The 49,734-nt window shown below is 39.8% G+C and carries 37 protein-coding genes and 4 tRNA genes; 29 read left to right on the top strand and 12 right to left on the bottom strand.

The window, feature by feature from the left end; genetic code table 11:
• Positions 1-366 precede the first annotated feature (366 nt).
• The 14 genes from hexA (at position 367) to nuoN (ending at position 17,028) form a co-directional block, all read left to right on the top strand.
• Complete coding sequence (gene hexA / locus AACU98_RS11465) at positions 367-1,284, top strand: transcriptional regulator HexA (RefSeq protein ID WP_004243703.1); 918 nt, start codon at positions 367-369, stop codon at positions 1,282-1,284.
• A 795-nt stretch (positions 1,285-2,079) separates the two neighbouring features.
• Positions 2,080-2,532 carry an NADH-quinone oxidoreductase subunit A gene (locus tag AACU98_RS11460; RefSeq protein ID WP_004243698.1) on the top strand — a complete coding sequence of 151 codons (453 nt, stop codon included), beginning with the start codon at positions 2,080-2,082 and terminating at the stop codon, positions 2,530-2,532.
• A gap of 17 nt (positions 2,533-2,549) precedes the next feature.
• Positions 2,550-3,224, top strand: coding sequence for a NuoB/complex I 20 kDa subunit family protein (locus AACU98_RS11455; protein ID WP_004243697.1), 675 nt, complete (start codon positions 2,550-2,552; stop codon positions 3,222-3,224).
• A gap of 76 nt (positions 3,225-3,300) precedes the next feature.
• Positions 3,301-5,097 (top strand): NADH-quinone oxidoreductase subunit C/D, encoded by a 1,797-nt coding sequence (gene nuoC, locus AACU98_RS11450; protein ID WP_004243696.1) that lies wholly within the window; start codon positions 3,301-3,303, stop codon positions 5,095-5,097.
• A gap of 2 nt (positions 5,098-5,099) precedes the next feature.
• Positions 5,100-5,645, top strand: coding sequence for an NADH-quinone oxidoreductase subunit NuoE (nuoE, locus tag AACU98_RS11445; protein ID WP_004243693.1), 546 nt, complete (start codon positions 5,100-5,102; stop codon positions 5,643-5,645).
• Positions 5,642-7,006 (top strand): NADH-quinone oxidoreductase subunit NuoF, encoded by a 1,365-nt coding sequence (gene nuoF / locus AACU98_RS11440; RefSeq protein ID WP_115286847.1) that lies wholly within the window; start codon positions 5,642-5,644, stop codon positions 7,004-7,006. The genes nuoE and nuoF overlap by 4 nt, the downstream gene beginning before the upstream one ends.
• A gap of 62 nt (positions 7,007-7,068) precedes the next feature.
• Complete coding sequence (nuoG, locus tag AACU98_RS11435) at positions 7,069-9,792, top strand: NADH-quinone oxidoreductase subunit NuoG (RefSeq protein WP_170827684.1); 2,724 nt, start codon at positions 7,069-7,071, stop codon at positions 9,790-9,792.
• Positions 9,792-10,769, top strand: a complete 978-nt coding sequence (nuoH, locus tag AACU98_RS11430; RefSeq protein WP_004243690.1) for an NADH-quinone oxidoreductase subunit NuoH — start codon at positions 9,792-9,794, stop codon at positions 10,767-10,769. Before nuoG ends, nuoH begins: the two co-directional genes overlap by 1 nt.
• A 14-nt stretch (positions 10,770-10,783) precedes the next feature.
• Positions 10,784-11,326, top strand: a complete 543-nt coding sequence (gene nuoI, locus AACU98_RS11425) for an NADH-quinone oxidoreductase subunit NuoI (protein ID WP_004243689.1) — start codon at positions 10,784-10,786, stop codon at positions 11,324-11,326.
• A 12-nt stretch (positions 11,327-11,338) separates the two neighbouring features.
• Positions 11,339-11,872, top strand: coding sequence for an NADH-quinone oxidoreductase subunit J (nuoJ, locus tag AACU98_RS11420; RefSeq protein WP_004243688.1), 534 nt, complete (start codon positions 11,339-11,341; stop codon positions 11,870-11,872).
• Complete coding sequence (gene nuoK / locus AACU98_RS11415; protein WP_004243687.1) at positions 11,869-12,171, top strand: NADH-quinone oxidoreductase subunit NuoK; 303 nt, start codon at positions 11,869-11,871, stop codon at positions 12,169-12,171. The genes nuoJ and nuoK overlap by 4 nt, the downstream gene beginning before the upstream one ends.
• A complete protein-coding gene (gene nuoL / locus AACU98_RS11410; protein ID WP_004248388.1) occupies positions 12,168-14,003 on the top strand; it encodes an NADH-quinone oxidoreductase subunit L in 1,836 nt (611 codons plus the stop codon). Before nuoK ends, nuoL begins: the two co-directional genes overlap by 4 nt.
• Positions 14,004-14,022: 19 nt before the next feature.
• Positions 14,023-15,552 carry an NADH-quinone oxidoreductase subunit M gene (gene nuoM / locus AACU98_RS11405; RefSeq protein WP_004243685.1) on the top strand — a complete coding sequence of 510 codons (1,530 nt, stop codon included), beginning with the start codon at positions 14,023-14,025 and terminating at the stop codon, positions 15,550-15,552.
• A 6-nt stretch (positions 15,553-15,558) separates the two neighbouring features.
• Complete coding sequence (gene nuoN / locus AACU98_RS11400; protein WP_004243680.1) at positions 15,559-17,028, top strand: NADH-quinone oxidoreductase subunit NuoN; 1,470 nt, start codon at positions 15,559-15,561, stop codon at positions 17,026-17,028.
• Positions 17,029-17,391: 363 nt separating this feature from the next.
• On the opposite strand, the gene AACU98_RS11395 is transcribed toward nuoN, so the two are convergent.
• Complete coding sequence (locus tag AACU98_RS11395; RefSeq protein ID WP_161735917.1) at positions 17,392-18,399, bottom strand: alpha-xenorhabdolysin family binary toxin subunit B; 1,008 nt, start codon at positions 18,397-18,399, stop codon at positions 17,392-17,394.
• Between the two features lie 14 nt (positions 18,400-18,413).
• Positions 18,414-19,625, bottom strand: coding sequence for an alpha-xenorhabdolysin family binary toxin subunit A (locus tag AACU98_RS11390; RefSeq protein ID WP_161735915.1), 1,212 nt, complete (start codon positions 19,623-19,625; stop codon positions 18,414-18,416).
• Positions 19,626-19,836: 211 nt separating this feature from the next.
• On the opposite strand from AACU98_RS11390, the gene AACU98_RS11385 reads away from it, so the two are divergent.
• From AACU98_RS11385 to menE, 6 genes are all read left to right on the top strand, one after another.
• Positions 19,837-21,165, top strand: a complete 1,329-nt coding sequence (locus AACU98_RS11385) for an isochorismate synthase (protein WP_161735913.1) — start codon at positions 19,837-19,839, stop codon at positions 21,163-21,165.
• Positions 21,166-21,506: 341 nt separating this feature from the next.
• Complete coding sequence (gene menD / locus AACU98_RS11380; protein WP_161735911.1) at positions 21,507-23,192, top strand: 2-succinyl-5-enolpyruvyl-6-hydroxy-3-cyclohexene-1-carboxylic-acid synthase; 1,686 nt, start codon at positions 21,507-21,509, stop codon at positions 23,190-23,192.
• Positions 23,176-23,943, top strand: a complete 768-nt coding sequence (menH, locus tag AACU98_RS11375) for a 2-succinyl-6-hydroxy-2,4-cyclohexadiene-1-carboxylate synthase (protein ID WP_161735909.1) — start codon at positions 23,176-23,178, stop codon at positions 23,941-23,943. Before menD ends, menH begins: the two co-directional genes overlap by 17 nt.
• A gap of 12 nt (positions 23,944-23,955) precedes the next feature.
• Positions 23,956-24,813, top strand: coding sequence for a 1,4-dihydroxy-2-naphthoyl-CoA synthase (menB, locus tag AACU98_RS11370; protein ID WP_004243669.1), 858 nt, complete (start codon positions 23,956-23,958; stop codon positions 24,811-24,813).
• Entirely contained in the window at positions 24,813-25,784 is a 972-nt protein-coding gene (menC, locus tag AACU98_RS11365) for an o-succinylbenzoate synthase (protein ID WP_004243667.1), read from the top strand. Before menB ends, menC begins: the two co-directional genes overlap by 1 nt.
• Positions 25,772-27,196, top strand: coding sequence for an o-succinylbenzoate--CoA ligase (gene menE / locus AACU98_RS11360; RefSeq protein WP_036918620.1), 1,425 nt, complete (start codon positions 25,772-25,774; stop codon positions 27,194-27,196). The genes menC and menE overlap by 13 nt, the downstream gene beginning before the upstream one ends.
• Before the next feature lie 95 nt (positions 27,197-27,291).
• Here menE and AACU98_RS11355 read toward each other — a convergent pair whose 3' ends face one another.
• A complete protein-coding gene (locus AACU98_RS11355; protein ID WP_004248382.1) occupies positions 27,292-28,746 on the bottom strand; it encodes a catalase in 1,455 nt (484 codons plus the stop codon).
• Between the two features lie 282 nt (positions 28,747-29,028).
• On the opposite strand from AACU98_RS11355, the gene AACU98_RS11350 reads away from it, so the two are divergent.
• Positions 29,029-29,571, top strand: coding sequence for a YfaZ family outer membrane protein (locus tag AACU98_RS11350; protein ID WP_004248380.1), 543 nt, complete (start codon positions 29,029-29,031; stop codon positions 29,569-29,571).
• A 104-nt stretch (positions 29,572-29,675) separates the two neighbouring features.
• Here AACU98_RS11350 and tyrP read toward each other — a convergent pair whose 3' ends face one another.
• From tyrP to ubiG, 6 genes are all read right to left on the bottom strand, one after another.
• Positions 29,676-30,887, bottom strand: coding sequence for a tyrosine transporter TyrP (gene tyrP, locus AACU98_RS11345; RefSeq protein ID WP_004248379.1), 1,212 nt, complete (start codon positions 30,885-30,887; stop codon positions 29,676-29,678).
• Between the two features lie 190 nt (positions 30,888-31,077).
• Positions 31,078-31,311 carry a YgdI/YgdR family lipoprotein gene (locus tag AACU98_RS11340; protein WP_004243656.1) on the bottom strand — a complete coding sequence of 78 codons (234 nt, stop codon included), beginning with the start codon at positions 31,309-31,311 and terminating at the stop codon, positions 31,078-31,080.
• 107 nt (positions 31,312-31,418) lie between these two features.
• A complete protein-coding gene (yfaE, locus tag AACU98_RS11335) occupies positions 31,419-31,697 on the bottom strand; it encodes a class I ribonucleotide reductase maintenance protein YfaE (RefSeq protein WP_004243655.1) in 279 nt (92 codons plus the stop codon).
• Positions 31,698-31,721: 24 nt separating this feature from the next.
• Positions 31,722-32,852 carry a class Ia ribonucleoside-diphosphate reductase subunit beta gene (gene nrdB, locus AACU98_RS11330; protein WP_004248376.1) on the bottom strand — a complete coding sequence of 377 codons (1,131 nt, stop codon included), beginning with the start codon at positions 32,850-32,852 and terminating at the stop codon, positions 31,722-31,724.
• An 11-nt stretch (positions 32,853-32,863) separates the two neighbouring features.
• Positions 32,864-35,155 carry a class 1a ribonucleoside-diphosphate reductase subunit alpha gene (gene nrdA / locus AACU98_RS11325; RefSeq protein ID WP_004243653.1) on the bottom strand — a complete coding sequence of 764 codons (2,292 nt, stop codon included), beginning with the start codon at positions 35,153-35,155 and terminating at the stop codon, positions 32,864-32,866.
• Between the two features lie 361 nt (positions 35,156-35,516).
• Positions 35,517-36,254, bottom strand: a complete 738-nt coding sequence (gene ubiG, locus AACU98_RS11320) for a bifunctional 2-polyprenyl-6-hydroxyphenol methylase/3-demethylubiquinol 3-O-methyltransferase UbiG (RefSeq protein WP_004243650.1) — start codon at positions 36,252-36,254, stop codon at positions 35,517-35,519.
• Positions 36,255-36,438: 184 nt separating this feature from the next.
• On the opposite strand from ubiG, the gene gyrA reads away from it, so the two are divergent.
• Positions 36,439-39,072, top strand: a complete 2,634-nt coding sequence (gyrA, locus tag AACU98_RS11315) for a DNA topoisomerase (ATP-hydrolyzing) subunit A (protein ID WP_036971114.1) — start codon at positions 36,439-36,441, stop codon at positions 39,070-39,072.
• 200 nt (positions 39,073-39,272) lie between these two features.
• Entirely contained in the window at positions 39,273-42,101 is a 2,829-nt protein-coding gene (gene rcsC, locus AACU98_RS11310) for a two-component system sensor histidine kinase RcsC (RefSeq protein ID WP_072271810.1), read from the top strand.
• Positions 42,102-42,349: 248 nt separating this feature from the next.
• Here the strand turns inward: rcsC and rcsB are convergent, their stop codons facing one another.
• Together rcsB and rcsD are read right to left on the bottom strand one after the other, a co-directional pair.
• Positions 42,350-43,006, bottom strand: a complete 657-nt coding sequence (rcsB, locus tag AACU98_RS11305) for a response regulator transcription factor RcsB (RefSeq protein WP_004243646.1) — start codon at positions 43,004-43,006, stop codon at positions 42,350-42,352.
• Between the two features lie 17 nt (positions 43,007-43,023).
• Positions 43,024-45,717, bottom strand: a complete 2,694-nt coding sequence (gene rcsD / locus AACU98_RS11300) for a phosphotransferase RcsD (protein ID WP_004243645.1) — start codon at positions 45,715-45,717, stop codon at positions 43,024-43,026.
• A 203-nt stretch (positions 45,718-45,920) separates the two neighbouring features.
• Here rcsD and AACU98_RS11295 point away from each other — a divergent pair.
• The 5 genes from AACU98_RS11295 (at position 45,921) to trpS (ending at position 47,845) form a co-directional block, all read left to right on the top strand.
• Positions 45,921-46,008 (top strand) — tRNA-Ser (locus AACU98_RS11295).
• 6 nt (positions 46,009-46,014) lie between these two features.
• Positions 46,015-46,090: transfer RNA gene (locus AACU98_RS11290), tRNA-Thr, on the top strand.
• Positions 46,091-46,339: 249 nt separating this feature from the next.
• Positions 46,340-46,427 (top strand) — tRNA-Ser (locus tag AACU98_RS11285).
• A 6-nt stretch (positions 46,428-46,433) separates the two neighbouring features.
• Positions 46,434-46,509, top strand: a tRNA-Thr gene (locus AACU98_RS11280).
• Positions 46,510-46,825: 316 nt separating this feature from the next.
• Positions 46,826-47,845 (top strand): tryptophan--tRNA ligase, encoded by a 1,020-nt coding sequence (trpS, locus tag AACU98_RS11275; RefSeq protein WP_004243643.1) that lies wholly within the window; start codon positions 46,826-46,828, stop codon positions 47,843-47,845.
• A gap of 99 nt (positions 47,846-47,944) precedes the next feature.
• On the opposite strand, the gene AACU98_RS11270 is transcribed toward trpS, so the two are convergent.
• A complete protein-coding gene (locus tag AACU98_RS11270; RefSeq protein WP_004243642.1) occupies positions 47,945-48,682 on the bottom strand; it encodes a LexA family transcriptional regulator in 738 nt (245 codons plus the stop codon).
• Between the two features lie 245 nt (positions 48,683-48,927).
• Here AACU98_RS11270 and AACU98_RS11265 point away from each other — a divergent pair.
• The coding region (locus AACU98_RS11265; RefSeq protein ID WP_161735907.1) for an antitermination protein Q at positions 48,928-49,734 on the top strand (807 nt) is incomplete at its 3' end.

Below are 49,734 nucleotides of genomic sequence, written 5' to 3'. Positions count from 1 at the left end.
TATTTTATAAGGGTGGATACTTAAAATAGCATACACAGTTAAGGTAATTTAAATTATTTTAAAAATGTTAAAATTTATGTATTCCTAGAGAGCATTGTATGATCTACATCTAACTTGTAATGATGGTATACAGTTCTTTCTTGTAGATCCTTAGAATGATAATAAAATTTAATTTGTTACAAAAAAATGCAGTTGCTTGCGAACTAGGAGGTGTAAACGACAACAAACAAATGTAAAGTATTCAGTATGTCTTTGCTCTCTTTTTCAGAGTAAGGTACTGTCTGAATCGGAAGTCCAATTTAGACTTTTGATAAAAAACACCAGGTATATGTAATTTAAAAATCAAAAATAAGTGAAGAATAAACAATGATTAATGCAAATCGTCCGATAATGAATCTCGACCTCGATCTGCTTAGAACGTTTGTTGCTGTAGCAGATTTGAATACTTTTGCAGCCGCTGCGGCCGCTGTATGTCGAACTCAATCTGCAGTCAGTCAGCAGATGCAACGTTTAGAGCAATTAGTCGGCAGAGAACTCTTTGCCCGTCATGGTCGTAATAAACTGTTAACAGAGCATGGCTTACAATTATTAGGCTATGCACGTCAAATTCTCCGTGCTAATGATGATGCAACTGCTTCATTAACATATAGCGATGCTGAAGGTGAGTTACGTATTGGTGCATCTGATGATTCCGTCGATACACTACTACCATTTTTGTTAAATCGTATTGCATCAGTATATCCACGTTTAGCGGTTGATGTGCGTATTAAGCGTTCTCAATTTATTGAGACTATGCTTGATAACCACGAAATCGACTTAGCATTAACCACTGCACGTATTGGACATCATCCACGCACAGCGTTACGTACAGCGCCTGTTTTGTGGCATTGTGCCCCTGATTTCCAATTACAAATGAATGAGCCTATTCCTTTAGTGGTCATGGACGAAACTAACCCATTCCGTCAGTTGGCAACAAATACACTAGATGACGCAGGTATTCAATGGCGTATTGCGTATGAAGCGGCTTCTTTATCTGCGGTTCGTGCTGCTGTAAATGCCGAAGTGGGGATCACAGCTCGTCCATTAGAAATGCAAAATGCTGATTTACGTATATTAGGCGAAAGCGAAGGGTTACCTCGTTTGCCTGAGACTCAGTACTGGTTATATCGTAATTTTGATGAGCAAAACGAAGCTGTATTAACGGTATTCAATGCCATCGAAAATAAGAAAACGCCTTATACTGTCACTTCAGTTGAAGAAGCGCATTCTTTAGATTTAGAGTAAGGCGCAGAGTGATATTGTTATCATGATTATTTGGATAACCCATATTAACGGTTAAAAATAGTCAAACGAAACAATAAAGTGATATATCACAATCAACGGAAACAGGTGCTATAAACGCATTTGTTTCCGTTTTTTTATGCTTTATTTTTAAATAGTCACATTGGTTTAATATTTATAGAGATTAATGTATATCACAGTGTGATCCACCTCTCTTTTCCCGCTCAATCACTTTGTTAAAAAATTGTATGCAGGTGTGATGGGTTACACGCTTGTAGAAATTGTTAACAAATAAAAGGTTTGTCTAGGTTTTCAGGGAATAAATAGTCAAATGAAAACGGATATTTGACCTTCTCCACATTATTGGAAAGTTAATTTGTTAAAATTTGGATAAAATTTAAACTGATTATGTATTTTTTCGACTATTTTGTGAGTTTGATCAAAAAAATAAGGCACATTTGCCTATATAGAGTCAGGTTTTTCCTGAGATACTGGTGTAGTAAAATCGAATTATCGGTTAGACTAAGCGTGTTAGCAGAAAATTTGTAGGTTGACTGACACGTTTTAGCATTGGCCAGTAATTGGGTGTTAAAAATGAGTGTTAAATTTGTTAAGAAGCGATGGAAAACTGAGTGAGTTATCACAATGTTTTCCTTAAAAGAAGAAAGGTTTAAATAGATTGTTATCATTTATTTAATTAGCAAGTCTGTTGTTTTACCTTTTTTTTCGTATTAATAAATGTGGTGTAAACCGCCGGATAAGAGTTGGTTAATTGACACCACCTTTGATGAGTAAGCAATGAGTATGTCTACGACCACCGAAGTTATCGCCCACTATTGGGCATTTGCTGTCTTCTTAATAGGCGCATTGGGGTTATGTTCGCTCATGTTGCTGGGTGCCCGCTATTTAGGCGGCCGTGCACAAGCAAGGGCTAAACATGTTCCTTATGAATCTGGCCTTGATTCCGTTGGCAGCGCTCGTCTGCGCATGTCAGCTAAATTCTATTTAGTTGCCATGTTTTTCGTAATTTTCGATGTTGAAGCACTGTTTCTTTATGCTTGGGCCGTTTCCGTACGTGAAGTGGGCTGGTTAGGCTTTATTGAAGCAGCTGTCTTTATCGCAATTTTATTAGCTGGATTATTCTATTTGGTTCGTATTGGTGCATTAAATTGGACACCAGTTCGCTCTCGCCGTGAAACCGCGGGTAAAAGCCATGTCAGATTAACCAGCGGCAAACATCCGCAGCAGTAATAAGCGAGGCATTAAAAATGGATTATACGCTCACCCGCATAGATCCGAACGGTGAGAATGACCGTTATCCCCTGCAATCACAGGAAATTGTCAGTGACCCGTTAGATGCTCACGTTCATCGCAGCGTGTATATGGGAAAACTGGAACATGCGTTACATGACGTTGTGAACTGGGGCAGAAAAAACTCTTTATGGCCATATAATTTTGGTCTTTCCTGTTGTTACGTTGAAATGGTGACGTCATTTACTGCGGTCCATGACGTAGCGCGTTTTGGTTCTGAAGTATTACGTGCTTCCCCTCGTCAAGCTGACTTTATGGTGGTTGCAGGAACCTGCTTTACAAAGATGGCGCCCGTTATTCAGCGTTTATACGATCAGATGCTAGAGCCTAAGTGGGTTATTTCCATGGGAGCTTGCGCTAACTCTGGTGGTATGTATGACATCTATTCGGTAGTGCAAGGTGTTGATAAATTCATTCCTGTTGATGTGTATATCCCAGGATGCCCACCTCGTCCAGAAGCTTATATGCAAGCATTGATGTTATTACAAGAGTCCATTGGTAAAGAACGTCGCCCATTATCTTGGGTGGTGGGCGACCAAGGCGTTTACCGTGCCAATATGCAGTCAGAACGAGAAAGAAAACACGGTGAGCGGATCGCAGTAAAAAATCTGCGTACTCCAGACGAAATTTAAAGGCTTTTGCCTAAGACGTAACCAGAGCAATGTGTTGCGATCATAGTAACCCTGATCAAAGTTGTGGTGAATAGAAATGACCGATCAGATAGCGCAAAATAGCGCACGGCCAGCGTGGGAAACCAGCGATCATATTGATGATCAGGTGGTTAACGAACTGCGTCAGAAATTTGGGCCAGATGCGTTTACATTCCAGCCGACTCGTACCGGCATGCCAGTGGTATGGGTTAAGCGGGAACAACTTATTGAGGTTATGCAATACCTCAAATCTTTACCAAAACCATATGTCATGCTGTACGACTTGCATGGCGTTGATGAGCGTGTACGCACGCATCGTCAAGGCTTGCCGGCAGCTGATTTTTCCGTTTTCTATCATCTGATATCACTCGATCGTAATAAAGATATCATGCTGAAAGTCGCATTAAGTGAAAAAGATCTTAATCTACCGACTCTCACTTCTATCTTTCCGAACTCGAATTGGTATGAGCGTGAAGTGTGGGATATGTTTGGGATCGTCTTTAACGGACACCCTAATCTACGCCGTATTATGATGTTGCCGAATTGGGAAGGTCATCCACTGCGTAAAGATTATCCCGCTCGTGCGACAGAATTTGATCCTTATGTGCTGACTAAGCAGAAAGAGGATCTGGAAATGGAATCACTGACCTTTAAACCAGAAGAGTGGGGAATGAAACGCGGTACTGAGAATGAGGACTTTATGTTCTTAAACCTTGGTCCTAATCACCCATCTTCTCACGGTGCATTCCGTATTATTTTGCAACTTGATGGCGAAGAAATCGTCAACTGTGTACCTGATGTTGGTTATCACCATCGTGGTGCAGAGAAAATGGGCGAGCGTCAATCATGGCATAGTTATATTCCTTATACCGACCGAATTGAATACCTTGGTGGTTGTGTTAACGAAATGCCTTATGTACTGGCGGTGGAAAAGCTTGCCGGTATTGAAGTACCTGAGCGCGTTAAAGTCATTCGTGTCATGCTGTCTGAGCTATTTCGTATTAATAGCCATTTACTGTATATCAGTACCTTTATCCAAGATGTTGGTGCGATGACACCGGTATTCTTTGCCTTTACTGATCGTCAAAAAGTTTACGATATTGTGGAAGCAATCACCGGTTTCCGTATGCATCCGGCATGGTTCCGTATCGGTGGTGTTGCCCACGATTTACCAAAAGGGTGGGAACGCTTACTACGTGAATTCTTAGATTGGATGCCAAAACGTCTTGATTCTTACGTTAAAGCCGCCTTGCAAAACAGCATTTTAAAAGGCCGTACCATTGGTGTTGCCTCTTATAACGCTAAAGAAGCGTTAGATTGGGGGGTAACGGGTGCCGGGCTTCGTGCTACAGGGGTTGAGTTTGACGTGCGTAAATGGCGTCCATACTCAGGGTATGAAAACTTTGAGTTTGAAATTCCAGTAGCAAGCAATGGTGACTGTTACGATCGTGTCATGCTGAAAGTCGAAGAATTACGTCAAAGCTTACGTATTCTCGAGCAGTGTTATAAAAATATGCCAGCAGGGCCATTTAAAGCCGACCATCCACTGACGACTCCGCCACCAAAAGAGCGCACATTACAGCATATTGAAACCATGATTAACCACTTCTTACAGGTTTCATGGGGCCCTGTTATGCCTGCGAATGAATCATTCCAGATGGTGGAAGCCACTAAAGGGATCAACAGCTATTATTTAACCAGTGATGGCAGCACGATGAGCTATCGTACGCGTATTCGTACGCCAAGTTTTGCTCACCTGCAACAAATCCCAGCGGTTATCCGCGGTAGTCTGGTTTCTGACTTGATTGTCTATCTGGGAAGTATCGATTTTGTAATGTCGGATGTGGATCGTTAATCATGCAAAATGAATTAAACCATAAAGAGGATGCCGCGAAGATTGAAATCGTTGATGTAACTCATTCAAAGAAAAACACGTTTGTTTTAACGCAAGAAGAGCGTGCTGAAATTGAACAAGAAAAACATCACTATGAAGATCCCCGTGCTGCATCGATTGAAGCGCTGAAAATAGTGCAAAAAAATCGAGGTTGGGTTGAAGACGGTGCTATCTATGCTATTGCCGATGTGCTCGGTATACCGGCTAGCGATGTAGAAGGGGTAGCAACCTTTTATAGTCAAATTTTCCGCCAACCCGTCGGCCGTCACATTATTCGTTTTTGTGACAGTGTGGTTTGCCATATTACAGGTTATCAAGGCATTCAGGCAGCTATTGAGAAGCACCTCAATATCCTTCCTGGCCAAACAACACCAGATGGTCGTTTTACCTTACTGCCAACCTGTTGTTTAGGTAACTGTGACAAAGGTCCTACTATGATGGTAGATGACGATACTCACAGTTTTGTTAAACCTGAAGAGATTGAAACGTTACTGGAGCAGTATCCATGACAGCAATTTCAGGAGCAAAACCGATTATTCGTAGCGCAGAAACGCATCCGCTAACGTGGCGCTTACGTGATGATCGTCAGCCAGTATGGCTGGATGAATACCGTGCAAAAAACGGTTATAAAGCGGCAGAAAAAGCATTAAAAAGCATGGCACCTGATGAGGTGACTTCTGAAGTTAAAGATGCAGGCTTAAAAGGACGTGGTGGTGCTGGATTCTCAACAGGCTTGAAATGGAGTCTGATGCCAAAAGATGAAAGTATGAATATCCGTTACATCCTTTGTAATGCAGATGAAATGGAGCCGGGAACCTATAAAGACCGCCTGTTAATGGAAGAACTGCCACATCTGTTAATCGAAGGGATGATTATCGGTGCGCATGCATTGAAAGCTTATCGTGGTTATATTTTCCTACGTGGTGAATATATTGAAGCGGCTCAGCACCTGCGCCATGCTATTGAAGAAGCCAAAGCAGCGGGTTTTTTAGGCAAAAATATCTTCGGCTCTGGTATCGATTTTGAGCTATTTGTTCACACAGGAGCAGGTCGTTATATCTGTGGTGAAGAAACAGCACTGATCAACTCACTGGAAGGTCGTCGTGCTAACCCTCGCTCGAAACCGCCATTCCCTGCAACCTCCGGTGCTTGGGGAAAACCTACCTGCGTGAATAACGTTGAAACGCTGTGTAACGTACCCGCGATTATTGAGCATGGCAAAGATTGGTATATCGGTTTAAGCGCCGGTAAAAGTCCAGATGCAGGTACCAAATTAATGGGATTCTCTGGTCGCGTGAAATATCCAGGCTTATGGGAATTACCTTTTGGTACTACAGCTCGTGAAATCTTAGAAGATTATGCGGGGGGGATGCGTGATGGGCTGAAATTAAAAGCTTGGCAACCCGGTGGTGCAGGAACGGATTTCTTAACAGAAGATCATCTCGATCTCCCTATGGATTTTGGCACGATCGCCAAAGCTGGTAGCCGTTTAGGTACTGCGTTGGCGATGGCGGTAGATAATGAAATTAACATGGTTTCATTAACCCGTAACTTGGAAGAGTTCTTTGCGCGTGAATCTTGTGGCTGGTGTACACCTTGTCGTGATGGCTTGCCATGGAGTGTCGAAATCTTACGCGCGATAGAAAAAGGTCAAGGTCGTCCTGGTGATATTGAGACTCTTGAGCACCTCTGCCGCTCTTTAAGCCCAGGGCACACATTCTGTGCTCACGCACCGGGGGCAGTAGAGCCTTTACAAAGCGCAATCAAATATTTCCGTGAAGAATTTGAGGCTGGCATTATTCAAGAAGACTATACCAATGCCAATCTTATCCGTGGTATTCAGCCTAACTTGCTGAAAAGCCGCTGGTAGTTTTTCACGATACATTCTAGGTTTAACGCCTGCAATGCAGGCCTTTGGGAAGCATGCTGACTATGGCTACGATTCATGTAGACGGCAAAGAATATGAAGTTAACGGGGCTGATAACCTGTTAGAAGCCTGTCTTAATTTAGGCTTAGATATTCCTTATTTTTGCTGGCACCCAGCGCTGGGAAGCGTTGGCGCTTGCCGCCAGTGTGCGGTTAAGCAGTATCAAAATGCTGAGGATACCCGCGGTCGCTTGGTAATGTCTTGTATGACACCTGCGGCTGATGGCACGTTTATCTCCATTGATGACGAAGAAGCGAAAAAATTCCGCGAAAGCGTTGTTGAATGGTATATGACTAACCATCCTCACGATTGTCCTGTTTGTGAAGAAGGGGGGAACTGCCACCTTCAAGATATGACCGTTATGACAGGTCATACTATGCGTCGCTATCGCTTTACTAAGCGTACACATAGAAACCAAGAGTTAGGGCCGTTTATTTCTCATGAAATGAACCGCTGTATTGCTTGTTACCGCTGTGTTCGTTACTACAAAGATTATGCTGATGGCACTGATCTGGGGGTCTTTGGTGCACATAACAACGTGTTCTTTGGACGGGTTGAAGATGGCACATTAGAGAGCGAATTCTCAGGTAACTTAGTTGAGATTTGTCCAACGGGTGTCTTTACTGACAAAACTCACTCATCACGTTATAACCGTAAGTGGGATATGCAGTTTGCCCCTAGTATTTGCCAAGGTTGTAGCATGGGTTGCAATATCAGCCCAGGTGAGCGCTATGGTGAATTGCGTCGTATTGAAAACCGTTATAACGGTACAGTAAACCGTTACTTCCTTTGTGATCGTGGTCGTTTTGGCTACGGTTATGTCAATTTAGCGAGTAGACCTCGTCAACCTAAAAAACGTTTAGGCAGTAACTGGCTTGAAATCAGTGCAGCACAAGCAACGCAAGCCGCTGCAGAAATGCTGAAGAAAGGGCAACGTGTTGTCGGTATCGGCTCACCACGAGCCAGTATTGAAAGCAACTTTGCTTTACGTGAAGTGGTTGGTGCTGAAAATTTCTATAGTGGTATTTCAGCTGCAGAGCAGGCTCGCTTGACCTTAATGCTGGATATTTTACAAAAAGGTGGCGTTTATACTCCATCTCTCCGTGAGATTGAAGACTATGACGCAGTACTGGTGTTAGGTGAAGACTTAACACAGACAGGTGCTCGTATGGCACTGTCAGTACGTCAAGCCGTAAAAGGTAAAGCACGTGAGATGGCAGCCGCACAAAAAGTGGCTGATTGGCAAATTGCCGCCATCATGAATATCGGTCAACGGGCGAAATATCCACTGTTTGTCACCCATGTTGATGAAACTCGTCTGGATGATGTTGCCGCTTGGAGTTATCGTGCGCCGGTGGTTGAACAAGCGCGTTTAGGTTTTGCCATTGCCCATCATATTAATGGTGAAGCTCCTGCGGTTGATGGCTTAGATGAAGCATTGAATAAACAGATTGACATGATTGTTCAAGCCTTATCGCAAGCGAAAAAACCGTTAATCATTAGTGGTAGTCATGCCGGTAGCGAAGAGGTTATCAAAGCGGCTGCTAATATCGCTTTTGCCTTAAAAGCCAAGGGGAGCGAAGTTGGTCTCTCTTATGTGGCAGATGATGCCAATAGCATGGGGCTGGCGATGATGAAAGCGAAACCACTGGATGACGCATTGAAAGTGATGCGTAGTGGTCAAGCAGATAGCGCTATTGTGATGGAAAACGACTTGTATCGCCATTTTGCCGCCGACGTCATTGATGACGCGATTGCTAAAGTGGATCACCTAATTGTGATTGACCATCAGCAAACTGAGATCATGGAAAAAGCACACCTTGTGTTACCTGCTTCCTCCTTTGCTGAAAGTGATGGCACTATGGTGAGTCAAGAGGGCAGAGCGCAACGTTACTTCCAAGTGTTTGAACCTTCTTTCTATAACAAAGAAGTAGTGATGCATGAAAGTTGGCGTTGGCTAAGTGCTGTTGATTCACAATGGCATGAAGGTAATCTTGACTGGACGCAGTTAGATCATGTGATTGAGCTATGTGCAACGCGTCTACCGCAATTTGCCGGTATTGTGAATGCGGCACCTAATGCATCATTCCGTATTCGTGGTCAAAAATTAGCCCGTGAACCGCATCGTTATAGTGGTCGTACTTCCATGTTGGCAAATGTTTCAGTACATGAACAGCGTCAACCGAAAGATATCGATAGCCCATTTGCTTTCTCTATGGAAGGAAACAACAGCCCAACGGCTCCTCGCCAGCAAATTCCATTTGCATGGGCACCGGGTTGGAACTCACCACAAGCATGGAATAAGTTCCAGTCTGAAGTCGGGGGAAGCTTACGTTTTGGTGATCCGGGTGTACGCTTAATCGAATGTAGTGATAACACATTAGGTTATTTCACTGATATTCCACCAGCCTTTAACCTAGTTGAAAATCAATGGGTTGTAGCTCCTTACTATCGTCTGTTTGGTAGCGAAGAGTTATCGCAACGTTCACAAGTGATCCAACAACGTATGGACAACGCTTATTTAACCGTGAGTGAATCTGATGCCATCGCATTAGCATTATCTCAAGGTCAACAAGCGATGTTTACTTACGAAGGTCGTGAATTCACCTTACCTGTGAAAATCAGTGCTCACTTAACTCGAGGTCAAATTGGCCTTCCGTTAGGGATGGCTGGCATTTCGCCATCACTGGTGGGTGTATCGGTTCGTCAACTGCGGGGTATTGCATAATGAGCTGGTTATCTCCTGAAGTTACAGAGATTTTACTCACTGTTTTAAAAGCCGTGGTGATCTTGCTGGTGGTTGTCACTTGTGGTGCTTTTATGAGTATGGGGGAGCGTCGTCTACTGGGGTTATTCCAAAACCGTTATGGGCCTAACCGTGTAGGTTATGCAGGTTCAGCACAGTTAATTGCGGATATGATCAAAATGTTCTTTAAAGAGGACTGGATCCCAAAATTTGCTGATCGCTTTATCTTTACCATAGCACCAGTGATTGCCTTTTCTTCCTTATTATTGTCATTTGCTATTGTGCCAGTTAGCTCAACCTGGGTTGTGGCTGATTTAAACATTGGTATTTTATTTTTCTTGATGGTAGCGGGTTTAGCGGTGTATGCCGTTTTATTTGCTGGCTGGTCAAGTAACAATAAATATTCGTTATTAGGTGCAATGCGTGCTTCAGCACAAACAGTTAGTTATGAGGTTTTCTTAGGACTTTCTATTTTAGGTGTTGTGGCACAAGCGGGTTCGTTTAACTTAACGGATATTGTCAATTCGCAAGCCCATATGTGGAACATTATCCCACAATTCTTTGGCTTTATTACCTTTGCGATTGCTGGCGTTGCCGTTTGTCACCGTCATCCTTTTGACCAACCCGAAGCAGAGCAAGAGTTGGCTGATGGTTATCACATTGAATATTCCGGTATGAAATTCGGTCTGTTCTTTGTCGGTGAATATATCGGTATCGTTGCCGTTTCTGGCTTAATAGTGACGTTATTCTTCGGTGGTTGGCAAGGTCCTTTCTTACCGTCATTCGTTTGGTTTGCACTGAAAACAGGATTCTTCATGATGATGTTTATTCTGATCCGTGCATCATTACCGCGTCCGCGTTATGACCAAGTGATGGCTTTTGGTTGGAAGATCTGCTTACCGTTAACTTTAATCAATCTGTTGGTCACTGCTGCAGTGATCCTCTACAACGCTCAATAAGGGGTGATTGAACCATGACTTTAAAAGAGTTAGTGACTGGTTTCGGCACCCAGGTACGCAGCATTTGGATGATTGGCTTACACGCCTTTGCCAAACGCGAAACGCAGATGTACCCGGAAGAACCTGTCAATGTTGCACCGCGTTATCGTGGACGTATTGTATTGACCCGTGATCCTGATGGTGAAGAGCGTTGTGTTGCTTGTAACTTGTGCGCAGCGGTGTGCCCTGTTGGTTGTATCTCATTACAAAAAGCAGAACATGAAGATGGTCGTTGGTATCCTGAGTTTTTCCGTATCAACTTTTCGCGTTGTATCTTTTGTGGCTTATGTGAAGAAGCATGTCCAACAACGGCTCTACAATTAACCCCTGATTTCGAAATGGGTGAATTTAAGCGTCAAGATCTGGTTTATGAAAAAGACGATTTATTAATTTCAGGGCCTGGTAAATATCCTGAATATAACTTTTACCGTAAAACAGGTATGGCGATTAATGGCAAAGATAAAGGTGAAGCAGATGATGAAGCGAAACCTATCGATGTCAAAAGCCTGTTACCGTAAGGAGCGATATTCATGGAATTTGCATTTTATATTGCAGGACTGATTTCAATCCTTGCCACTTTAAGAGTAATAACGCATACCAATCCGGTACACGCACTGCTGTATCTGATTGTTTCATTAATTGGCCTTTCAGTAGTGTTCTTCTCGTTAGGTGCCTATTTTGCAGGTGCTTTAGAGATCATCGTTTACGCCGGCGCGATTATGGTGCTATTCGTATTCGTTGTGATGATGCTTAACTTAGGAAAATCGGTCGTTGAGCAAGAGAGAAAATGGTTACAGCCTAGATTTTGGATAGGGCCAGCGATTTTGTCTCTGGTACTGTTAATTGTATTGGTTTATGCAATTAGTAGTGTCACTCATGGTGAGATTAGTGGTGAGATTATTGGGGCGAAAGAAGTCGGTATTAGCTTATTTGGGCCTTATATTCTGGCTGTTGAGTTAGCATCCGTTCTCTTATTGTCAGGATTAATTGTTGCTTATCACATCGGTCGTGATCAGAGCCATGACGATCTCGTCGAAAACGAAAAAGTAGGGGAGCCAAAATGATACCTCTTCAACATGGTTTGATCTTGGCTGCGGTACTATTTGTGTTAGGTTTTACTTGCTTAGTACTTCGCCGCAACCTGTTATTTATGTTGATCGGACTCGAAATTATGATTAATTCAGCTGCGCTAGCCTTTGTGGTTGGTGGTAGCTATTGGGGTCAAACAGATGGTCAGATTATGTATATTCTGGCAATCAGTTTGGCAGCGGCAGAGGCAAGTATTGGCTTGGCATTGTTATTACAACTTCATCGTCATCGCCAAAACCTCAATATTGATACAGTCAGTGAGATGCGCGGATGAATATACTCTATTTAACCTTTGTGCTACCACTGCTGGGATTTTTACTGCTCGCATTCTCAGGTGGTCGTTGGTCTGAAAATGTATCAGCATGGATTGGCACGGGCGCTGTTGGTTTATCAGCTTTAGTGACACTTTGGGTGGGGATAGATTTCTTTGCTCACGGACAAGAAACAGAAGTCTTAACGCTCTGGACTTGGATGTCAGCGGGGAACTTTACTATCCCATTTACGTTGGTGCTTGATGGCCTATCATTAACCATGCTAGGTGTTATCACTGGCGTTGGTTTTCTTATTCATATGTATGCATCTTGGTATATGCGTGGTGAAGAAGGATATTCTCGCTTCTTTGCTTATACCAACTTATTTATCGCGAGTATGGTTGTTTTAGTATTGGCTGATAATATGATGCTGATGTATATGGGTTGGGAAGGGGTTGGTTTATGTAGTTACTTATTAATTGGTTTCTACTATAACAACCCAGCTAATGGCGCGGCAGCAATGAAAGCATTTATTGTTACCCGTATTGGTGATGTCTTCTTAGCTATCGGTATGTTTATCCTGTTTGATCAATTAGGTACGCTAAGTTTCCGCGAAATGGCGGTATTGGCTCCTGAACAACTGACCGCAGGATCAAGCATCATTAACTGGGCAATGTTAATGGTCTTAGGGGGTGCGGTAGGTAAATCAGCACAACTACCATTACAAACTTGGTTAGCGGATGCGATGGCCGGTCCAACACCTGTTTCTGCGTTGATCCACGCCGCCACCATGGTTACCGCTGGTGTGTACTTAGTTGCTCGTAGTAATGCGCTATTCTTAATGGCACCTGATATCTTAGAATTAGTCGGTATCGTTGGTGCAGTGACATTAGTATTAGCGGGTTTTGCGGCTTTAGTACAAACCGATATCAAGCGTATTCTTGCTTACTCAACCATGAGCCAAATTGGTTATATGTTCTTGGCGTTGGGGGCTCAAGCATGGGATGGCGCAATTTTCCACTTAATGACTCACGCGTTCTTTAAAGCATTATTGTTCTTATCTGCAGGTTCAGTGATTATTGCCTGCCATCATGAACAGAATATCTTTAAGATGGGCGGGTTACGTAAGAAGATCCCATTTGTTTATGCATGCTTTTTAATTGGCGGAGGTGCCTTAGCGGCATTACCACTGTTAACAGCAGGGTTCTTCAGTAAAGATGAAATCTTATGGGGTGCGTACGCAAACGGACATTTCAATTTAATGTTAGCAGGTTTAATTGGCGCATTCTTTACGTCACTTTATACCTTCCGTTTAATTTTCATCGTATTCCATGGTGAAACCAAAACCGAAGCACACCAAGTTAAAGGCTTCACTCATACTTTCCCATTAGCGGTATTAGCGTTGTTATCAACCTTTATTGGGGCGTTAATTACCCAACCGTTAGGCGATGTTTTCCCAGAAAGCACCGTTACTCATGAAGGTAAGTATGTATTAGAAATCCTTTCTGGTGTGGTAGCGATTGTAGGCGTTGCCATTGCAGCATGGTTATACCTGAAACAGCGTCAACTTGTTTCTCAGGTGGCAAATACCAAAACAGGGCGTTTCTTCTCAACATGGTGGTTCCACGCATGGGGATTTGATGCACTGTATGAGGTGCTGTTTGTCAAACCTTATAAAGGTGCGGCATGGCTTATCCAAAATGATCCTGTTAACCAATTCTTTAATCTCTTTGGTTGTCTCTTTAAAGGCGCCAATAAAGGCTTGAGTTTCAGTGAAAACGGATTAGCGCGTTGGTATGCGGCTTCTCTCGGTTTAGGTGCAGTGCTGGTTATCGCTCTGCTGCTTCTGGTTTAATTAAGGGACACATTGCGCCATGTTATTACCCTGGCTAATACTTATTCCCTTCATCGGTGGCCTGCTAAGTTGGCAGGCTGAACGAATCGGCTCGCAAGTTCCTCGCTGGGTTGCGTTGCTGACGATGGGATTAACACTCGTTATTTCTGTGCAACTGTGGTTGCAAGGTGACTATCAACTGATTAGTGTTGATGGTGCACCTCGCTGGACAGAGTTTTACTTTGTACCGTGGATCCCTGCTTTGGGGATTAATATTCAGTTTGCACTTGATGGCATGTCATTATTGATGGTGGTATTAACTGCTATTTTAGGTATTTTAGCGGTGCTCTCTTCATGGAGCGAAAATCAACCATCACAAGGGGCTTTCCATTTCAACCTGCTGTGGATCTTAGCAGGTGTTATGGGGGTATTCTTAGCGACTGACTTGTTCTTATTCTTCTTCTTTTGGGAAATGATGTTGATCCCAATGTATTTCCTTATCTCTCTTTGGGGACATAAAGGAAGTAGCGATGAGAAACATGTTAGTGCAGCAACTAAGTTCTTTATTTATACACAGGCGAGTGGCCTGTTAATGTTGCTGGCCATTATCGGTTTAGCTGTCGCTTTTTACAGCAAAACAGGTATTTGGACGTTTAATTATGACACCTTACTACAAGCGCACACCTTATTAGGTAGTGAACTGCAATTTATTCTGATGCTTGGCTTCTTTGCTGCATTCGCAGTAAAAATGCCAATTGTCCCCGTTCATGGCTGGCTAGCTGATGCACATGCAGAAGCACCAACGGCGGGCTCTGTTGACTTATCAGGTATTTTGCTAAAAACAGCCGCTTACGGTTTATTACGTTTTAACTTACCGTTATTCCCAGAAGCGTCTGCATTACTGGCACCTGTTGCGATGTGGCTAGGCTTAATCACCGTATTCTACGCTGCACTGTTAGCATTCCGTCAAACGGATATTAAACGTCTGGCCGCTTACAGTAGTATTTCTCACATGGGCTTTATCGTGATTGCGATTTATGCTGGCTCTGTTTTGGCTTACCAAGGTGCGATTATTCAAATGATCACCAATGGTTTGTCTGCTGCCGGTCTGTTTATCATGTGTGGCATGCTGTATGAGCGTTTAGGTACGCGTGATATGAATCAAATGGGTGGATTGTGGAAAAGCATCCGTTTCTTACCAGCATTTTCACTGTTCTTTGCGGTTGCCTCTTTAGGTATGCCAGGAACAGGTAACTTTGTTGGTGAGTTTATGATCCTATTTGGTACTTATGGCCACTTTAAGCTGATCACTATTATTTCGGTCTTTGGGTTAGTTTTTGCTTCTGTCTACGCTTTGTGGATGATGCAACAAGCTTACTATGGTTCACCGAAAACAGCAGAAAGAACCTATAAAGGGTTAAATCTGAGAGAATTTTTGATCCTGTTTATCTTGGTGGTTTTATTGGTTATTTTGGGCTTCTTCCCACAACCAGTATTAGATACTTCGATATCAGCAATGGAAAATCTCCAGACTTGGTATTCCGCTTCTCTTTCAACAGTAAGGCTGTAATTCGCCATGACAATAACTCCTGAACAATTGATCGCAATGCTACCGCTGTTAGTCGTCATCTTGACGGTGGTGGTTGTGATGCTGTCCATTGCGTGGCGACGCGATCACTTTACTATTGCCACCTTGACAGCAACTGGTTTTATCATCGCTCTCGGATCACTTTACTACGTTAATGCATTAGGCGTAGTTGATGTGACCACCCTCTACCATGTAGATGGTTATTCCAGCTTTTTCACGGCATTAACTATTATTGCTGGTTTAGGCACGGTTGCTTTTGCTTATCCTTGGTTGGAAGGTTATCAAGATAATAAAGAAGAGTTTTATATGCTGGTGGCGATTGCTGTCATTGGCGGTATTTTACTCTCTTCTGCGCACCACTTGGCGTCAATGTTTATTGGTATTGAGTTATTAACATTGCCGTTATTTGGTCTGATTGGTTATGCTTTCCAACAACGTCCTTCACTGGAAGCGAGCATTAAATATATGCTGCTTTCTGCGGCGGCCTCTTCTTTCTTGTTATTTGGTATGGCACTACTTTATGCTGAAGCAGGAAATCTCTCCTTTACGGCGATGGGGCAAAGTTTAAGTGATAGCAATATCCATAAACCATTAGTACTTGCTGGGTTAGGCATGATGTTAGTGGGAATTGGTTTTAAGCTCTCTTTATTCCCATTCCAATTATGGACACCGGATGTATACCAAGGTGCACCAGCACCAACAGGTGCATTTTTAGCGACAGCGAGCAAGATTGGTATATTTGCGGTAGTGATGCGCTTATTCCTTGAAGCACCGGCGGCGGATAGCGAAACATTACGCATGATCTTAGGCTTTATGGCTATTGCCTCTATCCTGTTTGGTAATATCATGGCGCTGACTCAGAAGAACGTAAAACGTTTACTCGGTTACTCTTCTGTCTCTCACCTTGGTTATTTACTGGTTGCATTAATTGTCTTGCAATATAGCCCTATACTGGCACAAGAAACCGCTGAGATTTATTTAGCAGGTTATCTCTTTGCAAGTTTAGGTGCATTTGGTGCGATTGCTGTGGCTTCTAGCCCGTACAATAAAGGTGAATTAGAGTCTCTTGAAGATTATCGTGGGCTTTTCTGGCGTCGTCCTGTTGCTGCCATCGTGATGTCATTAATGATGCTATCACTGGCAGGGGTACCAATAACATTAGGCTTTATTGGTAAACTGTATGTTATTCTTGCTGGTATTGATTCAAGTTTGTGGTGGTTAACAGGCATGGTGGTGTTAGGTAGTGCGATAGGTTTATTCTACTATCTACGTGCTGCAGCTATCGTTTTCTTACGCAAACCAGATAACGATAATGCACCAGCGGTTACGACCACATCACAAAATATGGCAACATTAATTACTTTAGTTTGCGCCATTATCGTGATTGTATTAGGTGTATGGCCACAACCATTGATTGAGCTGACACGTTTTGCAATCATTGCACCTGCGATAAATTAATTTTTATCTGCGCGTTGTTATGATAAAGAGCCTGATATTTTATCAGGCTCTTCAAACTACGGAAAAGTCCTCGTTTTTAGTTAGAAGTTTGATCTATCAGGTTAGTACAAATAGTGAGCTAACCGATATGTTAAAAGAATACCTTCCCCCAGCAATTTTTGTTCGCAACAATTCCCCTTGATAAACTTGTTCCTGAAGATGATCTTATTCATAAAGTCGATACCATTATGGACTTTGAATTTATTTATGATGTTGTTGCTTATACCGAGTGAATGCACCAGATTATATTGAACGGTTCTATATCTACTATACCAATCATACCCCCTGTTTTAAGGGGGTTATGATGTCTGGCTAGTGAAAATATTATTGATAATGGTGTGAAAAGTGATTAAGGAATACAAGATGAGGTGAGAGCACGGTTTTTGCCTCGGAAAGATTGCGTTTTAATTGTATCAGTTGCTCTATTAATGTATGCCAATACTGCTCTAATAGCGATAATTGTTGATTTAACATATCAATATATTGATTGATTTCTGTGACTGCATAATAACGACTTAGGGTAAATAAGAGAGCTTGTTTTTTCTGTTCTAGTTTGGTTAGATTTTTTATCTGTATCAAATAGTTATCAATAAGAGTATGACGTGTCTCTACCAGTTTTTGGTAAGAAAACCCTTTCTCCAGATGAGTAAAAAATTGCTTTAGCAGATCGATAAAAACAGAGAGAATATCTTTTTCTGAAGAAGCCAACTGCAGTTTAGAAATTGTCTGTTTACTTGGCAGGTGAGAGGTAAAAAAATCGAGGATATTTTTATTATAAATAATATCTTCACTTTTAGTAATTATATCGAGTTGTTCTTTAATTTCATTAATCGATAACTTTTGCTTGGCAATTTTCTCATTGATTTCAATAGATATTTCTTCTTTATTTCTAATTAATTTATCTATTTCACTAATAATAGTGGTGGTTGTTAAGAGCTGTTTTTTATCATTAATAAAACTGATGTGCTTTTCTATAATTTCTATAGATTCAGTTAATTCATCTTTAAATAACTGTTCAATAAATTTTTTCTCTTGGAGCAGTTTTTCTGATAATTGCTGTGTCAACTCTCTATCAGCTATTGCATGATTAATTTCATTAATATTTTTAAATATCCCGGTTAACAATTTCTGGTTTAGCCTGCTTTTTAGCAGAATAGAGAAAATAATTATTTCATCGTAAATTTTATTATTGTTTATTGATATGGTAATAAGATTATGATTTAAGATATTATCATGTTCAAATAGTTCAGAAGTTATTTTTCTAATTGATTTAATAGTATGGAAAAATTGATTGCAATCAAATTCCTGTAATTGCGAAGTTACACTATTCATAACATTTCCTTTTGTTATTTAGATGAATAAAAAGAGGATAAAGCTTCATCAAATACCGCCATCATTTCCTTTGAGTAACCGACCACCATATACCAAGGTGCAATGATTTTTTCTAAATAAATACTAAATCTAATTAACTCCATTGCATTATCAATTTTTTTAAAATTAATTAATGAAGCATTAATTTCAGTTAAAATTGTTTGCCACATATAAAGAAGATGCTCCACAGACATATCAGCATCTTCAATATATTGTTCTATTTCGTCTAAATCGACTTGAAAACGTTGTAAACACTCAGAAATAGTTGATTGTTGTTTTATTCCTTTATTGATATTATGTAGTTTCTCTATTGTTTCATTTCTTTTTTTACGGATTTTTTCAGCTTTTGAACCAAAGATCCCTCCAGTAATGATCACACCAATAATACCGAATGCTAACCCCGTAAAGGCGAGTTTCACGAAGTGTTGATACTCTTTTTTTAATATTTCAATTTCATTTTCTAATAAAATTCTCTGTTCATTTAGTGAGTCATCACTATTATCAAAAAAATCATTAATATATTTCTTTTTATTAATGATATCATAATAAATTGAATGACATATATTACCTTTACTATTTTCACCTCCCACAATTTCTATTCTAAAATCATAAATCATGTTTTTTATTTTTAAGGTATTATTATATTGATCATTAATATCATTTTTCATGCTTTCTAAAATGGCAACAAGTTGTTTAGACACTTTTTTATCTTGTGTTGAATATTTTATTGAACTGAGTTCTTCTGGTGTGATATCTTCAATTTTCCTATTTATTTTTTTTATAATTGGCATTTTATTAATAAATGCCAATAGTTGCTCACCTGTACTCGTGATTTCTCTACCGGTGATCTCTAAATCAATAGCTTGCTGTTTTACTGAGTATTCAATTTTTTGCCATTCAAAGGCATGTGTTCTCATATTTAAGAAGAGGGTTTGAATAGTTTCAGCCGATATTTGGGAAATGTTAATATCTTCATAGCCTAATAATTCAATAATAGTGTCTTTTTGATAAGGTAACTTTAATACTTTATCAATATAAGATTTGATTTTATTAAGATCATAAGGTGTAAAAATACCCGCACTACGTCCATGATCGATATTTTTACCTAGAATTAAGCTAAGAGTGACTTCGGGAAGTTGGTATTGTTCAATCACTTTATCTATATGATCAAGGGTGGTTGTATCCATATAACCTCTCTTATGTATAATTATTTGTTATGATTAAGGCATAATTTAGAAGTGATCTGTTTTCCATTTGCGATTATCTGGTCAATGCTTCTCCTTTGTAACATGAAAACAACAAAAGTTTGATAAATGACAAAGGTTATAATTAATCAGCACTTTGATAATTCTTATAGAGACGTATAATCTTTCTTTTCATTAGTAGTAGGTATTTAGAGTGGAAAAGGTTAATCCTGTGTTTTCGACACTGTACGAAAAAGTTAAAAATATAAATCTGACAGCACAAGATGATCTTTTACATTTGAAAGTTATCTTGCCATCAGAGGTGTCATTTTCCTTACTTTCATGGCTAGCAGCACAAACGTATTACCCGCAATTTTATTGGCAACATCGTGATGAAAGCGAAGAAGTAGCCGCTTGTGGACAAGTTAAGTGCTTTAATCATATCCGTGATGCTCATCGATTTTTAGCAACACATCGGCATTCATTGCATGCTGATGATGTGCGTATTTGGGGATTAAACGCGTGGGATACCATTATTCCAGGGCGTATTGATAAAGAAAAAGGTGATGATGCTTACCTTTTTTTACCTCGCATCGAGATAAGACGTCATCAACAACTGTCGATCCATATTAATTTATTGGCAGAAGAAGATAAGCAAAGTGCGCTTGCTTTTATTCGCTCACTTAACAATGCACTGAATATTGCACCTTTATCTGTCAAAGTAGCATCTGTAGAGCACTCGTTAACGCAACAGCAATGGACTGACTATCTTAATATTGCTTTAGAGGAAATCAATCAAGGCGTATTTGAAAAAGTAGTACCTGCACGGGCAACCTGCTTAAGCTTAGATAATCCGTTAAAAGCTATTCAATTTATGAAAGCAAGTCGAGATGTTAATCATCATTGTTATCATTATATGCTGGCTTTTTCACCTACTGATGCTTTTATGGGCTCATCACCAGAAAGATTGTATAAACGCGATGAATTTGTGCTTTATACCGAAGCGTTAGCGGGCACTGTGGCAAGTTCTGATAATGAACAACAGGCCAGAGCATTTGCTGATTGGCTAATGAACGATAAAAAAAATCAACATGAAAATCTGGTGGTAGTTGATGATATTTGTCAGCGATTACAAGGTGGGATAGAAGGGATTGATGTGTCGTCAGCAGATGTGATCCGCTTACGTAAAGTGCAACATCTGCGTCGCTATATCCACGGTAAACTTATCCATGCTGATGATGTGGATTGTTTACAGCGTTTACAACCTACCGCGGCTGTTTGTGGCTTACCGCGCTCTATTGCGCGCACTTTTATTCGTCAACATGAACCTTTTGAACGCCGTTGGTATGCTGGCTCTGCGGGCTATTTGTCTTTGCCTCATGCCGAATTTGCGGTTAGCCTGCGTTGCGGTGAATTGCATGATGATGCATTAACGCTTTATGCGGGCGCAGGGGTGGTTGCGGGATCTGATCCTTTGCAAGAGTGGGCTGAAATTGAAAATAAAGCAGCAGGTTTACGCACTTTATTAGAAAAAGAGTGTTGAATTCTTTGCAGTTTATCCAGTGGCTCTCATAATATATAAACTGGGTGTTGATAAGTAGTACTGATTAGGATGCCATTTAGTGCTACTTTCAACTCGTCACTGCATCTTGTTAATAAATTAATGTTATTCTTGTGCTAGCTAGTGTTATTGCTATCTTTTTGTTAACGATAAAAATTAAGCCTAAAAAGATAAGTACTTTAGCTTAAATAATACACTCTTATCAGAGTTCTTTTTCACGATTTATTTAACGAAAACTTCTGTTCATTGAACTAGGCTAAGGAAAAGTATTTAGGAACAGATATTATAATAGTCATTGCAGGTTTTCGTTATTGGGATGATCAATGTCTAATAGTTCGTTTAATCGCCAATGGGCTAAAGTTATACTGGAAACTTTGACTCGTCATGGTTTACGTCATATCTGTATCGCACCCGGATCACGTTCAACGCCTTTAACGCTTGCGGCAGCCGCCAATCATAAACTTATTTGTCATACGCATTTCGATGAGCGTGGTTTAGGTCACTTAGCATTAGGTTTGGCGAAAGCCACTCAACAGCCTGTTGCAGTGATTGTCACCTCAGGTACCGCAGTGGCAAACTTATACCCCGCTTTAATTGAAGCGGGACTTACTGGTGAACGGGTGATCTTTCTCACGGCAGATAGACCGCCTGAACTGATTAATTGTGGCGCCAATCAGGCTATACGCCAACAAGGTATTTTTGCCAGCCATCCCTCAGAAACACTCTCTTTACCACGCCCTACAGCAGATATTCCTGCTCGTTGGCTGGTTTCTACATTAGATAATGCCATGAATAATCTTGTGCATGGTGCTTTGCATGTAAACTGCCCTTTTGCAGAGCCATTATATGGTGATGATATAGAGCATGACACACCATGGACACAAGCATTAGGAAAGTGGTGGCAAAGTGATAAACCTTGGTTACAAGAAACGCTTTCTCCCTCTGTGACTACACACCCTCAATGGGATCGACTACGTCAGAAAAAAGGGGTCGTTATTGCTGGACGTATCAGTGCGAAAGAGGGGATTGCCGTTGCCAAATGGGCCTCACAATTGGGATGGCCTCTGTTAGGTGATGTGTTATCACAAACTGGACAACCACTACCTTGTGCTGACTTATGGCTAAATAATCCACAAGTGAAGGCTGAATTAAACCAAGCAGAAATAGTGATCCAATTTGGCTCCAGTTTAACAGGCAAACGCTTATTACAATGGCAAGCGAATTGCTCACCGCAAATGTATTGGGTGATTGATGCTATTCCGGGACGTTTAGATCCGGGGCATCATCAAGGGGAGAAGTTTACCTTATCCCCGAGTCAATGGTTAACGGCACATCCTGCTATTGATAATTTACCTTGGGCGTTGTCATTAAGTCATATTGCTACACAAACTTATCAACATGTTACTGAAGTAACAGACTATTTTGGTGAAGCACAAGTTGCTCATCAGTTAGATCATCTACTTCCTCACAATGGGCAGCTTTTTGTTGGCAATAGTTTAATTGTGCGCTTAATTGATGCTTTTGCACAATTGCCACAGGGCTATCCTGTTACGAGTAATCGTGGTGCTAGTGGCATTGATGGATTACTTTCAACCTCAGCAGGTGTTCATCGAGCCACTCAAAAACCGACGTTAACTATCTTGGGTGATTTATCGGCATTATATGATTTAAATAGTTTGGCACTACATCAACAAGTCTATGCCCCAAATGTGGTGATTATCGTCAATAACAATGGTGGGCAGATATTCTCTATGTTACCGACGCCTATGGCAGAGCGGGAGCGTTTTTACTGCATGCCCCATGCTTTAAATTTTAAACATGCTGCTGCCATGTTTGGTTTAGATTATGTTGCACCAAACTGTTGGGATGATCTGTTTACTACAGTGACTGCATGTTGGCAGGGGGAAGCCAAAACAACATTAATTGAATTGATTGTCAATGAAACTGAGGGTGCTGAAACCTTAAATCAGTTGGTAAAACAGGTAACCGCTTATGACTTTAGCTTGTAGGCAATATAACACGCATAACGAAGGGCCATGGTTAGTTTGGTTGCATGGACTATTAGGAGACAGTCATGAGTGGGAGACCGTCATTAAGGCTTGCCATGAATATCCCTCACTCGTGATTGATTTGCCCCGTCATGGTAACTCTGCCTCTATTGGGGTAAATAATTTTGTCGAGATGAGTGCATTACTCCATGACACTTTAAAAGAATACGATATTAATCATTACTGGCTGATTGGTTACTCTTTAGGTGGCAGAATTGCGATGTATCACGCATGTTTTGGTGAAACATTGGGATTAATGGGATTGATTGTTGAAGGGGGAAACCCAGGTTTATATGATGCAATAGAAAGACAAAACCGTATTGCACATGATAAACGTTGGGCCGCGCGTTTTCGCAATGAACCTATTAATGATGTATTAACGCAATGGTATCAACAGCCTGTCTTTGCTGATTTAAGCGATGAAATGCGTCAGTTATTAGTTGAAAAACGCAGTAGTAATGCAGGTTTTTGTATTGCGGAAAGTTTAGAAACACTCTCTTTAGGCCATCAGCCTTGGTTAGTTGCAGAATTACAACAACTCACCTTACCCTTTATTTGGTTGTGTGGTGAGCAAGATAAAAAATTTCAATCAATAGCGCAGCAATATTCGCTGCCATTAACGACTATCCCGCAAGCTGGTCATAATGCCCATCAGGCACAGCCTGATGCTTATGCTGCGGTGATAAACCATGTATTATCCCTCTTTGGTTAAAGGAACCTAATTATGCTTTACCCGAGCGAAGAAAAGCTATATGCACCGATTGAATGGCAGGATTGTTCTGAAGGTTTTGAAGATATCCTCTACCACAAATCTGTCGATGGCATTGCCAAAATTACGATTAACCGCCCGCAAGTGCGTAATGCTTTCCGTCCTTTGACTGTGAAAGAGATGATCCAAGCATTAGCCGATGCACGTTACGATGACTCAATTGGTACTATTATTCTTACTGGTGCAGGCGAAAAAGCGTTTTGTGCCGGTGGTGACCAAAAGATCCGTGGTGACTACGGTGGATACCGTGATGAAAGTGGCACTCACCACTTAAACGTATTAGATTTCCAACGCCAAATTCGTACTTGTCCTAAACCTGTTGTTGCTATGGTGGCTGGCTACTCCATTGGTGGTGGTCATGTCTTACATATGATGTGTGATTTAACCATTGCTGCAGACAATGCCATTTTTGGTCAAACTGGTCCTAAAGTAGGCTCATTTGATGGTGGATGGGGTGCTTCTTATATGGCACGTATTGTCGGGCAGAAGAAAGCTCGCGAAATCTGGTTCTTATGCCGCCAATATAATGCGCAAGAAGCATTAGATATGGGATTGGTAAATACCGTTGTTCCTTATGCTTCTCTTGAAAAAGAAACGGTACGTTGGTGTCGTGAAATGCTAGAAAATAGCCCAATGGCATTACGTTGCTTGAAAGCAGCATTAAATGCTGACTGTGATGGTCAAGCGGGTCTGCAAGAATTGGCTGGTAATGCAACCATGCTGTTTTATATGACAGATGAAGGTCAAGAAGGACGTAATGCTTTTAATGAAAAACGTCATCCTGATTTCACTAAATTTAAACGTAACCCATAATGCGAAACGCCAAACTCTATTCATTCAGCCTGCCAATGGAGGCAGGTGTTGTTCTGCGCTACCAAAGATTAAAAACGCGTGATGGTTTTCTTGTTTGTTTAGAGCAAAATGGCAAACAAGGTTGGGGTGAAATTTCACCTCTTCCTGAGTTTAGCCATGAAACGTTAGAACAAGCACAAGATGCCGCACAATCTTGGCTAGCAGCTTGGTGTCTAGGTGAAAATCCTACTGACAGTGAATTGCCAAGTGTCGCTTTTGGTATTAGTTGCGCATTAGCAGAGCTTGAAGGCACTTTACCAGAAGAAGCCAATTATCGTGCCGCACCTTTATGCAACGGTGATCCTGATGACTTAATTTTAAGTCTTAATGAAATGAGCGGGGAGAAAGTTGCTAAAGTTAAGGTCGGTCTGTATGAAGCTGTACGAGATGGTATTGTCGTCAACTTATTACTAGAGGCGATCCCCGACTTAAAACTAAGACTTGATGCCAATCGCAGTTGGACGCCAGCTAAAGCAGAAGGTTTTGCCAAGTACGTGAACCCACAATGGCGCGACCGTATTGCATTTTTAGAAGAGCCATGCAAAACCCCAGAAGAGTCACTCGCCTTTTCACAAGCAACAGGTATCAATATTGCTTGGGATGAGACTGTGCGTGATGAAGGTTTTGAAGTGAAAGCTCAAGAGGGTGTTACGGCGATTGTTATCAAGCCTACGCTAGTAGGAAGTCTTGCTCGTTGCCAATCTATCGTTGAACAAGCGCATGCTTTAGGTCTAGAGGCGATTATTAGCTCGAGTATTGAAAGTAGCTTTGGATTGACACAACTGGCAAGAGTGGCTCAGTGGTTAACGCCAGATTCTATTCCCGGTTTAGATACCGTTGATCTTATCAAACAACAACTTATTCGTTGTTGGCCAGATGTAGATATTCCGCTTATCACGCTTGAACAGCTTAAGACAGTATGGCAACAGTAGTTAATTTTACACAATGGCCGTGGCATCACTGGGCGCAGCTTAACCCAAATGAAACGGCCATCATATCCGGTGATTCACCTATAACATGGCAACAATTAAGTTGTCATATTAATCAATTGGCGAACCATTTAGCGAAACAGGGTGTTAATACTAAAAGTACCGTGTTGCTACGTGGTAAAAATCATATCCATGTTGTTTTTACGCTACTTGCTGTTTTTCAATGCGGTGCAAAAGTATTACCGTTAGATCCTCAGCTCCCTAAGTCTCTACTTGATGATTTATTACCCCATTTAAACATCGATTTTTATGCTGATTTAAGTGGATCAACACTTGAGTTAGATGCGAGGTTACTCGATCTTTCTGGTGTCGAATTCAATAATAAATCACATCAAGATAAAAATAACATGGCAGGTGTCGCATGGGCATCTTCTCGTATGGCAACACTGATCTTAACCTCTGGATCATCAGGTCTACCTAAAGCCGCTGTGCATACTTTTCAAGCTCATCTTTGTAGTGCAGAAGGTGTTCTTGAATTGATACCCTTTGAAAAAAGCGACAGTTGGTTATTGTCTTTACCTCTCTTTCATGTATCTGGGCAAGGAATTCTTTGGCGTTGGTTATTACGAGGCGCTACCTTGGTAGTGCGTAATATGCACCCCTTTATTGCTGCTTTGCAAGGCTGTACTCATGCTTCTTTAGTGCCAACGCAACTTTGGCGTTTATTACAAAATACACAACAGGATAGTTCGCAGCCCATCACATTAAAAGCGGTTTTATTAGGGGGAGCGATGATCCCAACTGAATTAACCCAATGTGCGGAAAGTAAAGGTATTCAGTGTTGGTGTGGTTATGGCATGACTGAAATGGCCTCTACTGTTTGTGCAAAACGCGCAGATGGTAAAGCGGGAGTTGGTACGCCATTAAAGGGTAAAGCGGTCAGATTAGTGGATAATGAAATCCAGATCAAATCTGATAGTGTTGCATTAGGATATTGGTTTGATGGCCAATTAAAGCCGTTATCACACACTCAGGATGATTGGTATGCAACACGGGATAGAGGTTGTTTTAAAGAGGGGGAATGGTGCATTTTAGGGCGATTAGATAATCTGTTTTTTAGTGCGGGTGAAGGTATACAGCCAGAAGATATTGAAAAGGTGCTAAATAGTCACCCGAATGTTCGCCAAACATTTATTGTCCCGATTGACGATATTGAATTTGGTCAACGTCCCGTTGCTGTTGTTGATACTGATATTGAGACAATTAATCAATTACCACAATGGTATCATACGCGTTTAGCAGGCTTTCAACGTCCCATCGCTTGTTTACTATTACCAGAACAGCTAAAGAGTGGAGGGATCAAAATCTCTCGTAAACAAGTGCAACAGTGGGTGAAAGGGCAACAAGTAAATTGATATTGCGATTTTATCGAACGACTTTAAGAAAGGCGCCCAAACTACAGGCGCCTTATTATTTTGCCGAGTTGCTCACAGGGCTTCTTGTTATCAGGTTATTTAGCGTCTTTCCCTTCTAACACTTTAATCGCTTTTTCAACACCAGCGCCATATTCAGGATGAACTTTGGTAAATAAGTCGATTTGGCGTTGTTGTGTTTCTTTACTTGCTTGTGATAATTCACCCGCAATACGCGCAAACATACGTTGATGCTCGTCATCGCTTAATAGCTCATACAGTGCACGAGGTTGGCTGAAATAATCTTCATCTTCACGATGGTTCCAGTGATCGGCTGCACCTTCAATAGAAAGTGGTGGCTCTTTAAAGTCAGGTTGCTCTTGGAACACACCGCCACTATTTGGCTCATAAGTAATACCATTACCACTATTACCATCAACACGCATAGCACCATCACGATGATAATTATGGAATGGGCATTTTGGGGCATTAACAGGGATTTGATGATGGTTAACGCCTAAACGGTAACGATGCGCATCACCATAAGAGAATAGACGACCTTGTAACATCTTATCTGGTGAGAAGCTAATACCTGGAACAATATTCGCAGGGCTAAATGCAGCTTGTTCAACATCAGAGAAGTAGTTATCTGGATTACGGTTTAACTCAAAGTAACCGACATCCATGAGTGGATAATCAGCATGTGGCCAAACTTTGGTTAAATCAAATGGGTTATAAGGCACAGTTGATGCCTCTTTTTCTGGCATGATCTGAATTTGTAACTTCCAACGCGGATAATCACCACGTTCAATGGCTTCAAAAAGATCACGCTGAGAGCTTTCTCTATCTTTACCTACTAGAGCTTCCGCTTCATCATCCATTAAGTTTTTGATGCCTTGTTGGCAACGGAAATGGAATTTAACCCAGAAACGTTCATTATCTTTATTGATAAAGCTATAAGTGTGGCTACCAAAACCATGCACAAAGCGATAGCTTAAAGGTAAACCACGATCGCTCATATCGATAGTTAATTGGTGTAGAGATTCTGGTAAATGAGAAAAGAAATCCCATTTATAAGCCATATTACGCATATTAGTGCGAGGGTCACGTTTTACGATATGGTTAAGATCAGGGAATTTAAGGGGATCACGTAGATAGAATACAGGAGTATTATTACCCACCATATCCCAGTTACCTTCTTCTGTATAAAATTTTAAGGCAAATCCACGAATATCGCGCTCAGCATCAGCTGCACCACGTTCACCCGCTACTGTTGAAAAACGAGCAAACATTTCTGTTTTTTTACCCACTTCAGAGAAAATTTTAGCTCGAGTATATTTCGTAATATCGTGAGTGACCGTAAATGTACCAAAGGCACCAGAGCCTTTTGCGTGCATACGTCTTTCAGGAATAACTTCACGATCAAAATGGGCGAGTTTTTCTAAAAACCAGACATCTTGTAGTAACATTGGACCACGAGGTCCTGCTGTTATTACATTATTATTATCTACAACTGGTGCACCAGCCGCCGTTGTGAGCTTTTTCTTTTCCATCACATCTTCTCCAATTTGTGGAATAGTGAACATTAAAAAATAGCATGGGTGAATAAAACGAGGCGAACAGCCTTATATTTATTATGGTTAATTTTTACTGTAATTCCACTTTAGCAAGATTAAAATTATTAATAAAACCCATTGGACCGATAGTATTGATAGATGTAACTTATTTACATAGATTGAAAAATCTAAACATTGACTTTCAATTCTCAGTAAAATTGTTTAATAAATTTGCTGTATAATTATAAGTTGGGAAAATTATTTGCTGGGGTAATCATAATGAAAAAGTTTTTATTATTAGGAGCAATGAGCGCATTACTTATTTCTGCTAATGCCAATGCCATATCGATGAATGTGCAAGCGGGTAAACATTATACCGATGTACAAGCAGGTTTAGGTGATGCTGATTCTGGACTTTCTTTTAACGGTAACTGGGCACGTAGTGATCACGATGGTCAATTAGGTAGTTTAGGTGCAAAATTTGCGTTACCTCTTGGCCCATTCTCAGCAAGCGTTGGTGGTAAAGCACTTTACCTCTCCCCCAAAAATGGTGATGACGGCGCGGCATTAGCTGGTGGTGTTGGACTTAATTGGCGTGTTTTACCTTCACTGAGTGTTTATGGTGAAGCTTACGCTTCGCCGGAAGGATTAACCTCAGGAAGTAAATCCTATTATGAAGCTGATGTTGGTGCTAAATACACGGTATTTAAACCACTTCATGTTAATGCGGGTTATCGGGTGATTGAAATTGAAAACGCGCATAATCACAGTAACAATAAACTTGCTGATGGTTTCTATGTAGGAGCTGGTTTAAGTTTCTAATATCAATAACGGGAACATTAGGTTTTTCCCGTTTAGTTATTTATTTTTAGCAGGTGTTACAATTAACACCTGCTTTTTATTTGATTTTTATCAGCTAATGGTGATTAACCCACTTGTGGCAATATATTAAAGGTAATCGCAATTTGAATACCAATCACTACTAACCCGCAGATAAATACGATGGCTAAGGCTGGCTTACCGCCTTTAACTTTATAATGCTCTGTAGTCTGCTTTTGCTGTCTTACTTTCCATACCAGAAGTGCTGGTAATAATAGTGCGAGAATAGATAAAGCAATTGCTGCATAGGCTAAGGCTTGCACAAAGTTAGGGAAAAATAACGCACAGAATAGCGGGGGAACAAAGGTTAATAAACCAGATTGAAAACGACCAGATGCGCGATTACTGCGTTTAAATAAATCAGCTAGATAATCAAATAATCCTAATGCTACGCCTAAGAAAGAGGTGGCGAGTGCAAGGGCTGCGAAAAGGTTGACAGCAATATTGACTCGCGGTGTAGCAACCACATCACGGATGGCGGTGAGTAGGCCATTTAAGCCAGATTCTTGGGCTAAAATCCCCATAAAGGTGGTGGTGGGAATAGCTCCTAATGTTGCTAATTGCCATAAAATATAAGCAATAAGAGGGATTGCGCTACCTACGATAAATATGAGGCGTAGTTTTTTGATATTGCCATCCATGTAACTGACAATACTGGGTACACTACCGTGGAAACCAAAAGAGGTAAAAATAACCGGGATCGCAGAAAGAACGAGTCCCTGAGCGATAGGCATAGAGGTTAAGTTGACTTTTTCCACATGGGGTAACATGACTACCAGCATAAAAATTAAGAAAATAACTTTTGCTGTAAAGAGTAAGCGGTTAATCATATCCACAGAAGTGGTACCAATACCGACTACCGCACCACCAATAACTGTAAAGATAATGATACCTTGTGTGATGGTTATCTTATGACCAATCCAAGAAGATAAAGTCGAAGCTAATAATTCACCCGCACCACTGATATAAGCCGTTGTTAAAGCATACATAAGAAGTAGCAAAGCTAAACCTGTAACGACTTGTCCTCCAATACCCAGATAACGTTTCGCAATAGAGCCAAGGCCTGTATGGGGATCGTTGTATTGATAGACTTCCACTAATAAAAGCGCGGTGTAACTCATTAATAGCCATAAGCCCACCAGCAATAACACCATGGTACTAAAACCAATACCCACAGCAGCAAGTGGCATTGCCAACATTCCTGCACCAATTGTTGTTCCTGCAACAATAAATACACTGCCTATAGTGCGATTTTTCACAAAGTCCTCGTTTTTCCAAACTATTTTACTTAGTTAAAAGTAGGGTATAAGAATGGTAAATTTCTGTCAAATTTTAATTACGATAGGTGTAATGTTTTGTTTACAAAATGGAGAGGATATAAAAAAACGCCAACAAAATGTTGGCGCTATTTAACATGTCTTTGGTTGTTGAATGACAAAAAAAGATTAATTAATCATCAAGCTCAACCATTCTTCTTATTTGATCACGATTAATTTGTTTGATTGCACCGGTTTCAGCATCTTTATAAATAATTAATCCGGTAGACTCATCTTCTTGAGGTTTATCTGTGGTCAAAATGGTTTGCCCATCGACGGTTTCAATTTTTTGTGGAGATGAACAACCTGCTAATAGCAGTAAAGAGAAAGAGGCGGCACAAATCGGTAAAATAGTTTTTAGTTTCATAGTAACGATCCTTTTTATAACTCTGTTATTTAACTTTAGTTAAAAATACGCATTTGTGTTAGAAAAAGAACAATATAGGAAAACAGTGATCATTATAGTCAATGGTTTTACTTTGTGCAGATCTCGATTTCGATATCACTCACAGGGTGACAGCTACAAGGTAAAATTTCATCAGCTTGAATAAATGCCAATGGCTCATTGCGATAACATACTTTGCCTTTTACTAAGCGTAATCGGCAAGAGCCACAATAACCTTCTCGGCATTGATATTCGATTTGAATTTTGCTGCGCTCTAACGTCTCCAACAAGGAAGGATGCGTTTCAGAGCTAAATTCTAATGCGGTTGATAGACCCTGCTGGTGCAGGGTCACTTTATGAGATGCCATAATGTATAGCGCTAGTTCTCTGTTTTACAGTTCGAAGTTACTTAAATCATCAGTATCTACTTGTGAGTCGATTTGACCTACTAGATATGAGCTTACTTCAACTTCTTGTGGTGCAACTTGCACATTATCAGATACTAACCAAGCATTAATCCATGGAATAGGGTTTGAACGTGCTTTAAACGGCAATTTAAGTCCTACTGCCTGCATACGAATATTAGTAATATATTCAACATATTGGCAAAGGATCTCTTTATTTAAACCGATCATAGAGCCTTCTGAGAATAGGTATTCTGCCCACTCTTTTTCTTGCTCTGCTGCTTCAACAAATAGGTCATAACATTCTTGTTCGCATTCTGCGGCAATTTCGGCCATTTCAGGATCATCTTGACCTGAACGCAGTAAATTGAGCATATGCTGTGTGCCAGTTAAGTGTAATGCTTCATCACGGGCAATCAATTTAATGATTTTAGCGTTACCTTCCATCAGTTCGCGCTCTGCAAAGGCAAATGAACAGGCAAAGCTGACATAGAAACGAATCGCTTCTAAAGCATTAACACTCATTAAGCATAGGTAAAGCTGTTTTTTGAGCTTACGTAAAGTAACTTCAACAGTTTTACCTTTTATTTGATGCGTACCTTCACCAAACATATGGTAAAGGTTAGTTAAATTGATTAACTCATCATAATAAGATGAGATATCACGAGCACGTTTTAAAATCTCTTCATTTTCAACAATATCATCAAAAACGACCGACGGATCGTTGACGATATTACGAATAATATGGGTATAAGAGCGTGAATGGATGGTTTCAGAGAACGACCATGTTTCTACCCAAGTTTCTAATTCTGGAATCGAAATTAAAGGTAAAAATGCCACGTTAGGGCTTCTACCTTGGATCGAATCAAGCAGAGTTTGATATTTTAAATTACTAATAAAAATGTGTTTTTCGTGATCGGGAAGCGCATTGTAGTCAATACGATCACGAGAAACATCAACTTCTTCTGGACGCCAGAAGAAAGAGAGTTGCTTTTCAATTAGTTTTTCAAAAATAGGGTACTTTTGCTGATCATAACGCGCTACGTTAACAGGTTGCCCAAAAAACATGGGCTCCTGAAGCTGATCATTTCTAACTTGTGAAAAAGTGGTATAAGACATAGCTTCCTCAATTAAATTTTACACGCGCCGCCTTCACAATCTGAATCTGCCGTTTCAACGACTTCTTCCAGATCACCTTGTACATCTTCTGCACCATCACGGGTATTGTGATAATAGAGTGTTTTTACACCATATTTATAGGCGAGCAGCAAATCTTTTAGCAGCTGGTTCATAGGAACCTTACCACTAGGGAAACGAGTAGGATCGTAGTTAGTGTTGGCAGAAATCGCTTGGTCGACAAACTTTTGCATAATACCGACTAACTGCAAATAACCTTCGATACTTGGCATTTGCCACAGTAATTCATAAGCCCCTTTTAGGCGCTCATATTCTGGAACCACTTGACGTAAGATGCCATCTTTAGAAGCTTTAATACTGATATAACCACGAGGTGGTTCGATACCATTGGTTGCATTTGATATTTGTGATGATGTTTCTGATGGCATCAATGCAGAGAGCGTTGAGTTACGTAAACCGTATTGTTTGATCTCTTTGCGTAAGCTTTCCCAGTCATAATGCAGAGGTTCATTAGTCAGTACATCTAATGATTTTTTATAAGTATCAATAGGTAAGATACCTTCTGCATAGGTGGTTTCATTAAACCATGGGCATGCCCCTTGCTCTTTTGCTAATTCATTTGATGCTTTTAATAAATAGTATTGAATAGCTTCAAAGGCACGGTGTGTTAAGTTGTTTGCACTACCATCTGAGTAGCGAACACCGTGTTTAGCCAGATAATAAGCAAAGTTGATCACACCAATACCCAGTGTACGACGACCCATAGCACCTTGTTTAGCTGCTAAAATTGGATAATCTTGGTAATCTAACAAAGCATCTAACGCGCGAACGGCTAAACGTGCTAGCTCTTCTAAATCGTCTAGATTTTCAATCGCCCCAAGATTAAAGGCCGAAAGTGTACACAGGGCAATTTCACCATTTGGATCTTTAATATCATTTAATGGTTTGGTTGGTAGTGCTATTTCTAAACATAAGTTTGATTGACGGATAGGTGCAATCGCCGGATCAAACGGACTGTGTGTATTACAGTGGTCAACATTTTGAATATAGATACGACCTGTAGAGGCACGCTCTTGCATCATGAGTGAGAATAATTCAACCGCTTTAACTTGTTTTTGGCGAATACTCTTATCTTTCTCATATTGTACATATAAACGTTCAAATTCGTCTTGATCAGCAAAGAATGCATCATAGAGACCCGGCACATCAGACGGGCTAAATAATGTAATATCCTGACCTTTGATTAAACGTTCATACATTAATTTGTTTAACTGCACACCATAATCGAGATGGCGTACACGGTTATCTTCAACACCACGGTTATTTTTTAATACCAGTAGGCTTTCAACTTCTAAATGCCATAAAGGATAAAATAGCGTTGCTGCACCACCACGTACCCCACCTTGTGAACAAGATTTTACCGCCGTTTGGAAGTGCTTATAGAATGGGATACAACCCGTGTGAAATGCTTCACCATTACGAATAGCACTACCTAATGCACGAATACGACCGGCATTAATCCCAATGCCTGCACGTTGAGATACATATTTAACAATAGCACTTGAGGTCGCATTGATAGAATCAAGGCTATCATCACACTCAATCAGAACACAGGAGCTAAATTGACGTGTCGGAGTTCTTACACCCGCCATAATAGGTGTTGGGAGTGAGATTTTAAATGTGGATACCGCGTTATAAAAGCGCTCAATATAATCCATACGCGTCTCTTTTGGATAACGCGAAAATAGGCAAGCGGCAACTAACACATAGAGAAATTGTGCACTTTCGTAAATATCACCGGTAATACGGTTTTGAACAAAATATTTACCTTCTAGCTGTTTCACTGCTGCATAAGAGAAATTCATATCACGTTGATGAACAATAAACTTATCCATCTGTTCGAACTCTTCTTTGGTGTAATCTTCGAGAAGATGACGGTCATATTTACCGAGTTCAACTAAATGTTTAACGTGATCATACAATGCCGGTGGCTCAAATTGACCATAGGCTTTTTTACGTAAATTAAAGACAGCAAGACGAGCAGCAAGATACTGATAATCAGGTGTTTCACCAGATATTAAGTCTGCAGCAGCTTTAACCAGTGTTTCATGGATATCGGCAGTTTTGATACCATCATAAAACTGAATCTGAGAACGTAACTCAACTTGAGAAACAGAGACATTTTCTAGACCTTCAGCGGCCCAAGTAATAACACGGTGAATTTTGTCTAAGTCAATGCGTTCTTTATGACCATCACGTTTTGTGACGAGCAGGCTGTGATTCATGAGCGATGCACCTTTCTGGCTTTAATGACCTATAAATGGGCAACCTGAAATTTTATACCGCAAAAAAGCGCTCCCGATGACAAACATTGCCAAGGAGTCTTGTGGTGTGAAATTTAAGGAAACACAATATATAGGGGTTTGTTCAAATGGTGATAACAAGATAATGGTAATTGAGGGATTGATCAAGTGTACAAATCTGAATGTTTCTGTGGATAAATAGGGGATAATTTTTTTAACAACTGCCTGTACCCTGCATAAATACAGGCAGTCAGAAACTTAAAACGACGCTAAAAAGAGGCAAAGTCAATTTTTAAAAATGTGATCGTTTGATGTTTTATTAAACCAAATCAATCTCTCTATTTCACAAATCCGAATTATCGGTCGCTTGAGTGTGCACCATGTAATTAACATCAACATTTGGCGCTAATCGGAATTTGTCTGTAATAGGATTGTAATGTAACCCAATCATATTTTTGCTACGTAAATTGGTTTCATCGACCCAGCTTAATAATTCTGAGGGACGAATAAATTTATTCGCATCATGGGTGCCTTTAGGAACCATATTCAGAATATACTCCGCGCCTACCACCAGCATAAACCACGCTTTTTTATTACGGTTGATGGTAGAAAAGAATACATGTCCACCTGGTTTCACCAGTTTGGCACATGATCTTACAATGGAGGAGGGGTCTGGAACGTGTTCTAACATCTCCATACAAGTGACCACATCATAGCGTTGTGGATATTCTGCGGCATGGTTTTCAACCGTATCTTGTATATAGGTGACAGGGATACCGGTTTCCAGTGAGTGGAGACGTGCGACCTCTAATGGCTCTTTACCCATATCGAGTCCGGTGACTTCTGCACCAACACGGGCCATACTTTCAGATAAAATACCGCCACCACATCCAACATCGAGTACTTTTTTACCAAATAAGCCATCAGCACGTTCTTGGATATAATTAAGTCTTAGTGGATTGATGCGATGTAGGGGTTTAAATTCACCTTCAAGATCCCACCATCTTGATGCGACACTCTCAAATTTGTCGATTTCATGCTGATCTACGTTAGCATGCAAAGAGGTTGTTTTATCATTCATCAGAAAGTATTACTCCTATTTTCATATTACCGATGATTCTACCAATGTTAGAGAGCGAAATCGAAGCTAAATCGAAGAGAATCGCGAAAGAGTGATTAATTTCATTGTTTCAGTTTTCCTAAAATTGGCGATTTGTGGTATAGTTCTACACCTTTGAATCCGTAGTATGAGGGACAGTGGCTCCATGAGCGACATTGCCAGAGAAATCACACCAGTTAATATCGAAGAAGAGCTGAAAAGCTCATATTTGGATTATGCGATGTCCGTTATTGTAGGACGCGCATTACCCGATGTTCGAGACGGACTGAAGCCAGTACACCGCCGAGTGCTATTTGCGATGAATGTACTGGGAAACGATTGGAATAAACCTTATAAAAAATCAGCCCGTGTTGTTGGGGATGTAATCGGTAAATATCACCCGCACGGTGACATTGCTGTCTATGAAACGATTGTTCGTTTAGCACAGCCTTTTTCTATGCGCTACATGTTGGTTGACGGTCAGGGTAACTTCGGGTCAGTTGATGGTGACTCCGCGGCGGCTATGCGTTATACCGAAGTTCGTATGGCGAAGATCGCCCATGAACTGCTGGCGGATTTGGAAAAAGAGACGGTCGACTTTGTTCCTAACTATGATGGAACAGAAAATATACCGGCTGTTATGCCAACCCGTATTCCAAACTTGTTAGTTAATGGCTCTTCAGGTATTGCCGTTGGGATGGCAACGAATATCCCTCCGCATAACCTCGGTGAAGTTATCGACGGTTGTCTTGCCTATGTTGATAATGAAGACATCACCATAGAAGAATTAATGGAATATATTACTGGGCCTGATTTTCCGACTGCTGCGATTATTAATGGTCGCAGAGGAATATTAGATGCTTATCGTACAGGGCGTGGAAAGATTTATATCCGTGCTCAGGCTGATATTGAAACTGATGAGAAAACAGGTCGCGAAACCATTATCGTGACAGAAATTCCTTATCAGGTGAATAAAGCCCGTTTAATTGAAAAAATTGCGGAGCTTGTAAAAGATAAACGTATTGAAGGTATCAGCGGATTACGTGACGAGTCTGATAAAGACGGTATGCGTATTGTTGTTGAGATCAAACGTGATGCAGTCGGTGAAGTAGTATTAAATCACCTCTTTTCACAAACTCAAATGCAAGTCTCTTTTGGTATTAATATGGTTGCGCTTCATCAAGGCCAACCAAAATTATTGAACCTAAAAGAAATTATCGCAGCCTTTATTCGCCATCGTCGTGAAGTGGTGACTCGTCGTACCATTTTTGAATTACGTAAAGCGCGTGATCGTGCTCATATCTTAGAAGCACTTGCGGTCGCTTTGGCCAATATCGATCCTGTTATTGAATTAATTCGTCAAGCACCAACCCCAGCAGAAGCGAAAGCGGCATTAATTGCCCAACCTTGGGATCTCGGTAGCGTGTCTGCGATGTTAGAGCGTGCTGGTGATAGCAATGTTGCTCGCCCTGAGTGGTTAGAGCCACAATTTGGTGTGCATGACGGTAAATACTATCTAACAGAACAACAAGCACAAGCCATTTTAGATCTGCGTTTGCAGAAACTGACCGGACTTGAGCATGAAAAACTGCTAGATGAATATCGTGAATTACTGCTACAAATTGCTGAGTTATTGCATATTTTGAGAAGCCCTGAGCGTTTAATGGACGTTATTCGTGAAGAGCTAACAGCAATTAAAACACAATATAACGATCCTCGTCGTACTGAAATCACGGAAAATACCGCTGATATTAATATCGAAGATCTGATTAATGAAGAAAATGTGGTTGTGACACTATCTCACCAAGGTTACGTTAAATATCAGCCATTGACTGATTATGAAGCGCAACGTCGTGGAGGAAAAGGTAAGTCAGCCGCAAGGATCAAAGAAGAAGACTTTATCGATCGCCTACTGGTGGCTAATACACACGATACTATTTTGTGTTTCTCAAGTCGTGGTCGCCTGTACTGGATGAAAGTTTATCAGTTACCAGAAGCGAGCCGCGGTGCTCGTGGTCGCCCAATTATCAATTTATTACCTCTAGAGCAAGATGAGCGGATCACCGCTATTCTTCCAGTAAGAGAGTATGAAGAAGGTAAATTTGTCTTTATGGCAACGGCGAGCGGTACGGTTAAAAAGACACCATTACAAGACTTCAGTCGTCCTCGTAGTGCCGGTATTATCGCGGTTAATTTAAATGATGGCGATGAGCTTATCGGTGTTGATTTAACCGACGGTAGTAATGAAGCCATGCTGTTCTCAGCAGATGGTAAAGTGGTTCGTTTCGCAGAAGAGTGTGTTCGCCCAATGGGTCGTACTGCGACAGGTGTTCGTGGTATGAAACTGGTTGATGATGATAAAGTGGTTTCACTGATCATTCCTCGTGGCGAAGGTGATATCTTAACAGTGACTGAAAACGGTTATGGTAAACGTACCGTTCAAAGTGAATATCCAACCAAAAATCGTGCAACACAAGGCGTTATCTCGATTAAAGTGAGTGAGCGTAATGGTAAAGTGGTAGGCGCTATTCAAGTTGAAGAAACTGACCAGATTATGATGATCACCAATGCCGGAACGTTAGTGCGTACCCGAGTATCAGAAGTCAGCATTGTGGGACGTAATACACAAGGTGTTACCTTGATCCGTACTACAGAAGACGAGCTAGTCGTTGGCTTACAACGTGTTGAAGATGAAGATGATGCATTAGATGATGATGAAGTTGATGAAATGATCAGCGACAATATCTCTGATGTTCCAGAGTCTGAACCAACAGATGATGCGGATAGTGAAGAAGAATAATAGCTATTTTTCAGTAACTTAAAGCAAAAAAAGCAGGCGGAATGCCTGCTTTTTTATATTATAAGCATTTATTAGTCAAAAAATTTTATCAGTCATCAGAAAAAATTATCCTGATGATAAAGATCATCTCATTCAGACCTAGAGTAACTTCTGTTAGAATGAGAAAGTTGATTATCTGTATTACCGATTAGGGTGGTTATTTGCGATATCTTTCGTCATTTAAAACGTCATTAAAAATTTCCCGCTACCTTTTTCGTGCACTGGGTATCATGTTGTGGGCAATGGGCGCATTATTAACCATGTTTTATCTCATCAACATCTTTAATGATACTAAATCAGATATCCGACAAGAATATAGTAATAACTATACCGATTTATTGGGCTTCTTTCGCCAAACCTCGAGTACTATCCGCGATTTGCAATATTTAGCAGAGCGGCATCAAGAGCAACTCAATTTAAACCCTAAGATGAATAATTCTTTTTTTTATGAAGGGCCTTTTTCACTTCATAAATTAAGTGAAAGTGCCGATTGTGAATTATTCAAAGGGCAAACAAACAATTATTTTCGATCATTTAATAGTATTCTATATTACTGGAAAGATAATACCCCTGCTTTACAAGGTATCAACCAAGTATTTATGGTTGGCTCTCATAGTATGTGTATGATTAATTTCCCATTGCGTGCATCACCTATTGATACTGAACTGTTGAAAAAAATGGTTTACGAAAATACACGTAATTACATTAATCAACGAGCTCAAGGGAAAGAGAGTAATCAATACTGGATAGTACCTGATGCCAAGGGGGATAGCGGTATCCTCTATGTCATGTCGCCAGTTTATGCGTCAGGGAAATTTATTGCACTCATTGGTATCGAAAGAGCGATCCGATTGGAGTATTTTTCACCTACGAAAGATCGCGTTATCTCTATTCATCTTTTAAACAATAAAAATAATCCAGTCTTAAGTTATCCTGAAGAGAATAATTATCGCAGTGTAAGGGATGTACCGGATGTTAGTGCTCCTTACTTTGGTTTTGATGATGATTTTAGTGATTTAGTTGCAAAACGTAAGCTACTTCCTTCTTCTTTTAGTGTGGTTTATTCACTACCATTAAAACAAATTTTAAATGAATTTAAGTTTACTATTTTTAATGCCATTATTTTAAATATCATTTCGGCGATTGTTATCTTTATTTTCGTTTGGATTTTTGAGCGAAAAATATTTTCACCTGCAGAAAATAATGCTTCACGCTTAGAGGAGCATGAGCAGTTTAATCATAAAATAGTCGCGTCAGCCCCTGTAGGAATAAGTATCTTAAGAATACGCGATGGCATGATTATTTTAAGTAATGAGCTCGCCCATAATTATTTTCGCTTATTAAGCCATAGTGATAAACAAAATATTCTCTCTATTATTGCTGAAAAAAGTAGCAATATAGTGGATGTGGTCACTAATAATCATAATCATTTGCAAATTAGTTTTGTGAATTCACGTTATCAGAATGAAGATGTGGCGATTTGCGTATTAGTAGATATCAGCGCTCGTGTTAAAATGGAACGCTCTCTACAAAATATGGCAACGGCCGCAGAACAAGCAAACCAAGCTAAATCAATGTTCTTAGCGACAGTCAGCCATGAGCTGCGTACACCACTGTATGGCATTATTGGTAACTTAGAATTATTACAATCATTGACGCAAAATGAAGAGACTGCCAGATTATTAAAAACAATGGATAACTCTTCATCGCTGCTACTCAAAATTATCAGCGATATCCTCGATTTCTCGAAGATAGAATCGAAACAATTAAAAATTGACGTTAAGCCATTCAATTGTCGCCAAGTTGTCTCTTTTGTTATCTCTAACTATTTGCCGTTAATTGCTAAAAAAGATTTAGCTATTTACTGCTTTATTGAGCCGGATGTACCTAAAATCGTTAATAACGATCCGGTTCGTGTCCAACAAGTTATCTCTAATCTACTAAATAATAGTATTAAATTTACTACGACAGGGTGTATTACTTTGCACCTGTATCGAGATGAATATTATCTCTATTTCGATATTCATGATACCGGCAGAGGGATAAATGAAAAAATGCTTCATCAGCTTTTTGAACCCTTCTTTCAGGTCTCGCAAAATACAGAAAGTGCTTCAGAAGGTACAGGATTAGGATTAGCAATTTGTGAAAAACTGATTAACTTGATGGATGGTGATATCAGTGTTGTTTCTCAAGAAAATGTGGGTAGCCGTTTTACTGTGCGGATCCCTTTATATGGCGCACTAAATTCGAGTGATGGACAAACCAAATATAATCTCTATAAAGAGAGTACTATTCGCTGCTTTATCAGTATTAAAAATCTCTATCTAGAAAGCTTTATTGAACGATATTTAAGTTATGTGGGCTTACATTGTCAATTATTCACGGAAGTGACTCAGGTATCTGAGAATGATTTTATTATCACCGATCATGATGAATGTTTAGATAACTCTTGCCAATTTATCCGTATTTATGAACACTATTTTGAGCCAGCAAAGAAAATCTCTGAGAATAATTGGTTATGCAGTACATATAAATTAAATGAATTAATTAAGATTATCCTACAATTACCACAAACAAAATTAGAGTCTGATGACTCAGAAAATAACGCGTTAATGACGGATCACGATCTACAATTATTGACAGTGCTCATTGTTGATGATCACCCTATCAATCGTTTATTGTTGACCGATCAACTGAAAAAAATTGGTTTTAATACCGCAACGGCAGAAGATGGCTGTGATGCTTTAGCCTTTATGCAAGAAAATCATGTCGATATTATTTTAACCGATGTCAATATGCCAAATATGAATGGCTATCAATTAGCGACAACAGTGCGTGAATTGAGTCGCACTATTCCTATTATTGGCGTTACAGCAAATGCAATTGCCGAAGAAAAACAACGTTGTATTGATGCGGGAATGAATGATTGTGTTTCCAAGCCAGTCTCCCTTACTGTATTAAAAGACGTATTACTCACCTATGTGGCATAATCCAACGGTTAATCTCGGAAAAGCGAGGTTTTTTCATGGTAGATCTGATTGAAAAATTTCGATATTACAGTGATAAATATTGTTGCTAGGTTGCCCAGTTAAGGATGATAGGGGAAGAGGGGAAAACATTTTTTTGTTGCCAACGATGTGATGGCGGATAAAAAGTAATAAAAAAGCAGAGAAGCTCCCACAATGGGTATGAGCTTCCTGATTTTATCTATACAGCATAGAGAAGAAAAGTTAACGGGTTAGCTTTCTCCGTTAATTTCCTTATCAATAGTGACTGATGATAGGTAGTTAAGCAGAGCGATATCATTGTCGACACCGAGCTTCATCATGGCTGATTTTTTCTGACTACTGATAGTCTTGATACTACGATTGAGTTTTTTAGCAATCTCAGTGACAAGGAAACCTTCGGCAAATAAGCGCAACACTTCACTTTCTTTGGGAGATAAGCGTTTATCACCATAACCATTGGCATTCACTTTTTCTAACAGTTTAGCCACGCTTTCAGGCATAAATTTCTTGCCTTTTTGCAATGCTGCAAGTGCTTTAGGTAGATCAGCAGGCGCACCTTGTTTTAATACAATACCTTCGATTTCAAGGTCAAGAACAGCACTTAAGATAGCTGGGTTATTGTTCATAGTGAGTACAATAATAGACAAATTAGGATAATGTCTTTTGATGTACTTTATCAACGTAATACCATCACCATATTTATCACCAGGCATAGATAGGTCGGTGATAAGAGCATCTGCATTTAATTTAGATAAGTTATTGATAAGTGAAGTGGAATCTTCAAATTCACCAACAACATTAACCCATTCAATTTGTTCTAAAGATTTACGAATGCCGAATAAAACAATTGGATGATCATCGGCAATAATAATATTAAGGTTATTCATGTTTAATTGTTACCTTGCTACAGCAACTGTCGGATCCATTTATCCAGTTGATTGATACGTTCTTTTATCTCTAATTCATTATGATTTTTTATGTCATCTTCTAAATATTCGCAGTTCTCTCTGAGATATTCTAAATCTAACATAGCAAAAACCCCTTTCAGACGATGAGCTGTCTGAGCTAGAGAATGAAAGTCTTTATTAGTTGCTTCTAAGTGTAGTTTTTCAACATCAATGGGAACAGTATTGATAAATAGTTCCTTATAATCACTATCATTCAACTTCTTCCTATAATTATTAAGAATTACTTCGTGATGATCAAGGTTATTATTCTCATTACGAATACTCGTTTGAGTTGTTTCGAGAGAAAGTTGTTCATTTTCTTCAATCAAATAAGTAATAGCCTCAATTAATGGATCACCGAAGTTATAGTTACACTTTATTAAATTTCTTGCTATTTTTTCAAATCCGGTAATAGAGCTAACTAATAATACTGTTGCTGATTCAGGATTATTATCCGGAGTGTCTCTAAGTATGATATCGTATTCTGAGTAAAGATTCTCTTTATTTTTATCAAAGTATGTAGCGCCATATTTATCAAGCTGTTGGCAGATTATTTTTTCTATTTCAGGGTTTTTTATGGCGAGTTTTGCAGTTATACCCTCTAATAATATGTCAAAAGAGCGCTCTTCTGTATCTATATGCTGGTATGGAAGTACGATACGGAAATGAGAGCCAATACTTTCTTGGCTTGTAATGGTCAAAGTGCCTTGTATTTTGTTACACAACAAATGACATAAATAAAAAATAATACCCGAGTTGGAATAATATTTATCACCCATAGCTTGACCTAAAAATGGATATTTAATATTAGCCAGATCTTGAGCTGTTAACCCACTGCCACTATCAATAATATCAATTACTATTTCTTCTTTATCATTATTTTTTTCTAAATTTAGATTGACGGTTATTTTTCCATAATTAGTCGTACTAATGGCATAATTAATCAATGATAAAATAATCTTACTTAATGCTGGGCCATCATTAAATAAAAGTAAACTAGGTTTAATATTATTATGGAAATAAAGTGTTAATCCCTTTCTTATCATAAATGGTGATGCGGTTATTAGAATAGATTCAACTAGCGTTGAAAGTTCAAATTCATCTTGATGTATTTTCCATTCTTGATTTTCTAACTTATTAATTAGCGTAATGTTTTCTATCCACTCAGAAATATAATTCGTTTTTTCTAATAGCAGACTCAGTAATTGTTGGTGAGTATCGTTAGGAAGTAGATCTTTAAATTGATATACCATCTCATTAATATCTTTAATTGGTCGTATGAGTTCTAACGACATATTGGATAAGATCTTGCGGCGTGCAATCGTGTTTTTTTCATATTCTTGTTGTGCTAGCTGCAATTTCTTATTGATTAATGCTTCGTTGTCTTTATTCAGAAAAATGAATAGAGCAGTATTATCGATATTGCTGTTGCTACTGGTGCGGATCTCATAAATTTCGTTATCAATGGCCGTTTGGATTAAACCATTATGTTCAATCGCCATCTGGCGGATCTTAGATAAATCGATATGAGGTAATAGTTTCTCTGCGTGGCTATTACTAATAATTTTGTGGTTTGATGAAAAATTATACACCAATAGACCAATAGGAAGATTAGAAATGATATCGTTAGTCATCTCTTCTTTGATGCGAAGATTACGCGTCATCGAAATATAAGGGAATACATATTTATTACGAATATAGATATGACCAAACACTGAAATCGAGATAAAAATGAGTAGGCTGATAAGTAACCAGATATTTTTATACACAATCTCATTGAAAATCGATTTTAGTGGATACTCATAAGATAAAGAGTAGGGTATTCCTGCGATGGGCTGTGAGAAGATGAGTGAAGTCCCATCCGTTGATACCTCAATATTGTTTTTATCATAAACACTCTGCTGTCCTGTGGGTAATAATCTTAAATATTGAGGTGATAGCTCAGCAGGTAGAAAATTATTTATGGGTAAATCAAAGGCAATAACACTGGTCAGTTGCCCTGGCACATTAAACATGGTGCGATAGGTATAGTAATAAATATTTTCTGTCGGCATTTTCCTAATGGGAGAAAGGCTCTCTTTTTCATCTAATGCCGTTGATTGCATTAATAGCTCAGAACGTTTGTTTTCAGCCGTTAGTGTTAAATAGCTTTCTTTATAGCGCAATTCTGGTTTTAGTATTGAGTGGGTAGTAATAAGGATAAGATCATTGCCTTTACCATTAAGATAATAGAGAGAGCTATAGTTATTACGTACCCCCCAAATAATTTCTAACGCGTTTGCAAAATAACCGGCTAACTGAAAGGTTTGTTCATTCGATTTACCAAAAACAATTGCGTCAACGGTCTGATCGCGTCCTTCAAGCCAATAAACATCAGAGCGTAGTTTGACCGGATTGATTTTTAAAGGCAGAAAGAGGGTTGGATCATTAATTTTGTTTGATAACTGGAATAGTTGGTTAGCGTGATAGCGGTAATCTTCAACTTGAGATGCAAACTTATTAGTCGTGTTGTTAATGGCATTTTTTTTACTTTCTAGCCAAGTATCAAAATAGCTATAAGCATATAGAAAAAGGGATATGGCCATAAACAGAAGAAACAGAGCATATAAGCGAGTTAATGTATTTGGCTTTAATTGGGTCAGTGTACGCATTCAGTTTGCGAGCCTTTAAGAAATGAAGTCAATAAAAAAGAAAAAATTGGCTAAACAACCATCAGTATTAAGTCATTATATTAACAGGTTATTACTTTAAAAGGGATATTCGGGTGAAGTTTGAGCAAATAAACAAAAAAAGTCATTTTTTTTACGCTGAATGCTAGACAGCAAGCTCAGAGATAGGCATAATTTCGCGCTATGGAAGGATGGCCGAGTGGCTGAAGGCAGCGGTCTTGAAAACCGCCGATGGGAAACCATCCTAGAGTTCGAATCTCTATCCTTCCGCCAGAATTCGCCGGCTTAGCTCAGTTGGTAGAGCAACTGACTTGTAATCAGTAGGTCACCAGTTCGACTCCGGTAGCCGGCACCATATAAGAGCCCGTTATCTCGTAAGAGATAGCGGGTTTTTTCTTATCTTTTTCTCGCCTTTATTCATCGCTTTTATCTGTAAAGCACCATTATCACAAAGCAAAAACTCACAAAATTTAACCACTAAATTAATAAGTTATCGTTTTTTAGGCAAAATTCGACTGAAGTTTAAGCAAACAAATAAAAAAAACATTTTTTTTATCATCAGGACTAGACAGCAAGCTCAGAGATAGGCATAATTGCGCGCCATGGAAGGATGGCCGAGTGGCTGAAGGCAGCGGTCTTGAAAACCGCCGATGGGAAACCATCCTAGAGTTCGAATCTCTATCCTTCCGCCAGAATTCGCCGGCTTAGCTCAGTTGGTAGAGCAACTGACTTGTAATCAGTAGGTCACCAGTTCGACTCCGGTAGCCGGCACCATATAAGAACCCGTTATCTCGAAAGAGGTAACGGGTTTTTTCTTATCTCCACTTGTTGGGATAATGATGATCTTAGGATAATTTTCCTTGATTGACTTATAGATAAAACTGCTATACAACTAAATAAGTTAATAAGGAAATATTGTGAATACAAGACCTCGCTCATTAAGATCAATTCAAAATTGGTGGCGCTTTATTTAAGCGGCACCTAGTCCTATTTATCTTTTATTTATATAAATAACACTATTGCCGCCAGAGCGCGGTGATGTTGTTTATGGCATTTCTCTGGCGGTATTTATCCCAACTAAGGAAATGCAATGAACAAATATCTCACTGAAAATAAATCGATAGTTTTAACAGGGGATCGGATCACTGGACCTTTACATCTTGGTCATTATATTGGCTCTCTTCAGCAACGTGTCGAATTTCAGAATAAAGCGACACAATATATCTTAATGGCTGATATGCAAGGGTTAACCGATAATGGCTCAACACCTGAAAAGGTCAGTAAATTTCTTTTTGATGTGGTGGCTGATTATTTAGCTGTTGGTATTGATCCGAAACTTTCCACATTATGCTTACAATCCGCACTACCGGCTTTATCAGAACTGACTATGCTGTATTTAAATATTGTCACAGTATCTCGCTTAGAGCGTAATCCAACAGTAAAACATGAGATTTTGCAAAAAAATCTTTCTCGTTCATTGCCGGCGGGATTTTTAACCTATCCTGTCAGTCAAGCAGCGGATATTACTGCATTTAGTGCAGATATTGTGCCCGCAGGAGAAGATCAATTGCCTATGATTGAGCAAACCAATGAAATCGTCACCAAAATAAATAGCTTAATAGGACAACCCGTATTGACAAGCTGTAAGGTCGTAGTAGGGCAAGTCGGTCGTTTACCTGGTACAGATGGTAGTGGGAAAATGTCTAAATCCTTAGGTAATACGATTAATTTATCATCCACAGCCGATGAAATTAAAAAAGCGGTTTATTCGATGTATACCGATCCGCAACATATTGATGTTGCATCACCAGGTCATATTGAAGGTAATGTGGTGTTCACCTATTTAGATGCTTTTTGCCAAGATAAAGCCACGGTGACAGCAATGAAGGCTCATTACCAAAGAGGAGGACTTGGTGATATGAAATGCAAAGCTATGCTTAATGATATCTTACAAGAGCTTCTGCAACCAATACGTGAAAAAAGAGCGCAACTTATTAATGATAAAGCTTATTTATTACAAGTGATCAAAGAAGGGAGCGATAAAGCGAAAGAAGTGACTCAACAAAAGCTTGATGAAGTAAAACGTGGTCTAGGATTATTGATCTTGTGAGCTATTGTATTTAAAAAAGCTAACATTAGGCTTAACGGTGAATATCAGTAAGCCTAGTGTTAGCACTATTCACTTTTTCATTCACTTTTCCTAAAGCGATCACCAGCCCATCACCGACCAATTAAAAACACGCCCTAAGATTTTTACTTCTTCTAAGGTTGATTCTTCATCAGGATAATCAATCGTATTATAGCTACGAATAATGATTTTATTATTGGGTAAGCGGTGCAAGATTTTAACTCTTAACAAGTCACCTTGCTGAATAGCGTAAATACCACCATCAATAATCTTAGTATGACCTGTACTGATGGTTACAATAGAGCTGTCAGGAATAACCGGTGACATACTGTCGCCATGCACTTTAAAAGCAACAGCATCACTTGGCTGTACACCATATTGATTAAATGTAGAACGAGAGAATCTCAATAATTCCACCTTTTGATTATCAGTGGTACAACTGCCAAAACCTGCGGCCAATTCAATTGTTGAATAAAATGGGATCTCCACTTCATCTCGCTCTATAGGAGTACTATTATCCCAATCATTAACAGGCATTATTTCATTAACTGAAATGCCATCATTTTTCTTGGCGCCTCTGCCATATTCTAACCATTCAGCTCGAACATCTAGCCACTGACTTAAGGCTAAAATATTCGTTGAGTCAGGAACGGATTCACCATTTAACCATTTCCAGACCGCGGGCGCACTGACTTTTATTCCTTGTTTAGCCAATGCCTCTGTAATTCTTTTACCTAACCCTCTACCCGCAATCCCGGAGTCTAGGCAGGCTTCTTGTAGTCTTTTTGTGAATGCTAACTTATAGTTATTTTTAACCACTAGTTAATTTCCTTTTCTATCTTGACGTGACTTTGGTTACATACTAGCATTAACTAACAGTTAATAAAAGTATGTTAAACATGATTTGTTAACTAAATTAACCATAACGGATAGGTTGAGTATAAAATAGCATTGAGTGCATCAATACGCTAATGGTGATTTAAGCAGGCATGTAAGTGCCCCTAGCTTGTTGTGGGATATGGATAAGCAAATAAGTCGTGACAGTAAATCAAAGGGAATATTGTATGAGATTAGCTGACTTACCTAAGTATTTTTCTCCAAAAAGTGTTGTATTAAGTGATGTTAGAACGCCTGAAGCTGTTGATTCATTATCCATTACGGATGTAATGGCTTCAATAAGCTTAGCGACACGTAAAGGGCGAATGGGAATAGAGCTATTTTTAGCGAAACACCACATTAACCGTCCCGAAGAAGCGATAGAAAGCCTGTATCAATGTGCATTAACTCAAGTTAACCAATATAAGATGATTGATAAGTTAGCTGAACATGATAAAGCTAAAGTTTTACATATTATCGCTGAATATGCTTTTCAGGATTATGCCAGAAGTGCAGCCAGCAAGAGAGCATGTCCTGATTGTGATGATGGCTTTATCGAAGTTGAAGTTTTTACCACCAAATGCCATGGTCGAAAAACAACCCAGCAGGTTACTCAAAATGCCAAACCTCATCTAAAAACAACCTCATCAAATAAACCTTCTTTTCGAGAGGTAAGGGAAGTAACACGCGTTATTTGCCCTACATGCAAAGGTAAAGCGGAAATTCGTTTAGCATGCCGTTGCCATGGACGTGGAAAAATTATTGATAAAAAACAGACTGAATTACAAGGAGTTGCCGTATTTAAACCTTGTCGCCAATGTGCTGGACGCGGTTATCCTCGCCTTAAGTTCAGCGAAGTCTTACAACAATTGCAACATGTGGTGAGTATTTCAAAAACGGCTGCTTATAGTCATTATAAACCGCTATTCGATTTTTTAGTGGCGGAATGCTTTAAAGAAGAGTCTTTATCAGATAAATTTCTACAAGAAGTTACT

Origin of the sequence: Proteus sp. G4380 (genome assembly GCF_963885725.1) — a bacterium.
GTDB classification, from domain to species: Bacteria; Pseudomonadota; Gammaproteobacteria; order Enterobacterales; family Enterobacteriaceae; genus Proteus; species Proteus mirabilis.
This window is presented reverse-complemented; position numbering and strand designations above follow the sequence as displayed.

Bases quoted from the DNA above. Each gene is read 5' to 3' on its own strand.
- hexA (WP_004243703.1), top strand. From the start codon at position 367: ATGATTAATGCAAATCGTCCGATAATGAATCTCGACCTCGATCTGCTT.
- AACU98_RS11460 (WP_004243698.1), top strand. From the start codon at position 2,080: ATGAGTATGTCTACGACCACCGAAGTTATCGCCCACTATTGGGCATTT.
- AACU98_RS11455 (WP_004243697.1), top strand. From the start codon at position 2,550: ATGGATTATACGCTCACCCGCATAGATCCGAACGGTGAGAATGACCGT.
- nuoC (WP_004243696.1), top strand. From the start codon at position 3,301: ATGACCGATCAGATAGCGCAAAATAGCGCACGGCCAGCGTGGGAAACC.
- nuoE (WP_004243693.1), top strand. From the start codon at position 5,100: ATGCAAAATGAATTAAACCATAAAGAGGATGCCGCGAAGATTGAAATC.
- nuoF (WP_115286847.1), top strand. From the start codon at position 5,642: ATGACAGCAATTTCAGGAGCAAAACCGATTATTCGTAGCGCAGAAACG.
- nuoG (WP_170827684.1), top strand. From the start codon at position 7,069: ATGGCTACGATTCATGTAGACGGCAAAGAATATGAAGTTAACGGGGCT.
- nuoH (WP_004243690.1), top strand. From the start codon at position 9,792: ATGAGCTGGTTATCTCCTGAAGTTACAGAGATTTTACTCACTGTTTTA.
- nuoI (WP_004243689.1), top strand. From the start codon at position 10,784: ATGACTTTAAAAGAGTTAGTGACTGGTTTCGGCACCCAGGTACGCAGC.
- nuoJ (WP_004243688.1), top strand. From the start codon at position 11,339: ATGGAATTTGCATTTTATATTGCAGGACTGATTTCAATCCTTGCCACT.
- nuoK (WP_004243687.1), top strand. From the start codon at position 11,869: ATGATACCTCTTCAACATGGTTTGATCTTGGCTGCGGTACTATTTGTG.
- nuoL (WP_004248388.1), top strand. From the start codon at position 12,168: ATGAATATACTCTATTTAACCTTTGTGCTACCACTGCTGGGATTTTTA.
- nuoM (WP_004243685.1), top strand. From the start codon at position 14,023: ATGTTATTACCCTGGCTAATACTTATTCCCTTCATCGGTGGCCTGCTA.
- nuoN (WP_004243680.1), top strand. From the start codon at position 15,559: ATGACAATAACTCCTGAACAATTGATCGCAATGCTACCGCTGTTAGTC.
- AACU98_RS11395 (WP_161735917.1), bottom strand. From the start codon at position 18,399: ATGAATAGTGTAACTTCGCAATTACAGGAATTTGATTGCAATCAATTT.
- AACU98_RS11390 (WP_161735915.1), bottom strand. From the start codon at position 19,625: ATGGATACAACCACCCTTGATCATATAGATAAAGTGATTGAACAATAC.
- menD (WP_161735911.1), top strand. From the start codon at position 21,507: ATGTCTAATAGTTCGTTTAATCGCCAATGGGCTAAAGTTATACTGGAA.
- menH (WP_161735909.1), top strand. From the start codon at position 23,176: ATGACTTTAGCTTGTAGGCAATATAACACGCATAACGAAGGGCCATGG.
- menB (WP_004243669.1), top strand. From the start codon at position 23,956: ATGCTTTACCCGAGCGAAGAAAAGCTATATGCACCGATTGAATGGCAG.
- menC (WP_004243667.1), top strand. From the start codon at position 24,813: ATGCGAAACGCCAAACTCTATTCATTCAGCCTGCCAATGGAGGCAGGT.
- menE (WP_036918620.1), top strand. From the start codon at position 25,772: ATGGCAACAGTAGTTAATTTTACACAATGGCCGTGGCATCACTGGGCG.
- AACU98_RS11355 (WP_004248382.1), bottom strand. From the start codon at position 28,746: ATGGAAAAGAAAAAGCTCACAACGGCGGCTGGTGCACCAGTTGTAGAT.
- AACU98_RS11350 (WP_004248380.1), top strand. From the start codon at position 29,029: ATGAAAAAGTTTTTATTATTAGGAGCAATGAGCGCATTACTTATTTCT.
- AACU98_RS11340 (WP_004243656.1), bottom strand. From the start codon at position 31,311: ATGAAACTAAAAACTATTTTACCGATTTGTGCCGCCTCTTTCTCTTTA.
- yfaE (WP_004243655.1), bottom strand. From the start codon at position 31,697: ATGGCATCTCATAAAGTGACCCTGCACCAGCAGGGTCTATCAACCGCA.
- nrdB (WP_004248376.1), bottom strand. From the start codon at position 32,852: ATGTCTTATACCACTTTTTCACAAGTTAGAAATGATCAGCTTCAGGAG.
- nrdA (WP_004243653.1), bottom strand. From the start codon at position 35,155: ATGAATCACAGCCTGCTCGTCACAAAACGTGATGGTCATAAAGAACGC.
- ubiG (WP_004243650.1), bottom strand. From the start codon at position 36,254: ATGAATGATAAAACAACCTCTTTGCATGCTAACGTAGATCAGCATGAA.
- gyrA (WP_036971114.1), top strand. From the start codon at position 36,439: ATGAGCGACATTGCCAGAGAAATCACACCAGTTAATATCGAAGAAGAG.
- rcsB (WP_004243646.1), bottom strand. From the start codon at position 43,006: ATGAATAACCTTAATATTATTATTGCCGATGATCATCCAATTGTTTTA.
- rcsD (WP_004243645.1), bottom strand. From the start codon at position 45,717: ATGCGTACACTGACCCAATTAAAGCCAAATACATTAACTCGCTTATAT.
- trpS (WP_004243643.1), top strand. From the start codon at position 46,826: ATGAACAAATATCTCACTGAAAATAAATCGATAGTTTTAACAGGGGAT.